This is a genomic window from Thalassobacillus sp. B23F22_16 (genome assembly GCF_043496955.1).
GTDB lineage: Bacteria > Bacillota > Bacilli > Bacillales > Halobacillaceae > Thalassobacillus > Thalassobacillus devorans_A.
In genome coordinates, this window is record NZ_JBIEKD010000016.1 from 57,533 (window position 1) to 103,468 (window position 45,936).

40 protein-coding genes are annotated in these 45,936 nt (G+C 42.7%); 9 read left to right on the forward strand and 31 right to left on the reverse strand.

The annotated features are described in order from the left end of the window. Positions 1-290: 290 nt before the first annotated feature. From ACGTNI_RS13390 to ACGTNI_RS13400, 3 genes are all read right to left on the reverse strand, one after another. A complete protein-coding gene (locus tag ACGTNI_RS13390; protein WP_394463206.1) occupies positions 291-1,496 on the reverse strand; it encodes an anti-sigma-I factor RsgI family protein in 1,206 nt (401 codons plus the stop codon). Next, positions 1,493-2,233: an RNA polymerase sigma factor SigI gene (gene sigI / locus ACGTNI_RS13395; RefSeq protein WP_394463208.1), complete on the reverse strand. Its 741-nt coding sequence runs from the start codon at positions 2,231-2,233 to the stop codon at positions 1,493-1,495. The genes ACGTNI_RS13390 and sigI overlap by 4 nt, the downstream gene beginning before the upstream one ends. Before the next feature lie 321 nt (positions 2,234-2,554). After that, positions 2,555-3,340, reverse strand: a complete 786-nt coding sequence (locus ACGTNI_RS13400; protein ID WP_394463210.1) for a PRC-barrel domain-containing protein — start codon at positions 3,338-3,340, stop codon at positions 2,555-2,557. A 153-nt stretch (positions 3,341-3,493) separates the two neighbouring features. On the opposite strand from ACGTNI_RS13400, the gene ACGTNI_RS13405 reads away from it, so the two are divergent. Continuing rightward, positions 3,494-4,114, forward strand: coding sequence for a flavodoxin family protein (locus ACGTNI_RS13405; protein WP_394463212.1), 621 nt, complete (start codon positions 3,494-3,496; stop codon positions 4,112-4,114). 60 nt (positions 4,115-4,174) lie between these two features. Here ACGTNI_RS13405 and ACGTNI_RS13410 read toward each other — a convergent pair whose 3' ends face one another. The 4 genes from ACGTNI_RS13410 to ACGTNI_RS13425 form a co-directional block, all read right to left on the reverse strand. Then, entirely contained in the window at positions 4,175-4,990 is an 816-nt protein-coding gene (locus tag ACGTNI_RS13410; protein ID WP_394463214.1) for a S1C family serine protease, read from the reverse strand. A gap of 30 nt (positions 4,991-5,020) precedes the next feature. Next, positions 5,021-7,006, reverse strand: a complete 1,986-nt coding sequence (locus ACGTNI_RS13415) for an ABC transporter ATP-binding protein (protein ID WP_394463271.1) — start codon at positions 7,004-7,006, stop codon at positions 5,021-5,023. Between the two features lie 44 nt (positions 7,007-7,050). Next, on the reverse strand, positions 7,051-8,799 hold the full coding sequence (locus ACGTNI_RS13420) for an ABC transporter ATP-binding protein (protein ID WP_394463216.1): 1,749 nt from the start codon (positions 8,797-8,799) through the stop codon (positions 7,051-7,053). A gap of 431 nt (positions 8,800-9,230) precedes the next feature. Further along, entirely contained in the window at positions 9,231-10,250 is a 1,020-nt protein-coding gene (locus ACGTNI_RS13425; RefSeq protein ID WP_394463218.1) for a TIGR00341 family protein, read from the reverse strand. A 120-nt stretch (positions 10,251-10,370) separates the two neighbouring features. Between ACGTNI_RS13425 and ACGTNI_RS13430 the strand changes: the two genes are divergently transcribed. Beyond that, positions 10,371-10,931: a beta-class carbonic anhydrase gene (locus ACGTNI_RS13430; protein ID WP_394463220.1), complete on the forward strand. Its 561-nt coding sequence runs from the start codon at positions 10,371-10,373 to the stop codon at positions 10,929-10,931. A 56-nt stretch (positions 10,932-10,987) separates the two neighbouring features. Here the strand turns inward: ACGTNI_RS13430 and ku are convergent, their stop codons facing one another. After that, complete coding sequence (gene ku, locus ACGTNI_RS13435) at positions 10,988-11,860, reverse strand: non-homologous end joining protein Ku (protein ID WP_394463222.1); 873 nt, start codon at positions 11,858-11,860, stop codon at positions 10,988-10,990. A gap of 96 nt (positions 11,861-11,956) precedes the next feature. On the opposite strand from ku, the gene ligD reads away from it, so the two are divergent. The 3 genes from ligD to ACGTNI_RS13450 all read left to right on the forward strand — a co-directional run bounded on the left by ligD (position 11,957) and on the right by ACGTNI_RS13450 (position 15,359). Further along, entirely contained in the window at positions 11,957-13,762 is a 1,806-nt protein-coding gene (ligD, locus tag ACGTNI_RS13440; RefSeq protein WP_394463226.1) for a DNA ligase D, read from the forward strand. Between the two features lie 184 nt (positions 13,763-13,946). Next, on the forward strand, positions 13,947-14,507 hold the full coding sequence (locus ACGTNI_RS13445) for a CotY/CotZ family spore coat protein (RefSeq protein ID WP_394463228.1): 561 nt from the start codon (positions 13,947-13,949) through the stop codon (positions 14,505-14,507). Positions 14,508-14,687: 180 nt separating this feature from the next. Next, positions 14,688-15,359: a hypothetical protein gene (locus ACGTNI_RS13450; RefSeq protein WP_394463230.1), complete on the forward strand. Its 672-nt coding sequence runs from the start codon at positions 14,688-14,690 to the stop codon at positions 15,357-15,359. Between the two features lie 51 nt (positions 15,360-15,410). On the opposite strand, the gene ACGTNI_RS13455 is transcribed toward ACGTNI_RS13450, so the two are convergent. Next, on the reverse strand, positions 15,411-16,241 hold the full coding sequence (locus ACGTNI_RS13455) for an aldo/keto reductase (RefSeq protein ID WP_394463232.1): 831 nt from the start codon (positions 16,239-16,241) through the stop codon (positions 15,411-15,413). A gap of 137 nt (positions 16,242-16,378) precedes the next feature. On the opposite strand from ACGTNI_RS13455, the gene ACGTNI_RS13460 reads away from it, so the two are divergent. Beyond that, positions 16,379-16,645 carry a DUF4190 domain-containing protein gene (locus ACGTNI_RS13460; protein WP_394463234.1) on the forward strand — a complete coding sequence of 89 codons (267 nt, stop codon included), beginning with the start codon at positions 16,379-16,381 and terminating at the stop codon, positions 16,643-16,645. A gap of 9 nt (positions 16,646-16,654) precedes the next feature. Here ACGTNI_RS13460 and ACGTNI_RS13465 read toward each other — a convergent pair whose 3' ends face one another. Together ACGTNI_RS13465 and murG are read right to left on the reverse strand one after the other, a co-directional pair. Then, complete coding sequence (locus ACGTNI_RS13465) at positions 16,655-17,005, reverse strand: hypothetical protein (protein ID WP_394463236.1); 351 nt, start codon at positions 17,003-17,005, stop codon at positions 16,655-16,657. Between the two features lie 24 nt (positions 17,006-17,029). Further along, positions 17,030-18,100: an undecaprenyldiphospho-muramoylpentapeptide beta-N-acetylglucosaminyltransferase gene (murG, locus tag ACGTNI_RS13470; RefSeq protein ID WP_394463238.1), complete on the reverse strand. Its 1,071-nt coding sequence runs from the start codon at positions 18,098-18,100 to the stop codon at positions 17,030-17,032. A 120-nt stretch (positions 18,101-18,220) separates the two neighbouring features. Here murG and ACGTNI_RS13475 point away from each other — a divergent pair, with 120 nt between their 5' ends. Continuing rightward, a complete protein-coding gene (locus tag ACGTNI_RS13475; protein WP_394463240.1) occupies positions 18,221-19,597 on the forward strand; it encodes an MATE family efflux transporter in 1,377 nt (458 codons plus the stop codon). A 22-nt stretch (positions 19,598-19,619) separates the two neighbouring features. Here the strand turns inward: ACGTNI_RS13475 and ACGTNI_RS13480 are convergent, their stop codons facing one another. The 17 genes from ACGTNI_RS13480 to ACGTNI_RS13560 form a co-directional block, all read right to left on the reverse strand. Further along, positions 19,620-21,047, reverse strand: a complete 1,428-nt coding sequence (locus ACGTNI_RS13480; protein ID WP_394463242.1) for an aldehyde dehydrogenase family protein — start codon at positions 21,045-21,047, stop codon at positions 19,620-19,622. A 371-nt stretch (positions 21,048-21,418) separates the two neighbouring features. Continuing rightward, positions 21,419-22,612, reverse strand: a complete 1,194-nt coding sequence (locus tag ACGTNI_RS13485) for a NupC/NupG family nucleoside CNT transporter (protein ID WP_394463244.1) — start codon at positions 22,610-22,612, stop codon at positions 21,419-21,421. A 257-nt stretch (positions 22,613-22,869) separates the two neighbouring features. Then, positions 22,870-23,478 (reverse strand): CAP domain-containing protein, encoded by a 609-nt coding sequence (locus tag ACGTNI_RS13490; RefSeq protein ID WP_394463246.1) that lies wholly within the window; start codon positions 23,476-23,478, stop codon positions 22,870-22,872. 113 nt (positions 23,479-23,591) lie between these two features. Continuing rightward, positions 23,592-23,903 (reverse strand): hypothetical protein, encoded by a 312-nt coding sequence (locus tag ACGTNI_RS13495; RefSeq protein WP_394463248.1) that lies wholly within the window; start codon positions 23,901-23,903, stop codon positions 23,592-23,594. Positions 23,904-23,913: 10 nt separating this feature from the next. Continuing rightward, a complete protein-coding gene (locus ACGTNI_RS13500) occupies positions 23,914-25,038 on the reverse strand; it encodes a Ger(x)C family spore germination protein (RefSeq protein ID WP_394463250.1) in 1,125 nt (374 codons plus the stop codon). Continuing rightward, positions 25,035-26,183: a GerAB/ArcD/ProY family transporter gene (locus ACGTNI_RS13505; protein ID WP_394463251.1), complete on the reverse strand. Its 1,149-nt coding sequence runs from the start codon at positions 26,181-26,183 to the stop codon at positions 25,035-25,037. The genes ACGTNI_RS13500 and ACGTNI_RS13505 overlap by 4 nt, the downstream gene beginning before the upstream one ends. After that, positions 26,140-27,696 carry a spore germination protein gene (locus ACGTNI_RS13510; protein ID WP_394463253.1) on the reverse strand — a complete coding sequence of 519 codons (1,557 nt, stop codon included), beginning with the start codon at positions 27,694-27,696 and terminating at the stop codon, positions 26,140-26,142. Before ACGTNI_RS13510 ends, ACGTNI_RS13505 begins: the two co-directional genes overlap by 44 nt. A 210-nt stretch (positions 27,697-27,906) precedes the next feature. Next, a complete protein-coding gene (locus tag ACGTNI_RS13515) occupies positions 27,907-29,199 on the reverse strand; it encodes an NCS2 family permease (protein WP_394463255.1) in 1,293 nt (430 codons plus the stop codon). Between the two features lie 183 nt (positions 29,200-29,382). After that, positions 29,383-30,198, reverse strand: a complete 816-nt coding sequence (proC, locus tag ACGTNI_RS13520) for a pyrroline-5-carboxylate reductase (protein ID WP_394463257.1) — start codon at positions 30,196-30,198, stop codon at positions 29,383-29,385. A 418-nt stretch (positions 30,199-30,616) separates the two neighbouring features. Next, positions 30,617-32,104 (reverse strand): potassium/proton antiporter, encoded by a 1,488-nt coding sequence (locus tag ACGTNI_RS13525; RefSeq protein WP_394463259.1) that lies wholly within the window; start codon positions 32,102-32,104, stop codon positions 30,617-30,619. Between the two features lie 506 nt (positions 32,105-32,610). Continuing rightward, complete coding sequence (gene yhbH / locus ACGTNI_RS13530) at positions 32,611-33,777, reverse strand: sporulation protein YhbH (RefSeq protein WP_062443873.1); 1,167 nt, start codon at positions 33,775-33,777, stop codon at positions 32,611-32,613. A gap of 243 nt (positions 33,778-34,020) precedes the next feature. Then, the gene (locus tag ACGTNI_RS13535; protein WP_062447664.1) at positions 34,021-34,239 is read right to left on the reverse strand and encodes a hypothetical protein; all 219 of its coding nucleotides are present in this window, start codon (positions 34,237-34,239) and stop codon (positions 34,021-34,023) included. A 110-nt stretch (positions 34,240-34,349) separates the two neighbouring features. Continuing rightward, complete coding sequence (gene odhB / locus ACGTNI_RS13540) at positions 34,350-35,651, reverse strand: 2-oxoglutarate dehydrogenase complex dihydrolipoyllysine-residue succinyltransferase (RefSeq protein ID WP_085506784.1); 1,302 nt, start codon at positions 35,649-35,651, stop codon at positions 34,350-34,352. Beyond that, complete coding sequence (locus ACGTNI_RS13545; protein WP_085506783.1) at positions 35,638-38,517, reverse strand: 2-oxoglutarate dehydrogenase E1 component; 2,880 nt, start codon at positions 38,515-38,517, stop codon at positions 35,638-35,640. The genes odhB and ACGTNI_RS13545 overlap by 14 nt, the downstream gene beginning before the upstream one ends. A 241-nt stretch (positions 38,518-38,758) precedes the next feature. Further along, on the reverse strand, positions 38,759-38,920 hold the full coding sequence (locus ACGTNI_RS13550; protein ID WP_176223970.1) for a hypothetical protein: 162 nt from the start codon (positions 38,918-38,920) through the stop codon (positions 38,759-38,761). Between the two features lie 126 nt (positions 38,921-39,046). After that, positions 39,047-40,942 (reverse strand): PrkA family serine protein kinase, encoded by a 1,896-nt coding sequence (locus ACGTNI_RS13555; protein ID WP_085506782.1) that lies wholly within the window; start codon positions 40,940-40,942, stop codon positions 39,047-39,049. 168 nt (positions 40,943-41,110) lie between these two features. Further along, positions 41,111-41,386 carry a hypothetical protein gene (locus ACGTNI_RS13560; protein ID WP_085506781.1) on the reverse strand — a complete coding sequence of 92 codons (276 nt, stop codon included), beginning with the start codon at positions 41,384-41,386 and terminating at the stop codon, positions 41,111-41,113. A gap of 153 nt (positions 41,387-41,539) precedes the next feature. On the opposite strand from ACGTNI_RS13560, the gene lipM reads away from it, so the two are divergent. Both lipM and lipA read left to right on the forward strand, forming a co-directional pair. Next, a complete protein-coding gene (gene lipM, locus ACGTNI_RS13565; protein ID WP_139823789.1) occupies positions 41,540-42,361 on the forward strand; it encodes an octanoyltransferase LipM in 822 nt (273 codons plus the stop codon). A gap of 28 nt (positions 42,362-42,389) precedes the next feature. Beyond that, positions 42,390-43,334, forward strand: coding sequence for a lipoyl synthase (lipA, locus tag ACGTNI_RS13570; RefSeq protein WP_085506779.1), 945 nt, complete (start codon positions 42,390-42,392; stop codon positions 43,332-43,334). Between the two features lie 62 nt (positions 43,335-43,396). Here the strand turns inward: lipA and ymaG are convergent, their stop codons facing one another. From ymaG to ACGTNI_RS13585, 3 genes are all read right to left on the reverse strand, one after another. Further along, positions 43,397-43,594 (reverse strand): inner spore coat protein YmaG, encoded by a 198-nt coding sequence (ymaG, locus tag ACGTNI_RS13575; RefSeq protein WP_085509155.1) that lies wholly within the window; start codon positions 43,592-43,594, stop codon positions 43,397-43,399. 381 nt (positions 43,595-43,975) lie between these two features. Next, positions 43,976-44,449 (reverse strand): tRNA (uridine(34)/cytosine(34)/5-carboxymethylaminomethyluridine(34)-2'-O)-methyltransferase TrmL, encoded by a 474-nt coding sequence (gene trmL / locus ACGTNI_RS13580; RefSeq protein WP_085506778.1) that lies wholly within the window; start codon positions 44,447-44,449, stop codon positions 43,976-43,978. Positions 44,450-44,494: 45 nt separating this feature from the next. Next, positions 44,495-45,361 carry an amidase domain-containing protein gene (locus ACGTNI_RS13585; protein ID WP_394463265.1) on the reverse strand — a complete coding sequence of 289 codons (867 nt, stop codon included), beginning with the start codon at positions 45,359-45,361 and terminating at the stop codon, positions 44,495-44,497. Between the last annotated feature and the right edge of the window lie 575 nt (positions 45,362-45,936).

A 45,936-nucleotide genomic window follows, 5' to 3' on the forward strand; every position in this document is an offset into this window, starting at 1 on the left:
AATCCTTCACCCTAATTGTTATACGACTCTGGCTACTAAAAGTTTCATAAAAATACTAAATATTACAAGTTGATGTCAGTATACTATTTTCCAAGAAAAATAGATATATGTATTTACTTGTCCCATTAATATTTATTCACCTTCATTGAAAACCATGTTAAAAAAGATAAGCAGCCGCCAATTCCTCCTGAAGACAGACCATTTTTTTTCTTTTACTTACCTCCTTTATAACTGAAATATATTTATTTACAAAAAAACGCAGGCCATAATCAAGCACCTGCGATTCTCGTTCATTTTCTATTTTCTTTTTTCTCGTGCCCTGGAGGTTGATTGTCTTTGCCTGTACCTTTTTTCTTTTGACCAGGGGGAGTCTTACTATTATCCGGTCTTTCCGTAAATTTATTTTTAGGTTTATCTGCACCAGAAGGAGAATGACCCTTCTTTTTTTCTTGACCAGGTGCCTGTTTTTCTTTCACCTTGTCGTTTGCTTTAGTGGAAGGTTCATTCCCTTTTGTATGATTATCTTTTTTCTCCCCTGTATTTTTTCCAGGCTTTTCCTTTCCAAGCCCTTTTCCTTTCCCTTTCCCTTTGCCAGGATGATCGTTCTTCTCACCAGGCGATGACTTTTGGTCTCTATCCTGTTTTTCCTGACCAGGAGGAGTTGTTTGTTTCGCTTTTTCAGATTTAGCCGGCTTTTTCTTTGGTTTCTCTTCGTTTTTCTTCACGGGGTCCTTTGGTTCTTCTGATTTATAAAAAGATTGAATAATATCCTTATCTTCCCCATCCAGCTGTTGAACCTCGCTGATGGAAACACTCTCGTCTTGTCCAGTGGAACTGTCGGCCGATATTGTTTCAGCCATATATTGATTGACCGGCTTGTTCACTTCTTTGGCCTTGGTACGGACACTTTCCGGTACAACAAAAGCCGCTACACTTAAAGTGGCTAATTGTTCATCGACATAATCTTCGATCTCTTCGGTAAAATCAAATTCCAGCTCTTCGTTCAAATAACTTACCCCTACCAGGACGCTGTCAAGCTCGTTCATCATCCCTTGTTTCTCACTAAGCTCTACAAACCGGACAATCACTTCTTCTGCAGCTTTATGCTTCCATGAGGAAAATTCATCGAGCAGTTTAGCTGCATCCTCATTATGGGGAATCATATCCAGTACCTGTCTGTCTTCATTAATTTCCATTTCAACACTTGGGTTGATATCGACATTTACATAAGCATATGCTTTATTACTGTCATACCAGGAATATAAAGGTAAAAGTGCAAGAAGAATTGCTGTTACCATTGCTATTATCCGCAGCTTGGCATGCTGCTTTTTCAACAGAAAAAATCCAGCTGATCCCTTTCTTTCCGGCAGAAGCTCGTAATGGGATTCCATTCCGACTTCTACATCATTCAGTGGTTTTGCTTTGTGAAAAGAACCAAACTCGGTAAGAACAATGGTATAACCACGGTGGTGTTCCATGACAATTCCTTTTCTCACAACCCCACCCCCTTAATATAGTCTTTTAGGTACACATATTCTTCACTAAGAATGATGACCATCGCCAGAATAAATTTCCGATTCCGTTCCAGCGTTTTCTTACTGACATCCACACGGCCAACGAGATCTTTGATTGGCAGTCTGCCCTTTTTCAAGACTTTTTCCCTAAGTTCTACATCTCCATAAATCACCCTGGCTACCCGAATCGCTGATTCACGGGCGTCCCGGTGCTGAGGAGATACTTCGGTAAGTTCTTTGAAAGATAGCTTGTACTGCTTCAACTTCAATTGAAAATCCTTGATCTCTTCCCGTCGGTACCATGCTTCTGTCTGGCGTTCATATTGTTCTTTAGCGGCCGTAATTTCAGATGGGTTCTCCATCTGTTCTTCATTCTCATAATCTTCATCAAGGGAAGCAGCCATCAAGTGGCGCTGCTCATTCCGGATAAAATCAATCACCTTGCGCTTAATAACCAGGCGCGCAAAAGATAAGAATGAGCTTCCCTTTTTGGAGGAGAAGGAGTCGATCGCTTCATTGAATGCCATCAGCCCGATGCTGAATTCATCATCCTTATGTTGATCAATGTACCGTTTACATACTTCAGAAACATTTTTGGCGATAAAAGGTTGATATTGTTGTAAAAGGTGATTACGAATTTCTTCGTCTCCCGCTTGTGCTAATGTCACTTGCTCATTAAGGGAGGTGTCAGTTTTCTTATCAAACAGACTCCTGATCAACCTTTACCACCTCCAGCTATTAAGAAATTTCGTGAGAGCCTTTTATTTTATGGGTGTTCTTATCAAAATTCTTTCAATTATGTTACAAAGATGTTTCAACCAACCTTATTTCTGAAGTATAACCTAACTATATTAAGGGGCCTATTCTATTACTAAAATGTTCAACGTGACTATCTTATCGAATTATCATCCTGTTATCTAGCACAGGTTGTTTACATTTTATTAAATGATGATTTCAAAATATAGGCCCATTTTCCTGTGGACAATATCCAGGTAAGTAAAAAGCCCCACCATCTGGTGAGGCCTTAAACTATATTCGTATTACTGCCAATAGGGTTCCTTGCGATACTTTTGATAAATTATCTCTTCGAATTCTTTTGTCACTCGTTGGTCTTTCTCATAATTAGGACCTTCTTCAATCGTTTCCAGTTTTAGATCAATATAAAAATCATTCGCTAACCAATCTACCGACTGCAGCCAATCAGGCGATAACAGCACCCGTTCCTTTGTGGACCATTCACTCGTATCTACAAGTAAATATCTTATTCTCCAGGTATCCTCATCAATCGTTATATCTTTTATATAGCCGATTTTGCCATTTTCTCCGTGCACAACTCCGTGTTTAAACTCACCTTTAATATTTTCGGTACTGCGCAGTTTATCATTCCTGCCATGAACATTATCATTGATCGGGGGTTCCTTTGTCGTTTGGGGCTCAGCTGCTCTTGCTGGTTCCTCCATCGGATCCATTGGTGTCAAATAGCCGCCCCATAGAAATTCACCTGTCCAATATTGTTTCCAACCAAAGGTATCGGACAATTCCATTTCTTTCTCATAAGAAAAGTCCTGCTTTTCCTCCAAGGCCGCATTATTCCGTATATCTTCTTTATTATTTTCCACATGGATTACTTGTTCTTCAGTGTCGACTGCTTTTACCCCGGAAGGAGAGACTACCACTTTCTTTCCAGGCAGCCATTTCCTTGTATCAGCCACTAAATAGCGGACCGTCCATTTCCTATCATCAAAATATAAATCTTTCACTTTACCAAGCTCTCCGTCCTTTGCCTGAATATTATAATTTTTTAATGTGCTCGCAAAATATAACATGTAACCCCTCCTCATGAAAGGCTGGTAATTTATAATTGTTTTTCCCTTTGTAATCTATAGTGAAACTTAGAAGGTAAGTTGTTCCGAGTGGTTTAGCTCTTTTTCATAACAGGTATAAACACAGTAAGATTGATGGCGAAAGGAGGGTAAGGATTGAAAGCTGTTCTATTAAATACGACATTAAAACGAGGAACAGACGCCAGTGAAACAGAACAATTACTCCACGAAGCAACAAAAATATTACAGAGGGAACAGATCGATACGAACCGGATCCATTTAAGAGATTTCCATATCTCTTTCGGTATCACCGACCGTCTGGATGGCGATGATGATTGGCCATTCATATTCAATAAGATTAAGGAAGCCGATATCGTAATTATCGGGACACCGATTTCCATGGGAGAAAAAAGCAGCATCGCCAGTCTGATACTGGAACGGCTTCAAGGTTATCAAAAGTTACAAAATAAAAAGGGTCAGTCCCTTTTTTATAATAAAGTTAGCGGGGTGGTCGTAGCCGGAGCAAAAGAAGATGGCGGCCGCTCTGCTGCTCAGTCAATTTTCTATCAACTTTCTATGATTGGATTTACCATCCCTCCCCATGCGCACGCCACCTACGAGGGGCGACATGATTCAGGGCAAGAAGAAGCAGTAGATATTTCCCAAGATCATGTTGCACTCGATAATATTGAACGAATGACTTACAATTTGATTCATTTTGCTGAATTATTCAAGTTCCACCCCATCCCCACCCTGGGAAACGTGATAGATTCATGAGTTCCTCCCTCTAACTATTCAAAAAGATCCCCGTTACACAGGTAACGGGGATCTTTCTGTTTATTGCTCAGTATTTTCATGGAAATAATCAATCGGGACCGCAAGTCCGACTTTCCCATACTCGTCGTGTTTTAGTGTGGCGAATACCACACCTATCACTTTCCCTTCATCATTGATAACAGGACTCCCGCTGTTTCCCCTATACACTGGGGCATCAAGCATCATCACAGGCTTTTCCCAGTTGTCCAGCTGCGTATAATCAATGATGGTCCCCTGGTTGGCAATTCCTGTAAAACGAAGGGGGTTACCAATAAAATAAAAGGATTCATCCGATTCAAAGGCAGTTCTTTCTGCCAGCTCAAGATGAGGAAGAGACTCGCCATCCACCTCCAGAACGGCCAGGTCGACATCAGGGTAAGAAGCCTTTACCTCTGCATGGAACAACCCTTCCTCTGGAAAAGCTACAGATATCCTCTTTTCATCCTCAATGACGTGATGATTTGTAATAATTGTGCCATTACTTGATATAGCGAACCCCGTCCCTTTACTTTCTCCCCCTTGAACAACTACTACAGCATCCTGATACTCGTCAACATCCGGGTTAGCAGATAACTTAGCAGAAGTGACCAAAAAATCAATGGCAGGGATCGAATAAGTTTGCGGGATGACCGCTGCCAGATTCAAGACCATTACGATAGCGACAAGCCAAAACGCCCATTTGGGAAACGGGCGACCAGGCTTCTCTTTTTCTTCACGGGCACGAGCGATGGCTTTTCGCTTTTCTTGCTGGACAAGCTCATACAACTCTTCTTCATCTAATTCTTCATAAAGATCCTCATCAATTATATCTTTCTTCTGTTCATCTTTCCCCATCATGCCGCCACCTCAATAACAGAATGCAGGAAATCACATCGCAGCTGCTTTCACTTTTCCCTGCTGCATTTGATACATTTGATAATACAGTCCTTCTTCAGCAAGTAATTGTTCATGTGTTCCCTTTTCCATCATTGTACCATGCTGAAGCACAAAAATTTGATCTGCCTGTTGAATCGTAGATAGCCGATGGGCGATGACAAGGGTGGTGCGCCCCTGCTTAAGGACCTGGAGTGCGTCCTGAATCAGTTTTTCCGTTTCCGTATCGATATTGGCAGTCGCTTCATCGAGGATAAGTATCGCCGGGTCAAAAGCAAGCGCCCTGGCAAAAGAAATAAGCTGGCGTTCCCCCATGGAAAACGAGCTCCCTTTCTCTTTAACAGGTTCATCATACTGATTTGGCAGCTTTTCAATAAATCTATCTGCCCCAACAGCCTTCAGAGCATGAATCGCCATTTCCCGGGAAATATCAGGATCATTCATCGTAACATTCGACAAAATAGTTCCTGTAAACAAAAATGGATCCTGCAATACTATTCCCATATGACTTCGTACCTGCTGGCGTGACCAACTTTTTGTATCCTGCCCGTCAATTGTAATAGTCCCTTTCTGCGGGTCATAAAAACGAAACAGCAAATTCATGATGGAACTTTTCCCCGAACCGGTATGGCCGACAAATGCTGCCGTTTGTCCTGCTGTTACTTCAAAGTCGATATCTTTTAAGATATATTCATCTTTTTCGTAAGCAAAAGACACATGATCAAAGCGGACGTGCCCTTTATAGCGGGGAACTTTGGTATCTTTGACATCCTCGCCTTCCTCTTCCATCATTTCAAATACCCGTCCGGCTGCTACCCGGGCCTGTTGCAGCTGGGGAAGCTGGTTGACAAGGTCGTTGACAGGCTGAAACAGCCGGGTTAAATAGTCGACAAAAGCGTAGAGTACGCCGACCGTGATTACTCCTTGTGCGCTGATGGACTGGGACCCATAATACCAGATGAATGCTACAAATGCCAGGTTCCTCAAAACATTAACCAGGTTATGGGAAGTTAATGCACTTAGACGAATGAGCTTCTTCTGATAGGTAAAATGCTTACTGTTCAAGGCCTCAAATTCTTCTGATGTCTGACGTTGTCTACGAAAAGCCTGGATAATCGACATGCCCTGGATTGCTTCATTGATGTTTCCGTTCATATCACTAACCGTAGAACGGACAACTTTGTTATATTTTCCACCATAATATTTATAAACACGCATCCATAACGCTATAATCGGCAACAGCAGCAGACACATAACCGCCAGCCGTACATCAAGCAAAAATAAAGCGATATAAATACCTGTCATATAAACAAAACTGGTCACAAATGTAGCCAAAACACGTACGTAAAGCTCGCGTATCGCTTCTGTATCATTCGTGACACGGGCAACAAACTTCCCTGCCGGCTGATTGATAAAGTAGCTGATCGGCAGCCGCTGGATATGGGCGAAGACATCTTCCCGCATCTGCTGTATGATTCGATTCGAAGTCCTTTGCAATAAAAATGTGTTCCAAAACTGAAATACTGCCGCAATTAATAGTAATCCAACATACAACCCTAACAGACGGTATATCGCCGGCCGCTCCGGCTGAAAGAAGCGATAAAGTTCTGTCAGGGAAAGCTTTTCTGCCTGTGCAGACACCTGTTCATCCGGGGACTGTATCGTCAGCGTATCGCCTTCGATTTCTCTTTTTCCTGTCGTAGGCACCGCCTGATCAACAAAATAATAGCTGCTCCCTACTTGAAGAATGGTGGCTGGGTTATCCGTAGTTTCACTTCCACTAAGACGGTCTTCCCGTTTGTATAAGGCTCCTTGATAATTAACCGTATAGTCATCCTCACTTTTCACTTGATGCCAGGTCGATTCAATGCCAACGACATGCTGATCAATCAGTCTTTTTGCGATAAATGGACCAGTAAGTTCCAGTGCTACTGCAAGAACAAGGCAAATTAATCCGATGCTGATGGGTTTACGAAACATCCATGCGTAGTGAAACAATTTCTTCTCTGTCTTCTGTCCTGCTCTCACGAGACCGCCCCCTTTTCATCCATTTGCTGAAGTTCATATTGGGACCGGTACCAGCCACGCGATTTCATCAATTGCTGGTGGCTGCCTTCTTCCACAATTTTGCCATCCTCCAGTACAATAATATGGTCAGCATGGGCAACTGCAGATAGACGATGGGCAGCAATCAATGTGGTCTTCCCTTTTCGTTCTTCTTGGAGATGTTGAATGATATTCGCTTCTGTCTTTCCATCAACCGCTGACATGGCATCATCCAGAATCAAAATCTCTGGCTCCATGACAAAAGCTCTTGCAATCGCTACTCGCTGTTTCTGACCTCCCGACAAGGTGACTCCGCTTTCACCGACCTTTGTATCCAAACCTTCACTCAAGTTTTTGATATCCTCGAGAAAATGAGCAAGCTCCATTACCCGGTAGATTTCGTCATCACTGGCATCCGCTTTGCCGAATTGTATGTTTTCCCTCACGGTTTTTGAAAACAATACTTGTTCCTGAGGTACATAACCAATCCACGCTCGTGTAGTTTCTAATGAAAAGTCTGAGATCGGCGTGTTAGAAATCGTCAAAGAACCGGTCATACCAGGATAGTCTCTTAACAACTGTCGAAACAGCGTGGTCTTCCCTGCTCCTGTTTTACCAACGACGCCAATTGTCTGCCCGGGTTCAATTTCCAGGTCAATCCCCTGCAGGCCTGTCAATGAGCTTTCAGGATACTGGAAGGAAACATCCTTAAATACAATTCTTCCTGGTCGCTTTTGTTGTATCGGCTGAGAAGGATCAATGACATCGGGTTTATGGTTCAGCGTTTCATTTACACGATCAAGCGATGCATTTCCCCGTTGCATGACATTGATCAGTTCTCCAACTGCAAACATCGGCCAAATCAGCATTCCGAGATAAACGTTGAATGAAACCAGTTCTCCAAGCGTCATCACGTTTTGAAAAACCAGGGACGAGCCGTACCCCAATCCAATCGTATAAGAGATTCCCACTAATATCGTTATTGTCGGTTCGAACATGGCATCAATTTTAGCGACCTCAACATTCTTCTCATAAACATCTTCCGTCATAGCCTTGAATCGAGTTTCATCCTGCTTTTCCTGCACAAAGGCACGTATGACCCTTACACCCTTCACGGATTCGAGGACTTCATCGTTCATGTTTCCAAAGGCTTTCTGTGCTTCCATAAACCGCTTGTGTATCGCTTTTCCATAGCGGTTCATCACCACAGCCATGATCGGTAATGGAATCAGCGCTGCCAGTGTCAGTTTCCAGCTGATCGTAAATCCCATAACTGCAATCAAGAGGAACATGAAAATCGTGGAATCAACGAGGGTAAGAATACCGAAACCAGCCGTCATATTCAACGCCCTTAGATCATTGGTAGCACGCGCCATCAAATCTCCAGTCCGGAACTTTTGGAAGAAACTTGGCGTCATCCTGAGAAAATGATTCATCAGTTTCGAGCGCATCGTCTGCTCCATCATGATTGCCCCGCCGAATAACGTATAGTCCCATAGGAAAGATATCGTATAACTTGCGACGATCAGGCCTCCATAAATCAACATAATTTCTGCTAACCGCTCCAAACTGAGACTGTTGAATTGAATTTCATCAATTGCCATTCCCACTAATTTTGGCGGGATAATATCAATCACACTCGCAATGACCAAAGCAATGATCGCAAATGTGTACCTTTTCCAATGTAATTTAAAAAACCACCCTAACTTACTGAACACACCAAACATGAACTTCTCCACATCCCTTCTGATTTAGTTGCTATCCGCCATCTTTCCATTCTTCTGTTACCTGCTTCTTCAAACGCTTACAAATTTCCATACTAATTCCTCCTAAAAAATTTTATAGTAAGCAATAGGCATTGCCTTACCAACGTAAAAAGGCATACGTCCGTGACGTATGCCAAATACATATAAAAAGGCCACGAAGCTATACGTGGCCCTTTTTCCGCAATAATTTAAACAGGGTGGTTGTGCATGATTATCTATTCAGGCATCAACCCGGCCACGTTTCTTATGAAATTGGTCTTGCACGTTTAAAACTAGACGCTTTTTCATTGTCGTGGCCTCCTTTTCTTAATAATTATTTATTATATAGTTTTCAAAATATTTAATCAACAGTTAAATGAAACTTTCGTGCTATATATTTCGACAAATGTCCCTCATACTCCCTGTCCGAACAAGATAGTCAATGCCAAAATGATTACCAATAACGATACAAATACAATCGATAATGGCCGGGATACGTTGGCCTTTTGCACCTCTTCCCACCGGATCGGGCGAATACCTGCAATCGAAAAAATCGAAACAGCAGCTAATAAAATAGAAGAAATATTAAGCATCAGGAGTAAAAAAGCCCCATATGCATTCCCCCATAATCCCTCACCGATGGAAATACCCAAGGCGACTGTGGGGGGAAGTAATGCTACCGCTACCATTACACCGACCAGGTTTCCGGATAGTCGGTTCAAAAAAGCCAGAGCCCCGGCTGCCCCAGAAGCAATCCCCAGGAATATATCTGATATGGATACCTCTGTTCGAGCCCAGTACTGGGCGGTTTTTAAATCGACATTGAAAAAATAACCAAGTGTCACTGAAATGAATATAACGATAAGGACCCCAAATATAGATGCCTGAAAGGCCTTCCATAGACGTTTATAATCACCGAGTATCGAAGCAAAAGCGATAGCAATGACAGGGCCGATCATGGGAGCGATTACCATTGCACCAATGACAACTGCTTCACTGTCTTTGATGAACCCAACGGTTGCTACAATGGCAGATAAAACGATCATCATCGTATAATTCATATTAATATTGCTGCTTTTTTCTACGTTACTGATCAATTCATGACGACTGGCCCGCAAAAGCAATGCTTCTTTGTCTTCTTCCTCGTTCTCTTTCTCTTCTTCCTTATCTTCAGCTTTATTGACGGTTTCTTTAGAAAAATATGCCCGAACCGGAAGAAGCATCGTTTCAAACCCATCTACTACGCCTGATACGCCTTCCAAGTAATCCAATACATCTTCTACATCTTTTGTCGTTACTAAAATACGTACCAGCTTCCGGTCTTCTGACTCGTTCGAAACCCAGATAGACTGTGCGTCGAAACTTTGCAGCTTTTCATATACTGATTCAAACCGCTTATTAGGAATATAAACCTCAACCAGTTGCATGTCCATCCGCATGTCTCCTTACACGTCGTGCCAATTGTTTCCTAAATCATACCCGAATTATCAAAATACCTGCAAATCGGAAGCTTTTTCGTTAGAATATTAGATAAGCTAATTAGGAGGGATTCGATGTTATTAGATGAAATACTGGATTATAACAGTAAATTCGTTGAAGAGGAAAAATACTTAGACTACAAGACGGACAAGTTTCCGAATAAAAAGCTTGCCATCTTAAGCTGTATGGATACCAGACTGGTGGAACTGCTTCCCCGCGCCTTGAATGTAAAAAATGGCGATGTCAAAATGGTCAAAAATGCTGGTGCCATTGTCACCGACCCATTTGACAGCGTCGTGCGAAGCTTATTTGTAGCTGCTTATGAACTGAAAGCTGATGAAATCATGGTAATCGGTCACCATGGCTGTGGCATGAAGAACTTCGATGGCGCTAGTACGATCTCCAAGATGAAAGATCAAGGTGTCAACGATGAAACTTTAACAACATTGGAATATGCCGGTGTCAACGTGAATGATTGGCTTCAGGGATTCGAAAGTGTGGAAACATCCGTTCAGAATAGTGTAGCTATTCTTCGCAATCATCCACTGCTTCCGAAAGATACACCAGTCCATGGACTCGTCATTGATCCGGAAACTGGCAAACTGGACCTGGTTACAAAAGGCTATCAGCAATAACAGGATTCATAAGGCTGTCCATTAGATGGACAGCCTTATTACATTTTTGAAACGGATCAGGCATTCTTTTTCGCTTTGCTCTTAGAGCCCGTACTCTTTTTTGTTGTAGTACTTTTCTTTGCAGTCGTTTTCTTTTTACCCGTTTTCCCCCCACTTTTATTTGCTTTATCAAGAGAAGCCTGGAGTGCATCCATCAGGTTGGTTACATTATCAGGCGCTTTTTTGTCCTTCGCTGTCGCCACTTGATCCCCACTTTTCTTCTCCTCAATCAGTTCCAGCAAAGCATTACGATAATCGTCCTGGTATTTTTCCGGATCAAACTCTGTTGTCAACTGATCAATCAGCATTTTCGCCGTATCTAATTCTTTTTTAACGGTCTCTCCTTGTTCAGGTACGTTAGGTACATCTGCCGTCTGACGAACTTCATCCGGATAATGAATCGTCTCCATTACCAGCGTATTCTGATAAACGCGGATAACGGCCAGCTGCTCCTTGGCACGGATCAATATTTTTGCAACACCGATTTTACCAGTATCCTGCAAGGCTTCTCTCAGAAGTACATAGGCCTTGGAACCGCCCTCGTTAGGAGAAAGAAAGTAACTTTTTTCAAAATAAATCGGATCAATTTCCTTGAGATCGACAAAATCCACGATTTCCACTGACTTGTCGGTGTTTTCCTTTTTTAATTCTTCCATTTCTTCGTCATCGAGCAATACAAATTTATTCTTTGCATACTCATACCCTTTGACGATCTCTTCCTGTTCCACTTCCCGCTCACAAACGGGACATACTTTTTCATACTTGATGGGAGATTGACATTCCTTATGGAGCTGACGCATCTTGACATCTTTATTTTCTGTGGCCGCATGTAATTTGACCGGGATATTTACCAGTCCAAAACTGATAGTCCCTTTCCACATCGTGTGCATTGCTTCACCTTCTTTTTCATTAGTTTGAACATCCCGGGAATAATTATGTTTAGCATTTCTTTCGATTGCCAAACTAACGCTAAAGGTGGTGTCGTCATGAAATATAAAACCATGCAGCCCGTACTTGATAATAGCTTACCAAACGGAAAAAATTGGTTATACGAAGTGAAATATGATGGGTTTCGCTGCCTCGTCCACTGGGATGAAGCTAAAGTGGAACTGATCAGCCGTAACGGCAAGTCACTGACAAAGCAATTCCCGGAAGTAAGTGCCTTTTTTACCGAGCAAACGAGGCAGATTAAAGAACACCTTCCCATTGTTCTTGATGGTGAATTAGTAATATTAAATACGTTATACCAATCCGACTTTTATACATTGCAGACGCGGGCCCGAATGAGCAACAAGGAACGGATTCATAAAGAAATGAGTAAACGTCCTGCCCATCTCCTTGCCTTCGACATTCTCGAATGGGAAGGTAATAAATTGACAGCTCCTTATACCGAAAGAAAAAAACAGCTGGAGCACTTATTCCGTTTATTAAATCTATCCCTTTCCATCGAACAAGCTGTTCCTTTCGGTTATGTGAAATCATTCACTCGAAAGCAGGACATCCAGCAGTGTATGGACGATCACCTTGGAGAAGGGATAGTTGCTAAACTTAGACCGGCTCTTTATGAAGCAGGGAAAAATGAAAAATGGAAAAAGATCAAGAATTGGCGGACAATCACCGGAATTGTCACTGGTTATCATCAGCAAAACGACTATTTTGATATAACTATCTTTGATAAAAATGAATCCTTATATCCAATCGGTAAATGCAAGCATGGCTTAGACCAAACTGAAAAGGAAACGTTGGTGCAGGCAGTAAAAGAAAGAGGAACAAAGAAACGGAATTATTATCAGGTACCGCCCGCTATTTGTATGGATATCCATTGTCTCGGTATCCATGGAGGGGAATTAAGAGAGCCTGTTTTTCACGGTTTTCGATTGGATGTCCAGCCAGAAGATTGTACGTTATCTCAATTGGACTGGCAATTGAGCATGCCCCCGAAGGATGTCGCATATACCAACTTAGACAAACCTTTGTTTCCGGAGATTTCTCTAACGAAAGGCGAGCTTATCGGTTACTTGCGACACATTTATCCTTATATGAAACCTTTTTTAAATGACAGAAAAATCACCGTCATCCGTTACCCGGACGGTATCAATAACGAAGCATTCTTTCAAAAAAATCTTCCCGACTATGCTCCCGACATTTTTGATAAACAGGAGGATGGTGCCCAATTGATATCGAAAGCCGCCCATATCGCATGGTTTGGAAACCAGGCGGCAATCGAATATCACATTCCTTTTCAAAAGTGGGATAGCGATTATCCTTCAGAAATTGTGTTTGACCTGGACCCTCCTGACGATAAATCGTTTCACCTTGCCGTCCAGGCTGCTAAACATCTGCATACCATTTTTCAGGAACTGGAGTTATATGACTTCGTTAAAACATCAGGAGGAAAGGGGCTCCAGGTCTATCTGCCACTACCGGACAAGTCTTTAAATTACGAGGAGACAAGCCGGTTTACAGAGGTAATCGCTGCTACCTTAGTCAATTACCAGCCAGACTTGTTCACCATCGAACGGTTGAAGAAAAACAGAAAGGGCAGGTTGTACATCGACCATGTCCAGCACGCCCCCGGGAAAACGATCATCGCCCCTTATTCACCCCGAGGAAATAGTGCAGCCAGTGTATCTACTCCTCTATTTTGGGAAGAGTTGGAGTCACTGAAGGACCCAAAACTATTCACGATACGTAATACGCTTGACCGACTGCGTGAAAAAGGCTGTCCATTCCGGACGATGAATGAAGTCAGAGAGCAACAGCCTTTGGAAAACATGAAGCGGCTAATATAACAGGACCTGACCCACTTTTCTCAAAAGAGACAAGTATAATCATGACATGCTTGTCCAGCTAGGCGTTTCTACCCCGGACACTCGTACATTTGCAACTCCAATAGAGACAAACTCCCATGCACTCCGGTAACCTCGGCATATTCTATTAGTACCTTCGGGTAATAGAAATAAAGGAGTGGAAAATATGAGTTGTAAATGTAAAAAAGACAACTGTGTGTGCCGTAAAGTAAGAAAAATTGCAGAGGCACAAGATGCAGTGGAAAACAACAATTGCTGCAGTAGTGGATCGTGTGAAAATGCAATCAAAGACTTGCTTTCACCAACAGGTAACGGCAATGGAAATGATACGATTCCGTTCATGCTTTTGTGCGGCTGTGAGAATACCTTCGCCGGACTTCTTCCGTACTTTGCGTGGGGTATCTACGAGTATCAAAATGAGTGTAGCGGTCCAATCCCTTCACCTTTCTTCCGTGTGAAGAAAGTGAAAGATGACTGCTGTGCAGTCTTGGAATTGCTCTACCCTAGTCTATGTGACGCATCCTCATTCCCGCTAAATCTAATCCAGTATGACGGATGGTATTCTACAGGTGCTTGCGTAGAGGTAGACTTGAGCTGCTTCACTGGCATCACTTGCTTCGAGCCAACCACGACCACACCAATCACAAACGCAGCCTTGGCTGCTGGACTTGAAGCTGTCAACGACATGCGTGCAGACAGTGCAAATTTCATGAATAAGAAAAAATAATCAGTTATTCCCCTTTCTGATTATATTATAAAACGACCTTATCCCTCCCAGGGTAAGGTCGTCTTTTTATTCCATCATTTGCAATGCCTGATCAACATCAGTGACAGGCAGCTTCCTCTTAGTATTATTAGAAATAGCCTATACATAAGATAATACAAAGGCTTTGAAGGTAGTGATTATATGGTCGAATGGATTCTAAGCTTCTGGGAAGCGAATCGAAATAACATTATCGTATCTTTTGTCAGCGGGTTATTGTTCTTTGTACTCGGACCGATAGGTTTATGGTTTTCGGGAAAAAAAATAAGAAAAGAGAGAATCCATAAAGCGATTGACACATTACTGGATATCGTTGAGGGCATGTTAGTCAGCGAAGAAGATATTTCGCGACATAAATTAATCATGATTTTCCGTTCGGTGGAAAGAGATATGAATGTAGACTTAGAATCTCACTACGACTTAGATAATCTATTAGGAGACCTGGTCTTACGGTTTGAACGAAGCAAACACCTGGATGCTGGTCAAAAAGACAGTTATTTTCATAAAATCATCAGTCTGGAACAAAAAGTGAACGGAAAAGAAGAACAGAAATATACCCACCAGGTGATACCAAAAGCCTTTACTAAATTGCTGAATGAATTAAGAGAAACTAATGATTTAAATAACCAAAAGCAGATTCACCTTCTGTTGGATGAGTTAGAGAAAAAATTAAGTAACAGAGATTCGTGGGCTGAACAGAATATCTCATTCCTTAAAAAACCAAAAGTGTTTTTTATGACTCTGCTGCTATACCTTGTGTTTCTAGTTCTTGTTTTTACGCTTATTTCTTATGTCGAAGGCAGCTTGCCTCTTTAAGTCAAAAAATAAAAGACATGGCCTTTAATGTGGCCATGCCTTTTGTGCATTTTAGTAATCGAATGTGTCAGGATGCGGGCCGTTGCGGCCTTCTTCTCCCAGATCAAGCTCGTCAATACGCTTGATTTCCTCTTCGGTCAATTCAAAATCAAAAATATCGGCATTTTCCTGCTGTCTTTCTTTCTTAACAGACTTAGGAATGGTCACAATGCCGCTTTGGTAATCCCAGCGCAAGATAATCTGGGCTGGCGTTTTACCATATTTCTCGGACAGTTCTTTCAAAACAGGCGCATCAAAATACTTGGCACGCGCAAGCGGAGACCAGGCTACAACTTGAATGTCATTTGCTTCACAGAATTCTCTTGTCTGCTGCTGATGCAACTCTGGGTGCAGTTCAATCTGATTCACCATAGGCGTTTCTTCTGCATCCTTCATCACCTCTTCCAGGTGATGTGGCAGGAAGTTGCTGACACCGATTGCTTTCACTTTTCCATCTTTATAAAGCTTCTCTAACGCCTTCCAGGTATCCACGAACTTTCCTGGAACCGGCCAATGAATCAGATAGAGATCAAGATATTCAAGCCCCAGCTTATTAAGGCTGCGATCGAATGCTTCTAATGTCTCCTCATACCCTTGTTCATCATTCCATACCTTTGTGGTAACAAATAATTCTTCCCGAGGCACGTCACTCTCTTTGATTGCCTGTCCGACACCTTCCTCATTTTTATAAAAGGAAGCGGTATCGATATGACGATAGCCAATTTCTAAAGCACTTTTAACGGAGTCGACCACTTCCTGGCCATCCTCCATTTTATATACGCCTATTCCTACCCAAGGCATTTCAACTCGATTACGTAATTTGGTCGTTTCCCTAAGACTCATACTCTATCTCCCCTTTACTTGTTTCTTACTACATAATTTGGTTCACTTTAGTTGTCTACCCTTTCACACATTCATGTGAAACCTTCTAATATCCATTCTTTGGCATTATACTGTTTATTAGAAGGGAGCGGTCATTTATGACAGAAAAAGCATTAACGAACAACAAAGCGATTACAGGCCTCGCATTAGGTATTCTTTCCATCATTATCCCTTTGCTGGGTTTGCTATGTGCTATTGCCGGTATTTTTTATTATCGAAGCAGCAGGCGGGAAATCAAGGTGCAAGGCGAAGCAGGGATTAACATTGCCATCGCCGGTTTCGTATGCAGCATATTAGGACTCATTATACAGTTCTTTTATATACTTGCGCTCCTTGCTTACTACTTAACGACCACCTTAACTTAAGGACAGGTACTATCGCTTTTTATCTGAACTTAGTTTAGGGAGGGGAAGCTCAATGAGTACAAAGGATAGAACCCGTAAAAAAACGGGATATAAAGCGACCAGGCCGATTAAATCACCAATCATGCCGAGCGTGTCTGTAAACAACATCCATACAGCCAGAACAACCATGATGATAAAGCTCAGATTACCCGCAGGACCATTGACGGGATTCCAGGCATTAATACTAACAGTTGTTTCCTGCTCTTGTTCCTTGAAGCATTTATAATGAAAAGGCTTGATTCGAAACCAATTCGAAGCAGTCACCAGCTCATCCCTATCCTTCACTTCTTTTTTACAGTAATGACAAATTACATGTTTCACGATAATCGACTCCTGATCCCGTTATTATCTTTCATAGCTTTGTATCAATTGTACTACTTTGTCTTTGACTTGCTGACTTTGATAGTTTTCCATATTTCGCAGGATTTCCTCTTTTGAACTAATCAGCTTATCGACTTCTGTTACCAGCCGATCTTCCGTCAAATCTTCTTCTTCCAGCTTCCTCGCATACCCCCGCTTGACGAATGAATCGGCATTTAAGATCTGATCACCACGGCTCGCCTGACGGGACAATGGAATCAATAGCATCGGCTTACGTAAGGCCAGGAATTCAAAGATAGCATTGGAACCTGCCCGGGAGACGATAAAGTCAGTCGCAGCAAAAAGATCCTTTAATTCATCCCTTACATATTCAAATTGGGCATAGCCCGGCTGCTTTACCGATTCTTCCACATTTCCTTTTCCGCAAATATGAATGATTTGCATTTTCGGCAGCAATTCATCCAGCTGGTTTCGGATCGAATCATTGATTTTCTTTGACCCCATACTTCCTCCCATGACCATCAGGACAGGCTTCGAAGCAGTGAAGCCGCACACCTCCAAACCTTTTTGTTTGTTTCCTGCAAATAATTCTTCTCTGATGACAGCTCCGATATATTCTTTCTTTCCTTCAGGTAGATACTCCATCGTTTCCGGGAAAGTCGCCAGGATTTTTTTGGCAAATCGTGATGCCAGTTTATTAGCAAGTCCAGGTGTATAATCCGATTCATGGATAATTGCCGGTATACGGTTCATCCATGACGCCGCTACTACTGGCACAGATACAAAGCCCCCTTTTGAGAAAATGACATTGGGTTTTCGTTTCCGGATGATATTCCACGCCTGCACGGTCCCTTTCATGACTTTGAAGGGATCTTTCAAATTTTCTTTCGACATATAGCGACGCAGTTTTCCGGTAGAAATAGCATGGTAGGAAACGCCATCGATATCTTCGATCAATTGGCGTTCTATCCCGTTATGGGAACCGATATAATCAATTTCATATCCTTGTTTTTTGAATTCCGGAATCAAAGCCAGGTTCACAATGACATGTCCCGCGGTGCCTCCACCAGTGAATAATATTCTTTTCTTCCGCATAAAAAACTTCCTTTCTCTTCGTCATCCTATCTATTTCATCATTTCATGTAGGTTAACTTTTGTTTTTGTGCTATAATCCTCTCTATCCTAAGTGAATTGTATCAGAAAAGGAAGATACATATGTATGAAACTTCAACCTTGAAACAGAAAATCAAGCTTTTTCTCATCATCCTCATCCCGATTCTTATCACACAGATCGGCATGTATGCGATGAATTTTTTTGATACCATCATGGCCGGTCAAGCCGGTGCCGAGGATTTAGCTGGAGTTGCCATCGGTTCCAATGTATGGCTGCCTATTTTCACCGGACTTAACGGTATCATGCTGGCCATCTCTCCTATTGTGGCACAGCTGAAGGGAGCGAAACAAGACAGCGACATTCCTGTCGCCGTCAAACAGGGGGCATACCTCGCAGCCGTAATTGCCATCTTTATCGGTGTGGCTGGATTCTTTTTGATTGATCCCGTACTTAGTCTGATGGATATTACAGATGAAGTAACCTATATTGCTAAATATTACTTGATCACACTCGGGGTGGGAATCATTCCATTATTCGTGTTCAATATCTATCGCAGTTTCATAGATGCTTTAGGATATACAAGAATATCGATGATCATCATTCTCCTTACCCTTCCGACCAATATATTATTCAACTATGTATTCATTTTTGGGAAATTCGGATTTCCGGCACTCGGCGGTATCGGCGCCGGTCTGGCCACTGCTTTGACCTACTGGGTCTCTTTCATTATCGCTATCATCATCCTGCAGAAGGTTCAGCCGTTCCGCCATTATCGAATCTTTTCCAACTGGATCCGCCCCTCGCTGAAGGCTTGGGGAGAGCAGCTGAAAATCGGCATTCCTATTGGTTTTGCTATTTTCTTTGAGACCAGCATTTTCGCAGCGGTCACTTTTTTCATGACTGCTTATGATACGTATACCATTGCCGCACACCAGGCGGCCATCAATTTCGCATCTTTGTTATATATGATGCCACTCAGCATCGCCTTCACCCTTACGATTGCGGTCGGATTTGAAACAGGAGCAAATCGTCACCGGGACGCTCGGACTTATTCGTATTTAGGAATCTTGATTGCGGTAGCGATGTCTGTGCTGGCCGGGGGAATATTATATATTTTCGACGATGCGGTTGCTCGTCTGTACAGTTCTAATCCCAACGTGATTGAATTGACGAAGAACTTCATTTTCTTCGCGATCTGGTTCCAGTTATCGGATGCTGTCGGAGCACCAATCCAGGGGATTTTGCGTGGTTACAGAGATGTCAATATCACGCTTGTCATGGCTTTTGTCTCCTACTGGGTAATCGGCCTGCCAAGCGGCTGGCTGCTTGCCAACTATACGGTTCTCGGACCTTATGGTTATTGGATGAGCTTGATTATCGGTTTGACAGCAGGTGCCATTACTTTATATGGGCGGATGTTTTTACTGCAACGAAAAAATATCAGACTATCTCATATGAAAAAAACCAGCCGGCACTGAAGTGTCAGCTGGTTTCCTACTATTATTGATCAAGGTTAAACACAATCAACCGCTCTTCGGTCATATCCTCAATCGCATATTTAGGTCCTTCTTTGCCCCAGCCGCTGCTTTTAACACCGCCATATGGCATCAAGTCGACACGATACTGGGAAGAATCGTTGATCATAAGACCTCCAACCTGGACATGTTTAGCCGCATAGAAGGCTGTTTCCAGATTCTTCGTGAAAATTCCCCCCTGAAGCCCGTACTGGGATCTGTTCACTTCATTAATGCATTCCTTGATATTTGAAAATGGAATCATGCTAACAACTGGTGCAAAGATTTCTTCACAGACAACCTTCATATCATTTTTCACATTAGCAACCACTGTTGGATGCAGTAATGCTCCTTCACGCTTGCCGCCATAGACAACCTTTGCGCCGCTTTCTTCTGCTTCTTGAATCCATTGTTCGGCGCGTTCGGCTTCTCCTTCACTGATCATCGGTCCTACATCCGTCTCTGGATCATTTGGATCGCCGACATTCAATTGGTCGATCGCCTGGAATAATTTGTCCTGGAATGCTTCCTGGATGTCTTCATGGACATATAGACGCTGAACGGAAATGCAGACTTGCCCCGCAAATGCGAAACTCTTCTGAGCAATGTTGCTCGCAGCTTTATCTAAATCTGCCTCTTTGTCAACGATGACTGGGGAGTTATTTCCTAGTTCAAGTATCAGCTTGTTCAAACCGGTATTCTGTTTTAATTTTAAGCCGACATTAGCACTTCCGGTGAAAGTGTATAAATTGATTCGTTCATCTTCCATCATCTGCTGCCCAACCGTTGAACCGGAACCGACAACAACATTTAAAAATCCCTTCGGAAGTCCTGCTTGCTCAAATAATTCAGCAAGCTTCAACGCAGTAGTCGGTGTGTTGCTCGCAGGCTTCAATACTACGGTATTCCCTGCTGCAATAGCAGGCGCAATTTTATGCGCTACCAGGTTCAGCGGGAAATTGAATGGGCTGATGGCTCCGACAACACCGACGGGAACTTTCATGGTGTAAGCCATTCTGTTTTCTGAACCAGGAGCGGCTTCTACCGGAACCCCTTCCCCATGAATGCGCTTTGCTTCTTCTGCTGACAATTCAATCGTCTGGGCAGCCCGGTCAACTTCCGTCCGTGTCTGTTTCAATGGTTTGCCGGCTTCCATTGTAATATTTTTGGCCAGCTCTTCTTTATTTTCCCGGAGCAGTTCGCTGACTCTGCTTAAAATTTTATATCGCTCGTAGGGAGGAAGCGGATTTTCTTTGAAGGCTGTGTCAGCAGCGGTGGTCGCCTGCTCTACTTCGTTTTCTCCCGCCTTTGACACCCTGGCATAAACTTCATGTGTGTATTTATTAAGTACTTCCAGCTGATCGTCTGTCTTCACCCATTCTCCATTAATATAAAGGTGATATGTCTGTACCATAACATCGCTCCTTATTTAGTATTCATAGTGAATTATTTCCGAAAAGCCAATGACCGAAACACTTCTGTGATATACAGCAAAGCTCCCAATTGCTGAAGACTCGGTTTCGAGAATTTTTAGGCGAGGGGCGTGGGGGGAGGGTGAGACTCCTGCGGGAAAGAATAGACTGGCTAGACCCCGCAGAGCTTTAGCTCGAGGAGGCTTGCCGTCTTCCCCGCGGAAAGCGAATCCTTCCCCCACGCCCCTAAACTCTCACGATTATCTCGAAATCAATTCTTCGATTTTTCGGTTCTTTAATTGAATAAATTCTTGATGAAAAAACAAAAAAAGCACTACCCTTGTTATCAAGGATAGCACTTTCTGTCAGTTTCTTATAGGAATAGACCTGCGATAGTCGCAGATAGAACAGATCCTAGTGTAGCACCAATCAATAGTTTCATACCAAAGCCGGAAACTCTTCCGCCTTTTTCTGAATCGATACCTTGCACCGTACCAGCGATGATACCGATGGAAGAGAAGTTCGCGAAACTAGTCAGGAAGACAGTGACGACACCAACCGTCTTCTCAGACACTTGATCCAGCATGTTTTGGAACTCGAGCATAGCTACGAATTCGTTTGTTACAATTTTTGTACCCATAATAGCACCAGCATCGATAGCCTCAGCCCATGGAATACCCATCAATAAACCAAGTGGAGCAATGACATAACCTAAAGCTTCCTGTAAGGTAAATCCATTGAACAGGCCGGCAAACGCCCAGTTCACGAGCTCTAGTGATGCGATGAAGGCAATTAGCATGGTTGCAACGATCAATGCGATACGACCACCATCAAGGGCACCGTTACCCATCGCTTCGAAAAAGCTCTTCGCATTGGAAACATCCTGGATTTCTACTATGTCTTCTTTCTTGTCTACTTTGACAGGTGCAATGATAGAAGCTACGATCAAAGCACTAAACATATTCAATGGCAACGCTACAAGCACATATTGTGCCGGCAGCATTCCCAGATACGCCCCTACGATGGAAGCAGATACTGAGCCCATGGCAGATGCACTGACGATATAAAGACGATTGTCGCTCAATTGATGGAATTGAGATTTAATCGCAATCAAAGCTTCAGACTGACCGAAGAAGATACTGTTAACTGCGTTAAAGGACTCGATTTTTGGAAGGCCTGTAATATAAGACAGAGCCTGTCCTAGATATTTGATGATGAAAGGCAATATTTTCAAATAAGTCAATACAGAAAGAATAGTCGCAAAGAAAATGATCAATAGTAAGACGTTGAAAAAGAATACGCCTCCGCCGCCTTCTTCGACAGCGATTCCCCCAAGTACAAAGTTGACACCTTCTGTACCGAACTCAATCAATTTATTGAAACCGGCTGAAATTGCACCGATAATTGCTTGTCCGATATCTGTGTTAAACATGAACCACGTCGTGAATAGCTGTAAAGCAAGCATGATTCCAACCCCACGAAGGTTGATGTTCTTTTTGTCATTGGACATCAGGAATGCGATACCCAATACAACGACAATGGCCAAAAGACCTAATAAAATTCCCATTTTTTTGTTCCTCCCTCAAAAGTTGTCCGCCTCGGAATGAAAATGCTTTCATAAGTTCATTTCATATTGGATTTTATCAGGTTGTCAGACGTCATGCAAGTGTAATTTTTCGTCATATAACTGTAAACGTTGTCGTAGCAGTGTTTACAATTTTTGAAAGTATTGTGAACGCTCAATCTTTTTTACTATTTCCCGCAGGACTTTATTCACCTTAACAAAATTATTAGATGACGTCACCCTCATTATGTCCGTTTCTATCATTTTTGAATGAAAATTTGTACCCAGTACCCGCTTCCATTCTTTCCTTCTGCATAACCTACACCGATATGCGTCATTCTCGGGTTCAATATATTTTGCTGATGGCCTGGATGTTCCAGCCATTGGGAAACGACTTCTTCTGGCGAAAACGATACAGACGCGATATTTTCAGATGCCCGCTCGTAATCAATGTTGAAAGCACGAAGCATCTCAAAAGGAGAACCGTATGTGGGGGATTGATGACTAAAATAGCCATTATCCGCCATGTCCTCCGCTTTGACTGCCGCAACACCTTGCAACGCTCCATCTATACGTACCGGCTTGATTCCCTTTTGACTCCTGGCCTCATTCGTTAACCTGACCACAGTGTCTGTAAGGTCTTTAGAGGGAATCAGCAGTTGGTCGCCAGGAAAGATAACCTCCGGTTTTTCAATATGTGTGTTGCTCGCTTTGAAATCACGAAAGGAAAGATTATAGCGGAGGGAGATCTTCCACATGGTATCTCCCGGTTTGACGTGATAAGTCATCGTTTTGGCATCAACCTGATTTTCAGTTGCGGAAAACAGCAAGCAAATGAACACCAACAAGCAAGCAAGCGTTTTTCCCACTGTTATTCTCTCCTTTTCGAAAATATCTGCCTTAGTTTCTTCTACTTTTTCCATTTTCATGTATGTGGGAAGAATGAAACCGCCAGACCTGTTGGTTAGGGTCTGGCGGTTCATTAAAAATGGAACGAGCGCGCTACATGAAGTAAATCTGATTTTTCCACTTCACTGTCGTTGTCAGAAAAGTTACTCGGACGATAGGTCATTTTGTAAGTGACCCCGTCTTTCTGCCATGTCACAGTTTTAGAGTAGGAATTATCAACATACAGACCAGTAAGAGAATCTGTAATTTCCACCTGTTCCGGTGAAAACAATTCCATTTCTCCTTCCCCCTCCATAAACTGCATGGTCAATAAATCATTTTCTTCAGTGTAAAAACTGATATCCAGTGCTTCATCCCCTTTGACTTCATACACATCCGAGACCATCATTACCATCTCAATTGGAATGAACTCCATGTTCCTGAATAACGACATTGACTTTTGGAGTTATTGTGATGGTTTTAAAGTCCTTCTCCCAATCCATCTGTTTCCAAGTATCATAATGGAAAGCTTCTGTTCGCCTGCCAATCCCAAGAACATCACTGTGCGCCTCTTGCAAAAGTGAGATGACCTCTTCCGCTTCTTTTGTTAAAGTTTCCGATAGTTTCTTTTCTAATTCTGTTATTTTATTGGGATCTGTCAATTTATCCAGCGGGTACTCCACCACATTCACATATAAATCCAAGTTGATATCTACAGAAATCGTTCCTCCGGAAGGTGTGATCTTTAAATTACGGTTATGATTGGTAACTTCGGCACTTAAATATCTAGCCATCCTCGGCTCCCCTTTTTCACTTACTTTCCGAGTGATCCTGGCGACCTTGCCCTTTTTATTATCCATCAGCAGCAATAACGTGGCTTGCTCAGCATTAAGGGAGGTTCCATGATAATGTTTATCATGGAATAACGCTAATCCTTTATAATTCACTTTGTTTGCATCTTTATCTACCGTGAGTAGCGGTAGAGCAATATCGATCCCCGGTTCGAAAAGCTCAGCACAGATCAGCTGTACATTGTCCCCGTGAGAATGGGTAGTATCAGAAACAGCATCAAGTAATCCGACAATATGTTCAGATATCCGTGGTTCCTGGTCAGTGGTAACGGCAAATGCTTCAGCAGCTTCTCCTTCTACAACTGCTATCTCTGCGCTTAAATTATTTCGTGGCGCCCGATAATACCCATCTAATACAGAGTAAATATCCTGCTTTGCAAGTTCTTCCCCAATGAGCAATACTTCTAATTTAGAGGGGTCAAATTTATAAGCTAATTGTTTATCGATTTCATTCCTGGCATCGAACAAGTTATCACCGATACCGGTCTCAATATGCGCGTTTCCTTCCGTTGCCCTTTCTGTACCTGTCTCTGGAATCAGTACGGATACGGTATCTTTTACTTGTCCATCATCCGTAAGATCAAAAGTTGCCCCCATGATTAACTTAGCGTCTTTGAATAGTCGTTGATCCCAGCAGCCTGTTAGTAACACCAAACAACAGATGAGCAGTAATAAACTTTTCTTTTTCATGTGGAATCCCTTCCTGTAAGCTCCTTTTTACGAGCCAAGAATACTACTAATAAAAGAACAGGCAGTAAGCCAGAGAACAGATAGCCGAATTTCATGACGATATCTCCATATTGGCTGATCAGCTGCTCCCCCCTCCCGAAGATCAATCCTAATGTCAAAGCAACGGCAGCCATTATAATCATGAAAGGCATTTCCTTGTTACTATCAAGCATGTGCTTCAGTCCTTTCCCAGCCATATATAGATAAGTGGTGAAAGATGTGGTCACTGACACGATCCAAACGGAGATGAAAAATAGGTCCAGCCGTTCAACAACGCTGAATTCATATGCCTTCAACATGTATAATACCGGCTCTGGGACGAGTAAGATTTCTTTGGCTCCAAAGAAAGTAAACGTTGAGAAAACCACTAGCAGGTAAAATCCCAGAATAAACCACTGGGTATAAAATATCGTTTTTAATTTCTCTTTATCGGTACCTTCTACAAGCGGGTAGATGATTAAGACGAACACAAAACCTAACAGGGAAAGTACCCCTTCATTAATACCTTTTAAAATAGGCTCTATCCCTGCTTTACCAATCGGTAAGATGAAAATAAAATTGGCATCTCTGATGCCGTAAATCAATGAGACAACCAGGATGAGCATCAGCCCGGAAAAAAGTGTATAGGCCCTTGCCAATACTTTTATTTTTCCGGAAACCAGATACAACCCGGCAGAAACCATTAAAGCCATCAGTATCCACTTCGGTGTATTGATCAGCATCCATAAATTGATGACCCGCGTATAAAGTATGAGGATTAAAGCTCCTACTGCAATGAAATAGAGGCAATATAACAACGTAGCAGCCTTCCCGGTCCATTTCCCAAATATCTTTTCTAAATTCATAAATAAATGCTGTTTGGGTGTGTTCTTTAGAAGCAGCCAATAAAGTAACAGGAGCAGTTGGACAATCAGACTTGCACCAATAAGCGATATCCAACCATCCTGTTTCGCGACTTGCTGGAGGTTGTAAGGGAGAGATATGACCCCGACGCCAATTTGAGTCTGAATAATTAGAAAGAAAAATTGAAGGCGGGTGATTTTCGTGTTAAGAAAGGTGGCATCATTTTGACTTTTTGGTTTGTTTTGATTTTTTTGATTTGCCATTTCTCTTCCACTCCCTTGATTCTCCCATCGACTGCTCTTTGATTGGATTCGCATCTTTCGGTCTGGTATCTAATTTAAATAAAGGTATCCGGACAAACGTATCTTTTAAATCTTGAATCCTTAACGGTGATACAGGAGCGAAATAAGGATTGCCGAAAGACTCTAACTTGATCAAATGGATGAGGATAAACAATATGCCAAAAACGATCCCGATAAACCCTAAAGTGCTTGCAAGAATAATCAACGGGAATGTCAACAACCGGAGTGTCGTACTTAATTCATGAGAAGGGACGACAAAAGAGGCGATCGCTGTCAACGCGACGACAATCACCATCAAATTAGAAATAAGCCCCGCCCTTATGACTGCATCACCAATGACCAAACCTCCCACGATACCGATGGTCTGTCCTACAGGCTGTGGCAGTCTGATCCCGGCTTCACGAATCAATTCGATGATGATGACCATGATGAATGCTTCCACAAATGGTGGATAAGCAATCTGATCAATCGCACTCTTGACAGGCGGCACCAGATCATCCGGTATCACTTCAAAATGAAAACCAATAATAGCGATATACATAGCCGGCAAACCAATAGCAATCAGGAAACTCATTAAGCGGATTATCCGAACAAAGGTACCTGAAACCCAACGGGCGTTATAATCATCGGGTGACTGGTAGAACATGAAGAAAGTTGAAGGCAAAATCAGCACTGTTGGACTGCCTTCTGCTATTAAAGCAATTTTACCGGACATTACATTAGCAATCACCCGGTCGGGACGTTCCGTACTCAATACCTGCGGAAATGGCGACATAGGATTATCTTCCATAAACTCTTCCATAAAACCAGGACTTAGGATTGTATCCGCAGAGACACTTTTTATCCTTTTTTTTACTTCTTTAACTAATTGAGGGTTAGTGATTCCATCCATATAAGCAATCGCAATATTAGTATTTGTTTTCTTGCCTACACGGAAATATTTAATCGTGAGATCCCGGTGTTCCAGACGCTTCCGCAGCAAGTTGATATTTATCATGAGGTTTTCAACAAAGCCCTCATGGGACCCACGGACAACCTTTTCATTCTCAGGCTCTTCGACACTACGGTTAATCTCTGAGGTGACATTGAAATAAGATAATTTTTTATTATTTTCTTCTATATAGAGAGCATGCCCCCGTAACAACACCTTGAGGGCTTCCTCCAGATCCTCTGTATGCTTTCCATTCGGTAATTCAGCGATCGAATCCCATTTACCAAACTCCATTTGAGTGAAAATTTTTTGTTGCACTTTTTCCTGATCTGCAAGTGTCTCAAAGTAAAGAAGTGCTGCGTTTCCATCTTTTAACACTCTTACCTTCAAATCATTGGAATGCTTTAAGGCTTTAGTGAGATATTCTATATTTCTAGATAGCTGGGAATAGCTAGGCTGCTCTGGCTCCTTAACGTCCGCTTCATTACCAGGCTGCTCTTCAATTAATTTATCCTGTTTCGACTTACGTCTCCGATAACCCATCCCACTCACCACCTTCATCTATCCATAGTAATTCTTAGTATGGACGTTCCGCCGCTATTTAGTCATTTATGGAAGAAAGACCATTAGAAAAACTTGACTTATCCCCAAGTATTGAAAGCCTTAGATTTTCTTACTTTAATCCTTTAACAAAGTTAAACATTCTTAAAGTATAAAAAAATGCCACCCGCTTACGCGAGTGGCATTACTTTATTAATGGGCTGGAAAGAAAATCATTTGTAATATAAAAATGATACCGAAAAAATATAATATCCAGTGTACCTCTTTCCCTTTTCCACTAACAAGCTTTAATAAAGGATAAGTGATGAAACCGATAGAAATCCCAGTTGCAATACTTGAGGTAAGCGGCATCGTCAAAAGAATCGCAAAAGCAGGAAAAGCCTCGTCAAAGGTCTTCCAATCAACCCGTGCAAGACCTTCCATCATAAAACAGCCAACAATAATTAATACCGGTGCGGTAATGGCAGGCAAATAAGAAATGGCCGCTACGATGGGTGATATAAATATCGACAAGAAAAACAACGAGGCAACAACAATAGACGTAAGTCCAGTCCGTCCTCCGGCAGCTACCCCTGAAGTAGATTCGATATACGCCGTAGAAGGACTTGTGCCGAACATAGACCCGGTTGTTGTGGCAATTGCATCAGCCATCAAAGCTGACTTCGCCCTGGGCAGGCTCCCATCTGCTTTTATGAAACCAGCCTGCTCGGCGACTCCGATCATCGTGCCGGTTGTATCAAAAATTGTCACTAATAAGAATGCGAACACAACCGTATATAATCCTTGGGAAAACACACCAGCTACATCGATATCAAAAAATACCGGAGCTGGAGGAGCCGATACGAAACCTTCAAACTGCAGTTGACCCGTAATATAACCAAGAATCCCCGTAATTACCATTCCTAGAAACAGCGCACCTTTTACTTTCCGGGCCATCAGTCCGAGCGTAATGAATAAACCAGCCAGGGTCAGCAAAGTGACAGGCTGGTGCAAATCTCCAAAGGTCACCATTGTCGCTTCGCTTGGAACGACAATTCCTGACATTTTCAACCCCAGAAATGCAATGAACAATCCAATCCCGGAAGTAATCCCATATTTCAATGAGTCAGGTATCGCCATAATTAACGTTTCTCGTAACTTCGTCAAGCTTAATAATATAAATAATAGACCAGCAATAAAAACAGTTCCAAATACAACTTGATAGGATACCCCTTGAGAAGCAACCACACTGGCAAAATACGCATTCAGCCCCATTCCGGGAGCAATGGCAATCGGGTAGTTGGCTGCGAATGCCATGATTAATGTACCGACAAGCGCAGAAATGACGGTAGCCATGAACACTTGTTCAAATGGTACACCAGCTGAAGATAAGATAGCAGGGTTGACGACAATAATATAGACCATCGTAAGAAAAGTGGTCACTCCTGCCATTACTTCTGTTCGTGGATTTGTATTATTTTCCTTGAGACGAAAAACTTTCTCCATATAAAACACCCGTCTTTCCGAATAATATAAACAACATTTACTATATTATTCGTTTTTACAGGTGTATGCAACCTTTTTATATAATCAGATCTTATAGATAAACCTGATTAATTCCAGGAAATTCAGATGTGAGTCTGGAATTTTTTGAAAGGACACAAAAAGAAGCCGAAAGTCCGGCTTCCTTTATTTTTTACTCTCGGAAAGGAATTTGGCTCGTTTTGTGCAGGCATCCATTGCGGACTGTACCGCACTCCTGAAGCCTGCTTCCTCCAGAGCTGTTACAGCTTCAATCGTGGACCCACCTGGCGTACAAACGTCATCTTTCAGTTTCCCCGGATGTTCGCCGGTTTCTAATACCATTTTTGCCGCACCTAGAACGGCTTGAGCCGCCAGCTTATATGCTTGTCCTCTCGGGATTCCCTGCTGAACCGCTCCATCAGCCATGGCTTCAATGAACATGTAGACATAAGCCGGGGCAGAACCGCTGACAGCTGGAATAGCATCCATCAGCTTCTCAGCCATCACTTCAGCTTTTCCGAAGCTTTCGTATATAGCTTTCACTTCCTGAAGTTCCTCTTCGCTTACAAATTCATTCGGGCAAAGCACACTCATTCCTTCCCCTACGAGGGAAGGCGTATTAGGCATACTTCTAATTACTTTGACCTGATGGTCGAAAGAATTTTCAATGTCGCCAATGGTGATCCCTGCTGCTATGGTGATGATAATGGCATCAGCACGCACATAATCCTTGATTTCTTCAATTACCTCTTTATAAATATACGGTTTGACAGCAAGGAATAAAATATCGCTTTCACTTGCCAATCGTTTATTGTTATTAGATGTATCAATATCGAACCTGCAGGCCGCTCCTTCGATCGTTTCATCGGTAATCGCTGTAGCTGACACCTGGTCTTTAGTGACAATGCCAGCTCTCAACATGCCCTGGATCATCGCCTGCGCCATATTTCCGCAGCCGACAAAACCGATTTGCTTATCCATCTGCTTACCCACTCTCCTTTAAAATCTAACGCACAAACACCTTTACAGCTGATGTACTTTTTTCAATGTTTCTTCGTATGCCATGAACATATATAGTTGTAGCGAAAAACAGTTACCATTGTAGAATAATTATTGTGAAAACACAATTCGCTCTCCCTGGCCTTCGACATTTTTCGCCTTTGTGAGGTTTTCTTTTATATTCCCCAAATATTCCTCAAATCCCTCCCTATTCCATTATTCTTTCGCAGGAAATATGAAAAATGGCATAAATTTCTGCGAAAGGGTTTACAAATGAAGGTCAGTTTCTTATAATTAACCATGTAATATTCATATCATAACGATTCACAAAAAATATCATAGCTGCTACGAGAAAAGCCGAGCTGATAACAGCTCGGCTTTTCTCGTGTTCGTTCGGTCCTTATTCTATTACCTCACCCTTAACCTCTTTCAGCAACTCCTGCACCTGCTTTTTCACACGTCTTGATACCGTAACATACAAAGTATCCCCAGCCTGTATTGCTGTTTGTCCATAGGGAGTGATGATATCACCGTCTCTGATAATAGCATTGATCAAGGCTTTATCCGGAAGATCGATATCTTCCAGTTTTTCTCCGACAATCAGATTATTTACAGAAACATCAAACTCGATAATCTCCACATTCGCTTTTCCTATCGAAATCAGTTCCAGAGAATGAATCGGATTGCTTAGCTTATCAGAAACAAGGGAAAGCTTTTCCGCCAGCCAAGTAATTGTCGACCCTTGGATGAGCGCCGAAGTAAGTACGATAAAGAAAACAATGTTGAAGATCAACTGGCTGTTTTCCACACCAGCGAGCATCGGAAAGATGGAAAGCACAATTGGAACAGCACCACGAAGACCGGACCATGATAACAATACTTTTTCCTTATTGGTGTAACGGAAAAATACCAGGCTAATATAAACAGCAATGGGTCTGGCAAGAAACATGAGAATTAAAGAAATCAATATTCCTTTCCACATAATATCTGCCGTAAACACCTCAGATGGAAATACAAACAAACCCAAAATGACGAACATCAAAATCTGGGCCATCCAACCGAACCCTTCGTTAAATCTTAAAATAGAATATCGGTAGGCAAGCTCAGAATTTCCGATTACTACTGCTGTTATATAGACAGCCAACAGACCACTGGCCTGCACGAGGGAACTGATGCTATAGGATAATAGTGCGAATGCAATAGCAAAGAGCGGATAAAGACCACTTGAATCCAAGTTGATTCGATTTAAGGAAAAACTCGAAATATAGCCAAGTAGAAGGCCAACGACCGCTCCTGCCCCCATTTGCCAGAAGAACAACATAATTGTACCTAAGATACTTGATGAGTCCTCGGTTAATAACTGAATAAACGTGATAGTCAGGAATACGGCCATCGGATCATTTGTACCGGATTCCGCTTCCAGTGTTGCTCCGAGTTTATTACGGATATTTTTCCCTTTCAATACAGCAAAGACGGCAGCTGCGTCCGTAGAACCAACAATAGAACCTACAAGAAACGCTTCCAGCCATGATACGTCAAGAATGAATTTTGCAAGCAATGCAACCATGCTTGATGTTAATAAAACACCAAGGGTAGCTAATGTAATTGAGGGAGCAAGAACCTTTCTCATAGCGCCCCACTTCGTCTGCATCCCACCCTCAAACAAAATGATCACTAAAGACATAACACCGATGAGCTGTGCCAGTTCAGCATTATTGAAATAGATTATACTTAATCCATCCGACCCTACAACCATTCCGACTATGATGAATAAAACAAGAGAAGGAACACCCAGCCTTGAGGAAAACTTCGTTACCAGAACACTGCTTACGAGCAATAATGCGATAAGGAATATATTTTGATTAGATTGCAGTACTTCTTGAATCATTGCGATGAACACCCTAACTGTTTGCTTGTCTACTATGATTATAAACTTTTTTACTTGTAAGCAAAATTATTCCACTCGCTATATCACTTAAAACATTTACATTATCGGCTTATTCAATAAATGGGCCAAAAAGTCGAAGACTTGATTTCTAGATGTTTATTCGAGTTTAGGGGCTCCGGGAAACGATTCGCTTTCCATGGGCGTGTGCTGAGTCTTCTCAGGCTTCGCCTTGCGGGGCCTCAGCGATCCCGCATATCCCACAGGACTTTGAATTACCTTCCATGAAAAACACCGCACGAAGGAAATGCGTAGCATTTTCGAGGAGTCTCACCGTTTCCCTACGCCCCTTTACCATAGGAAATTCTCAAAATCACACTTGGGAAATTTGCCCTATAATAATAGAAAGAAGACTTTGACTCCCTTACACCCTTTTATAAATGCCTAAGAATCTTAAATTGAATTTTAAAAGAGGTATTAAAAAAGAACCAGCTCTGAAATAGAGCTGGTTATACAGTCATCTCTTCTTCTTTTTCGCTCAGGAACTTCTGCATGGCGTAAAGAACATCTGCTTTCTTTCGCAAAACATAATAACTGAACTTTGGATGTTCGATTTTCTTATACACTTGCATCAGGCTGGAGTGCCGGTTGTATTGATTTACTTCTCCATATCCAAACAGACTGGATACCTTCAGGAGCTCATCGATAAGCTGCAGACATCGTTTGTTATCGGATGTTAAATTGTCTCCATCTGAAAAATGAAAAGGATAGATATTATAACGTTCTGGAGAATATTTTTGATCGATCAGCTCAAGAGCTTTACGGTAAGCTGAGGAACAAATCGTACCCCCGCTTTCTCCTTTGGAAAAGAAGTCATCTTCACTAACTACCTTTGCTTCCGTATGATGTGCGATGAATTCAATATCCACAGTTTCATATTTAGATTTCAAGAAACGATTCATCCAAAAGAAGAAGCTTCTTGCCATATACTTTTCCCACAATCCCATCGAACCTGAGGTATCCATCATCGCAATGACGACCGCTTTTGATTCAGGCTTCACGACGTCATTCCAGGTCTTATAGCGGACATCTTCTGGATAAATCGGTGCAAACGATGACGTCCCTTTCATGGCGTTTCGTTTGAAAGCCTCAAGCATCGTACGACGTTTATCAATATTTCCCGTCAGACCTGTTTTCCTGACATCACTGAATTCAATGTCCGTCGTGACAATATTGTCTTTCTCTTTTTCCTCCAGGTTCGGCAGCTCAAGTTCTTTAAATAATGCCTCTTCCAGTTCAGCAAGACTAATTTCTGCCTCGTAATAATCTTCGCCTGCCTGATCACCTGCTCCTTCACCTTTACCTGCTTTCTTGTCACCCGATCCGTCTCTTGCAACCACGTCACCTACTTGGCTATCTCCATCCCCTTGACCAACATGTTTATTTTTGTCATGGTTGTAGCGGATTTTATATTCATCCAGTGATCGAATTGGTATTTTAACAACATGTTTGCCCTTTGACATGATGATGTTTTCTTCCGTGATCAAATCTGGGAGTTGATTCTTCATGGCCTCCTGAACTTTTTCCTGATGTCGCTTCTGGTCGTCATGTCCTTTTCGGTGGAGGGACCAATTTTCTTCTGCAATCACAAAATTCTTCTCTTCAGCCAACTTCATCCCCTCCTGCTATAGTATTATTCTATACTATGCAGGTTTGTCGATTTTGATTAAATATTCAGACTATTAATTTCAAAAAATACCACTCATATTTCAAATATAGGCTTAAAAAACCTTGATTTGATAATGATTCCACCAGCTTGTTTTCTATTCTATTAATTTTATAGAATATCTCCGAAAAAAAGAGAGAGATAAAATAAAAATACATCCCATGGTTAGACCCATGAGATGCACACGGACATTTTATTGATCTTCATCATTTTCTTCGTTTTTCTCAGCTTTCATTTGGGAAAGGAGCTCTTCGCTCGCTTTTTCTGCTGATGTCACTTCCGTCAACCCCATAAAAGACCAGCCCTTCGATTCGACCCAGTCCATGAACTCATTCAAAAATTCATCATGGGTGAGATCAACATCATAAATCGCTCCGTTGATGGAGATCGTTTTCTTTGGGTATAAAATCATGTTGAAAGATCGTGGTGTCTTCATATGATCCCACCTTTCCTGTTGATACTAACAATGTACCAGATAAAACGAATCCTCGCCATAGGCTATGGCGAGGATTCACAAAATGTTTAACCTTCCAACAATAGATCGTATGGGTCTTCAATCAATTCCTTCACACGTACGAGGAATTGTACCGCTTCTTTTCCATCGACAATACGGTGATCGTAGGAAAGCGCAATGTACATCATCGGACGTACTTCGATGCTGTCATCCGGCATAACCATGGCACGCTTCTGAATGTTGTGCAAGCCAAGGATACCAACTTGTGGTGCATTCAAAATCGGTGTGGAAAGCATAGAACCGAAAGTTCCTCCGTTTGTAATCGTAAAGGAACCTCCCTGTAATTCATCCAACTGCAATTCTTTATTGATCGCTTTCTTAGCCAGACGGGAGATGTCTTTTTCAATTCCAGCAAAGCCTAAGCGGTCTGCATCACGAATGACTGGTACAACCAGACCTTCATCTGTAGAGACTGCCATACCGATGTCATAGAACTTCTTCTTAACGATTTCGTTGCCTTGGATTTCCGCATTCAGTAATGGGAATTCTTTCAAAGCACCGATGACCGCTTTGGTGAAGAAAGACATGAATCCAAGCTTGATATCATGTTTCTTCTGGAAGTCTTCTTTACGTTCTTTACGCAGCTGCATGACAGCAGACATGTCTACTTCGTTGAACGTCGTCAACATCGCAGAGTTTTGCTGCGCTTCAACAAGACGCTTCGCTATCGTTTGACGACGACGGGACATTTTCACGCGCTCGACCGGCTTATCAAATTCAGTTTTTTCATTGTTCTGTTCCGCTTTTTTCTCTTTCTTAGGTGCCTTTTGCTTCGTCTCTTTTTCTTTAGAACTGCTTGATGCAGCGTCTACATCCTCAGGACGAATGCGGCCTAATGGATCACGGGCACTGATTTCATTCAAGTCGATTCCCAATTCACGGGCACGCTTTCTGGCAGCCGGGGTTGCAATTACTTCACCTTTGCCATTTTCACCATCGGATGTTTCTTCTGCCTGTTTACTTTCTTCTTTCTTTTCTTCCTTCGCTTCTTTTGGTTCTTCTTTCTTCTCTTCTTTAGGCTCTTCTTTTTGTTCTTCTTTATCGGAGGAATCATCAGAAGATCCGCCAGCTTCACCATTTTCATCTACTTTAGCAATGACATCGCCAACTTCAACGTCGTCTCCGGCATCTTTTACGATTTCGGTCAATACTCCGCTGGCATCAGCGTTTACTTCTACGTTGACTTTATCTGTTTCGAGCTCCAGAATCGGATCGCCTTTTGATACCTTATCACCTTTTTTGACAAGCCACTCGGCAATCGTTCCTTCTGTAATGGACTCAGCTAATTCAGGGACCTTAATTTCTTTCACTTGAATTTCCTCCTTTAGACATCATTAGTGCTTCGTTTATAATGCGTTTTTGTTCTGTCTTGTGGATATTCGGTTCACCAACTGACGGAGATGCACGATGTGGACGTCCGACATAGCGGTGAATTTGGCCTTCTTCCAATAACCTGTGGAGGATACCCTCGACGAAGTACCAGCTTCCCATGTTTTGTGGTTCTTCTTGTACCCATACCAATTCTTCCAGGTTCGGGTATTCATTCATAATTTCTTTCAGGCGTTCTTCAGGGAAAGGATAAATCTGTTCTACCCTTACTCCGGCAATCGTATCAAAATTGTGCTCTTCTGCCTTTTCTGCAGTGTCTTCAATTTCTACCATAATTTTACCGCTGCCAATCAGTAATGTCTTGACCTTATCCTTGTTTTCACTTAAACCAGGCTGGTGTTTAAGAGTTTCGAATTTACCTTCAGCGAAATTTTCTCCAGGATCAGCTACTCGCTGGTTACGCAATAGACTCTTCGGTGTCATTAACACCAATGGACGTGCTTCTTCCTTACCACTGATTGCCGCTTGTCTGCGTAATAAGTGGAAGTATTGAGCAGCAGATGTCACATTGGCAACCGTCCAGTTGTTTTCCGCGGCGAGCTGTAAGAAACGTTCCAGACGGGCACTGGAGTGCTCAGGTCCTTGTCCTTCATAACCATGAGGCAGCAAGAAGACCATGCTTGTCTTTTCTCCCCATTTGGCACGGCCGGCTGCTACAAACTGATCAAAAATGACCTGACCCGCATTAGCAAAGTCACCAAACTGTGCTTCCCAAAGCACGAGTGATTCCGGAGCCTGCACACTGTAGCCGTATTCAAACCCTAACACACCTGCTTCTGATAGCGGGCTGTTATGGAGCGCAAATGATGCTTTCGCCTGCTCCAGTCCATGCAACGGGTTATAGGTTTCACCTGTTTCGACATCATGCAGGACCATATGACGATGAGCGAACGTACCACGTTCACTATCCTGTCCGGTAAGTCGGATCGGCAGGCCATCTTCCAGAATAGAAGCGAATGCAAGTGCTTCCGCTGTCGCCCAATCTACCTTTCCGCCATCTTCAAGCATTTTCTTCCTGCGTTGGAGAATTTTTTCTAATTTCTTAAAGCCATTGAAACCTTCCGGACGCTTCAACATTCCTTCATTCAAAGCCTTGAGGCGGTTGATATCAATGGCGGTTTCAATTTCATCCAATGTACTTTCTACCGCTTCCGGACGCTTCTCTGCCTCTGGTTCGGCCGTTTCATTTTCTTTCATATTCCGATAGAGTTCCCGGAGCTTGTTCTCGACTTTTTCTGTCATGTCCTTGAACTCTTCTTCTTTTATGACTCCTTCCTGCTGCAGTCTTTCCTGGTAAATATTTGCTGCAGTCGGATGGTTGTCAATTTCCTTATAGAGCTGGGGCTGTGTAGCGCGTGGTTCATCCATTTCGTTATGACCATAACGACGATAACCAACCAGGTCGATCAGGAAGTCTTTATGGAATTTCATGCGATATTCATAAGCGAGTGCTGCCGCTGATAAACACGCAACCGGATCATCCGCGTTAACATGGACCACCGGGATTTCAAAACCTTTCGCCAAATCACTGGCATAACGAGTAGAACGTCCATGTTCACGGTTCGTTGTAAACCCGACCAGGTTGTTGGCAATGACATGAAGCGTACCGCCTGCACGGTAGCCAGGCAGATCACTCATGTTCAAAGTTTCTGCAACGACACCCTCACCAATAAAGGCTGCGTCCCCGTGAATGACAATACCAAAAGCTTTATCCTGGGAATGCTTAGGTGCTCCAGCCTGGGAGCGATCATCCTGGGCAGCCCGTGTAAAGCCTTGTACCACTGGATTGACAAACTCCAGATGGGATGGGTTGTGGGCGAGCGTCACACGAGTCGAATGCTGTTCGCCATTCTTTATTTCACGACGGGCACCAAAGTGGTATTTCACATCGCCTGTCCATCCATAGTTGATTCCCATGGAACCTTCAGATGGCACCAGCTCCTTATCAGGAGAATGGTGGAATTCGGAAAAGATCTTATCATATGGCTTACCAAGAATATGGGCCAGTACATTCAAACGCCCACGGTGAGCCATCCCCATCATAATATGTTCTGTTTCATCTGCGTAAGAAGACTGGATGATATGCTCAAGCATTGGCACCATGATATCCAGGCCTTCAATCGAGAAACGTTTCTGCCCGACAAACGTCTTGGCCAGGAAATTCTCAAATCCTTCGACATCAACCAGCCTGCTGAGCAGCTGTTTCTTTTCTTCATCGCTTAAAGATACAACAAAGGAACCGGTATCTACTTTATCCTGCAGCCACTGTCGCTCTTCCTCATTATGCACATGATCATATTCGAAAGATATCGTGCCGGCATAACGTTCTTTCAATGTCTTGACTACTTGCAAAGCGTTGTTCAATTTGACCGGAGAATCAGGCCATACCCAATTTGCCGGGATAGCTTCCAAATCCTCTTCCGTCAAATTATAAGTAGCAGGATCAAGCAGCTCGGAATACCGTTCTTTCCCCCCTACGGCATAAATATCTGCTTCTAAATGTCCATGACGACGAATAGCCTCAACAAGCTTGTATGCTGAGGTCACCTTTGCGATGTCCTGTTCCGATGGTGCAGCAGCGCCGTTGCTCGTAGAGCGCTCGACCCCCGCTTCCATCCATACAGGAGCCCCATGCTCATCGAACATTTCCTTCAGTGAAGGATCGACAGCATCAGGGTCTTGCGTATAAAGTTCATACTGTTCTTCAATGTACCCCATATTGGGGCCGTGAAAGTTTTCCCAGAAGCTTTCCTGAGACCCATTGTTTGACAAGTTGATTACCCCCATGTAGATTGGTCTATCGTTGCGATTAACGTAAACGTTTGCAAACCTAAGTTACATTATAGGTTCGAGTAGTTAGTTCTTCAAGAATTATAACCTAATTTTTCGACTGAAAACAACAAAACCATTATAACAAGAAAGACGCACCTTTGGGTACGTCTTTTACAACTTTTCGACAATGTTTACCATGAAAAGGCTGGAAAATATATGTCAAAGTGAAAATGCTGTGAAATTTTCTTAAAAACAGTTATTTTTCGTGCTGTTTGGGATCTGGATCCTGCCCTTTATCTCTCACTTCTTCGTTCGTCTTCATACGCTCCATTACTCTGCCCTGGTATTTGACCTCTTTCATATCTTTTGCCATGGAACTATTATCAGGCTTATTCTTTTCCATTCTTTTATCACCCATACCTCCACCACCTTTTTTATTTAAGATACCCCAACTTCCTTCTGGAAAAACCTGAAAAGAAATTAAAAGAGCTTAAGTAATTAAAAAAGCATGGAAAAGGAAATCCTTTTCCATGCTCTTTTGGTATTATCTGTTTAAGAGGCTGCCGACGTAGCGAAGCAGTTCGTTCGCTGAGCTGGAGTTGTAGCCATATTCATCGACCAGGGTTGCGATGACTTCATTCATTTTCTTAAGCTGCTGTTCATCCGGCGTCTTTGTCGAGGTCGTAATCTTGACGATATCCTTCAAATCTGCAAACAGCTTCTTCTGGATCGCTTCGCGCAGGCGTTCATGGGAATGATAATCAAACTTCTTCCCTTTACGTGCATACGCGCTGATCCGGATCAAAATTTCTTCACGGAATGCTTTTTTGGCATTTTCAGAAATTCCAATTTGTTCTTCAATCGACCGCATCAGTTTTTCATCCGGGTTCATTTCGTCTCCTGTCAGCGGATCTCTGATCTTAGTCTTATTACAATAAGCTTCCACATTATCTAGATAATTGTCCATTAATGTTACGGCCGATTCTTCATAAGAGTAGACGAAAGCTTTCTGGACTTCTTTCTTCGCCAGCTCATCATATTCTTTACGGGCAACAGAAATGAAATTCAAATAACGTTCCTTATCTTCTTTAGAAATGGAAGCGTGGCTATCCAAACCATCCTTAAGTGAACGTAATACATCGAGCGCATTGATCGACGTCATCTCTTTTTTAATGATAGTAGAAGAAATCCGGTTGATGACATAACGTGGATCAATCCCACTCATTCCTTCATCCGGATGTTCTTTACGCAGTTCCTCTACATCCACGTCACTGAACCCTTCTACATTCTCTCCGTTATAAAGTCTCATTTTCTTCAATAAGTCTACTTGCCCGCGCGTAGAATCTTTCAGTCTCGTCAATATCGTAAACATCGCAGCAATTTTTAACGTATGTGGCGCGATATGGACATCCTTGATATCACTCTGCCTGATCATCTTTTCATAGATCCGTTCTTCTTGACTTACTTTTAAGTTGTAAGGTACAGGCATGACAATCATTCGCGAATGGAGTGCTTCATTCTTCTTATTGGCAATGAAGGAACGATACTCCGCTTCGTTCGTATGCGCAACGATCAACTCGTCTGCTGAAATCAATGCGAATCTTCCTGCCTTGAAGTTCCCTTCCTGGGTCAGTGACAGCAGATGCCACAGGAATTTTTCGTCACACTTCAGCATCTCCTGAAACTCCATCATCCCACGGTTGGCTTTATTCAATTCCCCGTCAAAACGGTAGGCGCGCGGGTCTGACTCAGAACCATATTCGGCAATGGTCGAAAAGTCGATTGAACCAGTAAGGTCAGCAATATCCTGGGACTTCGGATCCGATGGACTGAATGTGCCAATGCCGGTACGCTTATCCTCAGAAAAGAAAATACGCTCTACCATTACGTCTTCGATCCTGCCGCCATACTCTTCTTCCACCCTCATCATATTTAGCGGCGACAAGTTTCCTTCAATTCTAATGCCGTATTCCTCTTCAAAATCAGGACGTAAGTGGTGAGGAATCAAATGTAAAGGATCTTCATGCATGGGACACCCCTTGATGGCGTATACTGCCCCCTGGTCCGTATGCGAATACTTTTCTAAACCACGCTTCAGGATATTGACGAGCGTAGATTTACCGCCACTGACAGGACCCATCAATAGTAAAATCCTCTTGCGGACATCCAGTCGTTTGGCAGCCGGATGGAAATATTCTTCAACCAGCCGCTCCATCGCTTCTTCCAGACCATAAATCTCATGTTCAAAGAACTTGTACTTATGATGCCCTTCTCCCTCTTCAATCCCTGCGTCTTTAATCATATTATAAACACGCGAATGTGCAGATTGAGCTAAATAAGGCCGTTCCTTCAACAACTCTAAATAATCAGAAAAGGTTCCTTCCCATTTCAGCTTCTCCTCTTCTTCCCGGTAACTTTGAATCTTTTTCAAAATATCCAATGTACTACCTCCCCTGTAGATAATGGGCAAAAGCTGATTAGTAAAGTCTATGTAGCTACCGTATAAGTAATGAATAGATAATGAGAAGAACTGAAAAAACTTGTCCATTCAAACATAGGAAGACAACAAATCGAGGAGCAAACCAGAAAAAGACTGACCCATTAGCGGTCAGTCATCCTCATCCATATAGCGCTTTTCAAATTGGTACTGCTTCCGTCTCCTTAACCCTAAGATAAGGAAGACAACAAAGAGGGTAATATTCAGAATTCTGAAATCAGGATAGATAAATGCTAAAACGGCCCAAATGGCTGCACTTGCTAAAAACAATATACTGGAATAAAGCGTCTGGCTCACCAGGGACTCCTCCCTTATCGTGTAGTTGGCTTGCCTCTCCTGTCCTTCCTTGCTTTCCTTTATCTTATCGACAAATAAATCGGATGACAATCCTTTACAACCTGAATCTGCCTCTTTTCAAACCAATTCAAATCGTATGCATTAGCAGGCTTATCTTTTTTGACACACAAATAGCTGCCTTGTTAAACTTAATCTGTGCATTTTACTTAATTAAAGTACGAACTTTTAACAGAGAAGAGGATCATAATGAGTGAGACTTGGTATTATGTCGACACTGGCCATGCAACTCCTGCCTTCAATATGGCAATGGATGAGTTGCTGCTTGATTGGCATAGTGAAGGAAAAATCCCGCCAGTATTGCGCTTTTACGGTTGGGAACCTGCCGGCCTTTCGGTTGGCTACTTCCAAAAAGTAAAAGGGAAAATAGATCTTGATGGTGTCAAACGCCACGGTTATGAGTTAGTCAGGCGTCAGACAGGTGGCCGTGCTGTACTTCATGACCAGGAATTGACCTATAGTGTTATTGTATCAGAAGAACACCCTGATATGCCTAAATCTGTCAAAGAAGCTTATCTTGTGATCTCTAAAGGATTGCTGCACGGATTCCGGAACCTCGGCGTTGAGGCTGATTTTGCCATCCCGGAAGGAAAATTGGAAACGACAGGTTCTGCTGTCTGCTTTGAAGAGCCCTCCTGGTATGAGTTAATTGTAGAAGGTAAAAAAGCGGCCGGCAGTGCCCAGACCCGGAAAAAAGGTGTTATCCTGCAGCATGGATCAATTCCAATTGAAGTGGATGACGGCAAATTATTCGATATGTTCATTTACCCGAATGAACGTGTGAAGGAACGTGCGCGTAAAGCGTTTGGGGATAAAGCGGTAGCGATCAATGATATCATTCCATCCCCTGTCACATTCGACCAGACAAAAGAAGCATTCAGACAAGGATTTGAGAAAGGTCTTGAAATCAATCTGGAGCCGTATCAATTGACTGCTGAACAATTAAAAGCAGTGGAGCAATTAGCAGAAGAACGCTATCGTAGTGACGAATGGAATTATATTCGATAAGATTATTACAAAAGGAGTGTACACTAGCATGGCTAAAAAAGAAGAGTACATACGGAAACCGGAATGGCTGAAAATCAAAATCAACACAAACAAATCGTATAATCGTTTAAAAAAGCTGATGCGCGATAAAAAACTTAATACGGTTTGCGAGGAGGCACGCTGCCCTAACATTCACGAGTGCTGGAGTGAGCGCAAGACTGCTACTTTCATGATTCTTGGTGATACGTGTACACGAGGCTGCCGCTTTTGCGCTGTCAAAACAGGGCTGCCTAATGAGCTCGACTGGGGTGAGCCGGAACGTGTAGCAGAATCTGTTGAAATCATGGGACTGAAACACGTTGTAGTCACAGCAGTTGCTCGTGATGACTTGAAAGATGGCGGTGCAGCAGTTTTTGCTGAAACTGTCAAAGCAATCCGTCGCCGAGTACCAGGCTGTACAGTGGAGATTCTTCCTTCCGACATGAAGGGCGACTATGAAAGCCTGCATACATTGATGGATGGCAAACCAGACATCTTCAACCATAATATTGAAACTGTACGTCGTCTGACAAAGCGTGTTCGCGCTCGCGCTATGTATGACCAATCACTCACTCTTCTGAAGCGGGTAAAAGAAATCGCTCCAAACACCCCGACAAAATCAAGCATCATGGTCGGACTTGGAGAAACGAAAGAAGAGATCATCGAAGCGATGGATGATTTGCTGGCACACAATGTTGATATCATGACAATTGGCCAGTACTTGCAGCCAACGAAAAAACACTTGAATGTAGAGCGTTATTATCATCCCGATGAGTTCGAAGAGCTGAAACAAATCGCCATGGAAAAAGGCTTCAAGCACTGCGAAGCCGGTCCGATGGTTCGTTCTTCTTATCATGCAGATGAACAGGTAAATGAAACCTCTGCCCAGCGACGCATCAAGTATATGCAAGGTTATGAATCCCAGGGTGAAGAACTTGATAACGTAAAGTTTTAATTACAAGTTAAACTTTAAAATATAGAGAATCCATCCTGATCAGGATGGATTCTCTTGTTCAATCAATAATAATACGGCGGATAGTAATATGGTGAATAATAAGGTGGGTAATAATAATATGGCGGATACGGGTACAAGGCACTTCCGAGCAAGCCTCCTAATACACCACCTAAAAACGGTGCACCGTAAAACCCTCCTCCGTAGTAGTATGGCCTTCTTGGACGTCTTCCTGGACGCGGGCGCTGCCGATCATCATCCATCTCCATCATGGTGTCCGGTAAATACTCAACGTTCATTTTTCCTCCCCCTTTTTGTACAGTAATACCTATGGTTCACTGTATGTGGGGACATACCCAGATGTATGGGCGAATGTGCATCTATCCATTCGTTGATATTTTACACGATTAGTAATTCACATCTTTGGATAATTTAGTTATAATAAGTGATAGTTGAACTTGTACAGAATAAAGGAGGCGCCATTGTATGAAACTAGCGTTGATCATCGGAGTATGTACGGTATTCCTTACATCCATATTCGCAGCTGGATATGACGAAAAGCCAGGCACCCCGCAAAAATAAACATTAGCATGCTAAAACCCGCATCGAAAGCCAAGATGCGGGTTTTTTATTAAGTGATAAATTCATGTGAGCCCAGGAAAGTCCTGTTGGCGCAATGCTTCATAAATCAATATAGCAGCAGTATTGGACAGGTTGAGTGACCGGACTTTATCCGTCATATGGATTCGAAGGCAGCGGTCTTCCTTTCCTTCCAGCAATTCGAGAGGGATACCATCTGTTTCCCTTCCGAATACGAAAAATAAGTCCTTTTCCGGCTGGTCGAAATTATAATCGGTATAATGCTTCGTACCGAAGTTCTCAATATAATAGAACTCCCCTTCCGGGTAACCTTCATATAAATCATCGAGACTATCATGATAATGAATGTCAACATCATGCCAGTAATCAAGTCCGGCACGGCGCAGCATTTTATCATCAGTCGAGAACCCGAGCGGGCGAATCAGGTGTAAGCTGGAATCGGTAGCAATGCAGGTTCTTGCAATATTTCCGGTATTAGCGGGTATTTCAGGTTGATATAATACGACATGGATCGGCATGTTCTTCACCTCTAGTTGCATAATGACCCGCTTATTATAACATATTCAATCACCGATCCGGAAAAACTTGTATTCGATATTTGGCGTATAGGCCGTGGAGTCTTCATAAGACCAATAACGATGCCTGCTATTATAGGTATGGGCATTAACCAAAGGCATGCCATCGCTGTCTTTCATGACGACAATCGTGTTGTGATTCCACCTTCCGTCCCCTTCAAAATCGTAGCAGATGACATCTCCAGGTATCAGATCCTTCGGTGAATCTACTTCTTTCCCCGTCAGTCCCTGTCGTGAACCGCTTAAATACCATCGGAAAGAGTGAGCGACCGCCCAACTGTAACTCCAAGACTTTCCGGAATACCACCAGCCTTTTCCCCGGTTAGGAGATCCCCACATCGGCGCACCGCCTGCACGCATGCATTGAGATATAAAATTGGTACAATCATCTGTGAACTTCCGGTACTCGGGATTGTAACTATTCCACCAGCGTTCGGCATACCTTACTGCGCTCCTTCGATCATAGGTAAAACGTAGATCCGTTACTTGATCCATTAGGATTGGTTCATATTTTTTATCTCTTTCCACCGGTGCTGACAATTCTTCTTCGAATTCGTGTCTGTTGATTACACCATTTTTCAACTGCGCCCTGCAGTCCATTTCAGACTCTTCCACATAAAAATCTTCTTTCTTCTTGAGTACAAAATTTGTTTTCAACAAATACCGTACATCCGTGTTCCTGTCTGAATCCTTCAGTTTTTGATAGGGGGTTACTTCCCCGGTTACACGTACAATGCGATAGCCCCTGTCCCGATGAAGCTCCCACTTTCGTTTCAACCATGGGACGGTTTCCATATCCCTTTCATTCGTCAAAACCTCGTTCCAGTATTCCGTCAACATTCTTCCGTTTTCCATTCCCCTGATCCCTCCCCTATCAGTTTATGAAAGAAATCAGAATTCATTAGAAAAACCTGTCTTTCCGCCAAACCTTTACAATATAGCTCCCTTTAATGGAAGACGCAGTTTCAAGATAGTTGGGTTCGTTACCGTAAGGGAAAAGGGATGGGCTGGGAAACGACTCGCTTTCCTGCGGGGGATCTGGCAAGCTTCCTCGGGCTAAAGCCCTGCGGGATCTCGCCTAGCCCCTTCTCCCGCGGGAGTCTCCCCGTTCCCCCGCCCATCCAACCAGTTTTCTAGAAAAACGGCCCCTCTTCAAAAGGGAACAAATGTATAACTAAAACCTTCATCCTGATACATTGATAAAGGATGTAAAGGGGGCAACGCCTTCTTTCTAACATCATTAGGTAGATGCCACAAGTATGATTTCGAGAACCTCCTGTGGCAAGGTCCGCCGGGGAACGGCGAGACTCCCTCCGGAAATGTTGATACACCAAGGGTTAAAGATCGTTTTAACACTTTTAAAAATTTTTTATACTCCATTTGTTAAACAAGTTATTCCTTTTCTTCAATATTAAGGAAAACAAAGGGAC

Excerpts from the sequence above, each read along its gene's own strand:
- ACGTNI_RS13400 (WP_394463210.1), bottom strand. The coding sequence starts at position 3,340 with ATGTTATATTTTGCGAGCACATTAAAAAATTATAATATTCAGGCAAAG.
- ACGTNI_RS13410 (WP_394463214.1), bottom strand. The coding sequence starts at position 4,990 with ATGATGGGGAAAGATGAACAGAAGAAAGATATAATTGATGAGGATCTT.
- ACGTNI_RS13415 (WP_394463271.1), bottom strand. The coding sequence starts at position 7,006 with ATGTTTCGTAAACCCATCAGCATCGGATTAATTTGCCTTGTTCTTGCA.
- ACGTNI_RS13420 (WP_394463216.1), bottom strand. The coding sequence starts at position 8,799 with ATGTTTGGTGTGTTCAGTAAGTTAGGGTGGTTTTTTAAATTACATTGG.
- ACGTNI_RS13425 (WP_394463218.1), bottom strand. The coding sequence starts at position 10,250 with ATGGACATGCAACTGGTTGAGGTTTATATTCCTAATAAGCGGTTTGAA.
- ACGTNI_RS13430 (WP_394463220.1), top strand. The coding sequence starts at position 10,371 with ATGTTATTAGATGAAATACTGGATTATAACAGTAAATTCGTTGAAGAG.
- ku (WP_394463222.1), bottom strand. The coding sequence starts at position 11,860 with ATGCACACGATGTGGAAAGGGACTATCAGTTTTGGACTGGTAAATATC.
- ligD (WP_394463226.1), top strand. The coding sequence starts at position 11,957 with ATGAAATATAAAACCATGCAGCCCGTACTTGATAATAGCTTACCAAAC.
- ACGTNI_RS13445 (WP_394463228.1), top strand. The coding sequence starts at position 13,947 with ATGAGTTGTAAATGTAAAAAAGACAACTGTGTGTGCCGTAAAGTAAGA.
- ACGTNI_RS13450 (WP_394463230.1), top strand. The coding sequence starts at position 14,688 with ATGGTCGAATGGATTCTAAGCTTCTGGGAAGCGAATCGAAATAACATT.
- ACGTNI_RS13455 (WP_394463232.1), bottom strand. The coding sequence starts at position 16,241 with ATGAGTCTTAGGGAAACGACCAAATTACGTAATCGAGTTGAAATGCCT.
- ACGTNI_RS13460 (WP_394463234.1), top strand. The coding sequence starts at position 16,379 with ATGACAGAAAAAGCATTAACGAACAACAAAGCGATTACAGGCCTCGCA.
- murG (WP_394463238.1), bottom strand. The coding sequence starts at position 18,100 with ATGCGGAAGAAAAGAATATTATTCACTGGTGGAGGCACCGCGGGACAT.
- ACGTNI_RS13475 (WP_394463240.1), top strand. The coding sequence starts at position 18,221 with ATGTATGAAACTTCAACCTTGAAACAGAAAATCAAGCTTTTTCTCATC.
- ACGTNI_RS13480 (WP_394463242.1), bottom strand. The coding sequence starts at position 21,047 with ATGGTACAGACATATCACCTTTATATTAATGGAGAATGGGTGAAGACA.
- ACGTNI_RS13485 (WP_394463244.1), bottom strand. The coding sequence starts at position 22,612 with ATGGGAATTTTATTAGGTCTTTTGGCCATTGTCGTTGTATTGGGTATC.
- ACGTNI_RS13495 (WP_394463248.1), bottom strand. The coding sequence starts at position 23,903 with ATGGTCTCGGATGTGTATGAAGTCAAAGGGGATGAAGCACTGGATATC.
- ACGTNI_RS13500 (WP_394463250.1), bottom strand. The coding sequence starts at position 25,038 with ATGAAAAAGAAAAGTTTATTACTGCTCATCTGTTGTTTGGTGTTACTA.
- ACGTNI_RS13505 (WP_394463251.1), bottom strand. The coding sequence starts at position 26,183 with ATGGCAAATCAAAAAAATCAAAACAAACCAAAAAGTCAAAATGATGCC.
- ACGTNI_RS13510 (WP_394463253.1), bottom strand. The coding sequence starts at position 27,696 with ATGGGTTATCGGAGACGTAAGTCGAAACAGGATAAATTAATTGAAGAG.
- ACGTNI_RS13515 (WP_394463255.1), bottom strand. The coding sequence starts at position 29,199 with ATGGAGAAAGTTTTTCGTCTCAAGGAAAATAATACAAATCCACGAACA.
- proC (WP_394463257.1), bottom strand. The coding sequence starts at position 30,198 with ATGGATAAGCAAATCGGTTTTGTCGGCTGCGGAAATATGGCGCAGGCG.
- ACGTNI_RS13525 (WP_394463259.1), bottom strand. The coding sequence starts at position 32,104 with ATGATTCAAGAAGTACTGCAATCTAATCAAAATATATTCCTTATCGCA.
- yhbH (WP_062443873.1), bottom strand. The coding sequence starts at position 33,777 with ATGAAGTTGGCTGAAGAGAAGAATTTTGTGATTGCAGAAGAAAATTGG.
- ACGTNI_RS13535 (WP_062447664.1), bottom strand. The coding sequence starts at position 34,239 with ATGATTTTATACCCAAAGAAAACGATCTCCATCAACGGAGCGATTTAT.
- ACGTNI_RS13545 (WP_085506783.1), bottom strand. The coding sequence starts at position 38,517 with ATGGGGGTAATCAACTTGTCAAACAATGGGTCTCAGGAAAGCTTCTGG.
- ACGTNI_RS13550 (WP_176223970.1), bottom strand. The coding sequence starts at position 38,920 with ATGGGTGATAAAAGAATGGAAAAGAATAAGCCTGATAATAGTTCCATG.
- lipA (WP_085506779.1), top strand. The coding sequence starts at position 42,390 with ATGGCTAAAAAAGAAGAGTACATACGGAAACCGGAATGGCTGAAAATC.
- ymaG (WP_085509155.1), bottom strand. The coding sequence starts at position 43,594 with ATGGATGATGATCGGCAGCGCCCGCGTCCAGGAAGACGTCCAAGAAGG.
- trmL (WP_085506778.1), bottom strand. The coding sequence starts at position 44,449 with ATGCCGATCCATGTCGTATTATATCAACCTGAAATACCCGCTAATACC.
- ACGTNI_RS13585 (WP_394463265.1), bottom strand. The coding sequence starts at position 45,361 with ATGGAAAACGGAAGAATGTTGACGGAATACTGGAACGAGGTTTTGACG.